The organism is Spirillospora sp. NPDC127506 (assembly GCF_040302145.1).
In the GTDB taxonomy this organism is placed as follows: Bacteria; Actinomycetota; Actinomycetes; order Streptosporangiales; family Streptosporangiaceae; genus Spirillospora.
The window spans coordinates 57,672-115,342 of sequence record NZ_JBEORG010000024.1 but is presented as its reverse complement, the minus strand read 5'-3'; the positions used below and the strand labels follow the sequence as shown (position 1 = coordinate 115,342).

Annotated in this window: 47 protein-coding genes; 16 read left to right on the top strand and 31 right to left on the bottom strand. The window is 73.0% G+C overall.

What is annotated here, in order from left to right; all coding sequences use genetic code 11:
* Positions 1–38 precede the first annotated feature (38 nt).
* From ABTW95_RS22700 to mtrA, 7 genes are all read right to left on the bottom strand, one after another.
* Positions 39–1,265, bottom strand: a complete 1,227-nt coding sequence (locus ABTW95_RS22700; RefSeq protein WP_500227314.1) for a winged helix-turn-helix domain-containing protein — start codon at positions 1,263–1,265, stop codon at positions 39–41.
* 60 nt (positions 1,266–1,325) lie between these two features.
* On the bottom strand, positions 1,326–2,093 hold the full coding sequence (locus ABTW95_RS22695; protein WP_500227313.1) for a response regulator: 768 nt from the start codon (positions 2,091–2,093) through the stop codon (positions 1,326–1,328).
* Between the two features lie 282 nt (positions 2,094–2,375).
* Positions 2,376–3,044, bottom strand: coding sequence for a ribosome hibernation-promoting factor, HPF/YfiA family (hpf, locus tag ABTW95_RS22690; protein ID WP_396448080.1), 669 nt, complete (start codon positions 3,042–3,044; stop codon positions 2,376–2,378).
* 740 nt (positions 3,045–3,784) lie between these two features.
* On the bottom strand, positions 3,785–4,468 hold the full coding sequence (locus ABTW95_RS22685; RefSeq protein WP_500227312.1) for a ComF family protein: 684 nt from the start codon (positions 4,466–4,468) through the stop codon (positions 3,785–3,787).
* A gap of 67 nt (positions 4,469–4,535) precedes the next feature.
* Entirely contained in the window at positions 4,536–6,326 is a 1,791-nt protein-coding gene (locus tag ABTW95_RS22680) for an LpqB family beta-propeller domain-containing protein (RefSeq protein ID WP_396448078.1), read from the bottom strand.
* Positions 6,323–7,948 carry an MtrAB system histidine kinase MtrB gene (gene mtrB / locus ABTW95_RS22675; protein ID WP_396448077.1) on the bottom strand — a complete coding sequence of 542 codons (1,626 nt, stop codon included), beginning with the start codon at positions 7,946–7,948 and terminating at the stop codon, positions 6,323–6,325. Before mtrB ends, ABTW95_RS22680 begins: the two co-directional genes overlap by 4 nt.
* Positions 7,949–8,066: 118 nt before the next feature.
* Positions 8,067–8,744, bottom strand: a complete 678-nt coding sequence (gene mtrA, locus ABTW95_RS22670; protein ID WP_021598338.1) for an MtrAB system response regulator MtrA — start codon at positions 8,742–8,744, stop codon at positions 8,067–8,069.
* A 289-nt stretch (positions 8,745–9,033) separates the two neighbouring features.
* Here mtrA and ABTW95_RS22665 point away from each other — a divergent pair, with 289 nt between their 5' ends.
* Genes ABTW95_RS22665 through ABTW95_RS22645 form a run of 5 tightly spaced genes read left to right on the top strand, consistent with a single transcriptional unit; the run spans position 9,034 to position 14,291 of the window.
* Positions 9,034–10,116, top strand: a complete 1,083-nt coding sequence (locus ABTW95_RS22665) for a hypothetical protein (RefSeq protein WP_500227311.1) — start codon at positions 9,034–9,036, stop codon at positions 10,114–10,116.
* Positions 10,113–10,790 (top strand): DUF4129 domain-containing protein, encoded by a 678-nt coding sequence (locus ABTW95_RS22660; protein ID WP_396448075.1) that lies wholly within the window; start codon positions 10,113–10,115, stop codon positions 10,788–10,790. The genes ABTW95_RS22665 and ABTW95_RS22660 overlap by 4 nt, the downstream gene beginning before the upstream one ends.
* Complete coding sequence (locus tag ABTW95_RS22655) at positions 10,784–11,977, top strand: DUF4350 domain-containing protein (protein WP_396448074.1); 1,194 nt, start codon at positions 10,784–10,786, stop codon at positions 11,975–11,977. Before ABTW95_RS22660 ends, ABTW95_RS22655 begins: the two co-directional genes overlap by 7 nt.
* A gap of 53 nt (positions 11,978–12,030) precedes the next feature.
* Positions 12,031–12,999, top strand: coding sequence for an AAA family ATPase (locus tag ABTW95_RS22650; protein WP_396448087.1), 969 nt, complete (start codon positions 12,031–12,033; stop codon positions 12,997–12,999).
* Positions 12,999–14,291, top strand: a complete 1,293-nt coding sequence (locus ABTW95_RS22645) for a DUF58 domain-containing protein (RefSeq protein WP_500227310.1) — start codon at positions 12,999–13,001, stop codon at positions 14,289–14,291. The genes ABTW95_RS22650 and ABTW95_RS22645 overlap by 1 nt, the downstream gene beginning before the upstream one ends.
* A 44-nt stretch (positions 14,292–14,335) precedes the next feature.
* Here ABTW95_RS22645 and ABTW95_RS22640 read toward each other — a convergent pair whose 3' ends face one another.
* Complete coding sequence (locus tag ABTW95_RS22640) at positions 14,336–15,331, bottom strand: stage II sporulation protein M (protein ID WP_396448072.1); 996 nt, start codon at positions 15,329–15,331, stop codon at positions 14,336–14,338.
* A 71-nt stretch (positions 15,332–15,402) separates the two neighbouring features.
* Here ABTW95_RS22640 and ABTW95_RS22635 point away from each other — a divergent pair, with 71 nt between their 5' ends.
* Positions 15,403–16,449, top strand: a complete 1,047-nt coding sequence (locus ABTW95_RS22635; RefSeq protein ID WP_396448071.1) for an RDD family protein — start codon at positions 15,403–15,405, stop codon at positions 16,447–16,449.
* 55 nt (positions 16,450–16,504) lie between these two features.
* Here ABTW95_RS22635 and ABTW95_RS22630 read toward each other — a convergent pair whose 3' ends face one another.
* From ABTW95_RS22630 to ahcY (ABTW95_RS22610), 5 genes are all read right to left on the bottom strand, one after another.
* Positions 16,505–17,572 (bottom strand): LppU/SCO3897 family protein, encoded by a 1,068-nt coding sequence (locus ABTW95_RS22630; protein ID WP_396454356.1) that lies wholly within the window; start codon positions 17,570–17,572, stop codon positions 16,505–16,507.
* Between the two features lie 55 nt (positions 17,573–17,627).
* On the bottom strand, positions 17,628–22,037 hold the full coding sequence (locus ABTW95_RS22625) for an Hsp70 family protein (RefSeq protein ID WP_396448069.1): 4,410 nt from the start codon (positions 22,035–22,037) through the stop codon (positions 17,628–17,630).
* A gap of 43 nt (positions 22,038–22,080) precedes the next feature.
* On the bottom strand, positions 22,081–22,653 hold the full coding sequence (locus ABTW95_RS22620; RefSeq protein WP_396448068.1) for a hypothetical protein: 573 nt from the start codon (positions 22,651–22,653) through the stop codon (positions 22,081–22,083).
* A complete protein-coding gene (gene ahcY / locus ABTW95_RS22615) occupies positions 22,653–23,909 on the bottom strand; it encodes an adenosylhomocysteinase (RefSeq protein WP_396448067.1) in 1,257 nt (418 codons plus the stop codon). The genes ABTW95_RS22620 and ahcY (ABTW95_RS22615) overlap by 1 nt, the downstream gene beginning before the upstream one ends.
* Before the next feature lie 70 nt (positions 23,910–23,979).
* Complete coding sequence (gene ahcY, locus ABTW95_RS22610) at positions 23,980–25,410, bottom strand: adenosylhomocysteinase (protein ID WP_396448066.1); 1,431 nt, start codon at positions 25,408–25,410, stop codon at positions 23,980–23,982.
* Positions 25,411–25,579: 169 nt separating this feature from the next.
* On the opposite strand from ahcY (ABTW95_RS22610), the gene ABTW95_RS22605 reads away from it, so the two are divergent.
* Both ABTW95_RS22605 and ABTW95_RS22600 read left to right on the top strand, forming a co-directional pair.
* Positions 25,580–25,927 carry a MerR family DNA-binding transcriptional regulator gene (locus ABTW95_RS22605; protein ID WP_396448065.1) on the top strand — a complete coding sequence of 116 codons (348 nt, stop codon included), beginning with the start codon at positions 25,580–25,582 and terminating at the stop codon, positions 25,925–25,927.
* 41 nt (positions 25,928–25,968) lie between these two features.
* The gene (locus tag ABTW95_RS22600) at positions 25,969–26,448 is read left to right on the top strand and encodes a hypothetical protein (RefSeq protein WP_396448064.1); all 480 of its coding nucleotides are present in this window, start codon (positions 25,969–25,971) and stop codon (positions 26,446–26,448) included.
* On the opposite strand, the gene ABTW95_RS22595 is transcribed toward ABTW95_RS22600, so the two are convergent.
* The 7 genes from ABTW95_RS22595 to ABTW95_RS22565 form a co-directional block, all read right to left on the bottom strand.
* On the bottom strand, positions 26,445–27,119 hold the full coding sequence (locus ABTW95_RS22595; protein WP_396448063.1) for a response regulator: 675 nt from the start codon (positions 27,117–27,119) through the stop codon (positions 26,445–26,447). The two genes, ABTW95_RS22600 and ABTW95_RS22595, sit on opposite strands and share 4 nt — an antisense overlap.
* A gap of 33 nt (positions 27,120–27,152) precedes the next feature.
* Complete coding sequence (locus tag ABTW95_RS22590) at positions 27,153–28,763, bottom strand: sensor histidine kinase (RefSeq protein ID WP_500227309.1); 1,611 nt, start codon at positions 28,761–28,763, stop codon at positions 27,153–27,155.
* Between the two features lie 378 nt (positions 28,764–29,141).
* Positions 29,142–30,110: a cation diffusion facilitator family transporter gene (locus tag ABTW95_RS22585; RefSeq protein WP_396448061.1), complete on the bottom strand. Its 969-nt coding sequence runs from the start codon at positions 30,108–30,110 to the stop codon at positions 29,142–29,144.
* On the bottom strand, positions 30,111–31,292 hold the full coding sequence (locus ABTW95_RS22580; RefSeq protein ID WP_396448060.1) for an SIS domain-containing protein: 1,182 nt from the start codon (positions 31,290–31,292) through the stop codon (positions 30,111–30,113).
* Between the two features lie 97 nt (positions 31,293–31,389).
* Positions 31,390–31,572 (bottom strand): Trm112 family protein, encoded by a 183-nt coding sequence (locus tag ABTW95_RS22575; protein WP_396448059.1) that lies wholly within the window; start codon positions 31,570–31,572, stop codon positions 31,390–31,392.
* Positions 31,573–31,614: 42 nt separating this feature from the next.
* The gene (locus ABTW95_RS22570) at positions 31,615–32,970 is read right to left on the bottom strand and encodes a phosphomannomutase/phosphoglucomutase (RefSeq protein WP_396448058.1); all 1,356 of its coding nucleotides are present in this window, start codon (positions 32,968–32,970) and stop codon (positions 31,615–31,617) included.
* A gap of 127 nt (positions 32,971–33,097) precedes the next feature.
* Positions 33,098–33,478 carry a DUF3499 domain-containing protein gene (locus tag ABTW95_RS22565; RefSeq protein ID WP_396448057.1) on the bottom strand — a complete coding sequence of 127 codons (381 nt, stop codon included), beginning with the start codon at positions 33,476–33,478 and terminating at the stop codon, positions 33,098–33,100.
* Between the two features lie 189 nt (positions 33,479–33,667).
* Here ABTW95_RS22565 and ABTW95_RS22560 point away from each other — a divergent pair, with 189 nt between their 5' ends.
* Complete coding sequence (locus tag ABTW95_RS22560; protein ID WP_396448056.1) at positions 33,668–34,096, top strand: metallopeptidase family protein; 429 nt, start codon at positions 33,668–33,670, stop codon at positions 34,094–34,096.
* A 28-nt stretch (positions 34,097–34,124) separates the two neighbouring features.
* On the opposite strand, the gene ABTW95_RS22555 is transcribed toward ABTW95_RS22560, so the two are convergent.
* The 4 genes from ABTW95_RS22555 to ABTW95_RS22540 all read right to left on the bottom strand — a co-directional run bounded on the left by ABTW95_RS22555 (position 34,125) and on the right by ABTW95_RS22540 (position 40,322).
* Positions 34,125–35,558 carry a DUF5719 family protein gene (locus ABTW95_RS22555; protein ID WP_396448055.1) on the bottom strand — a complete coding sequence of 478 codons (1,434 nt, stop codon included), beginning with the start codon at positions 35,556–35,558 and terminating at the stop codon, positions 34,125–34,127.
* Positions 35,559–35,561: 3 nt separating this feature from the next.
* Positions 35,562–38,789, bottom strand: a complete 3,228-nt coding sequence (locus ABTW95_RS22550) for a glycosyltransferase (protein WP_396448054.1) — start codon at positions 38,787–38,789, stop codon at positions 35,562–35,564.
* Between the two features lie 159 nt (positions 38,790–38,948).
* Positions 38,949–39,164: a WhiB family transcriptional regulator gene (locus ABTW95_RS22545; RefSeq protein WP_171064042.1), complete on the bottom strand. Its 216-nt coding sequence runs from the start codon at positions 39,162–39,164 to the stop codon at positions 38,949–38,951.
* 258 nt (positions 39,165–39,422) lie between these two features.
* Entirely contained in the window at positions 39,423–40,322 is a 900-nt protein-coding gene (locus tag ABTW95_RS22540) for a hypothetical protein (RefSeq protein ID WP_500227308.1), read from the bottom strand.
* Between the two features lie 540 nt (positions 40,323–40,862).
* Between ABTW95_RS22540 and cofD the strand changes: the two genes are divergently transcribed.
* From cofD to ABTW95_RS22520, 4 genes are all read left to right on the top strand, one after another.
* A complete protein-coding gene (cofD, locus tag ABTW95_RS22535) occupies positions 40,863–41,816 on the top strand; it encodes a 2-phospho-L-lactate transferase (RefSeq protein ID WP_396448052.1) in 954 nt (317 codons plus the stop codon).
* The gene (locus ABTW95_RS22530) at positions 41,813–43,099 is read left to right on the top strand and encodes a coenzyme F420-0:L-glutamate ligase (protein WP_500227307.1); all 1,287 of its coding nucleotides are present in this window, start codon (positions 41,813–41,815) and stop codon (positions 43,097–43,099) included. The genes cofD and ABTW95_RS22530 overlap by 4 nt, the downstream gene beginning before the upstream one ends.
* Positions 43,100–43,199: 100 nt before the next feature.
* Complete coding sequence (locus tag ABTW95_RS22525; RefSeq protein ID WP_500227306.1) at positions 43,200–45,749, top strand: bifunctional FO biosynthesis protein CofGH; 2,550 nt, start codon at positions 43,200–43,202, stop codon at positions 45,747–45,749.
* 7 nt (positions 45,750–45,756) lie between these two features.
* Positions 45,757–46,794 carry a substrate-binding domain-containing protein gene (locus ABTW95_RS22520; protein ID WP_396448049.1) on the top strand — a complete coding sequence of 346 codons (1,038 nt, stop codon included), beginning with the start codon at positions 45,757–45,759 and terminating at the stop codon, positions 46,792–46,794.
* Here the strand turns inward: ABTW95_RS22520 and ABTW95_RS22515 are convergent, their stop codons facing one another.
* The 3 genes from ABTW95_RS22515 to ABTW95_RS22505 form a co-directional block, all read right to left on the bottom strand.
* Positions 46,795–47,739: a LysR family transcriptional regulator gene (locus tag ABTW95_RS22515; RefSeq protein ID WP_500227305.1), complete on the bottom strand. Its 945-nt coding sequence runs from the start codon at positions 47,737–47,739 to the stop codon at positions 46,795–46,797. It lies immediately after the preceding gene.
* Positions 47,740–48,025: 286 nt separating this feature from the next.
* A complete protein-coding gene (locus ABTW95_RS22510) occupies positions 48,026–48,964 on the bottom strand; it encodes a DNA-3-methyladenine glycosylase family protein (RefSeq protein ID WP_500227318.1) in 939 nt (312 codons plus the stop codon).
* 255 nt (positions 48,965–49,219) lie between these two features.
* Positions 49,220–50,215 carry a sigma-70 family RNA polymerase sigma factor gene (locus tag ABTW95_RS22505; protein WP_396448047.1) on the bottom strand — a complete coding sequence of 332 codons (996 nt, stop codon included), beginning with the start codon at positions 50,213–50,215 and terminating at the stop codon, positions 49,220–49,222.
* Positions 50,216–50,380: 165 nt separating this feature from the next.
* Here ABTW95_RS22505 and ABTW95_RS22500 point away from each other — a divergent pair, with 165 nt between their 5' ends.
* Entirely contained in the window at positions 50,381–51,640 is a 1,260-nt protein-coding gene (locus ABTW95_RS22500; protein WP_500227304.1) for an MFS transporter, read from the top strand.
* 390 nt (positions 51,641–52,030) lie between these two features.
* Here the strand turns inward: ABTW95_RS22500 and ABTW95_RS22495 are convergent, their stop codons facing one another.
* Both ABTW95_RS22495 and ABTW95_RS22490 read right to left on the bottom strand, forming a co-directional pair.
* Positions 52,031–52,255 carry a DUF397 domain-containing protein gene (locus tag ABTW95_RS22495; RefSeq protein ID WP_500227303.1) on the bottom strand — a complete coding sequence of 75 codons (225 nt, stop codon included), beginning with the start codon at positions 52,253–52,255 and terminating at the stop codon, positions 52,031–52,033.
* Complete coding sequence (locus tag ABTW95_RS22490; RefSeq protein WP_500227302.1) at positions 52,252–53,145, bottom strand: helix-turn-helix domain-containing protein; 894 nt, start codon at positions 53,143–53,145, stop codon at positions 52,252–52,254. Before ABTW95_RS22490 ends, ABTW95_RS22495 begins: the two co-directional genes overlap by 4 nt.
* 163 nt (positions 53,146–53,308) lie before the next feature.
* Here ABTW95_RS22490 and ABTW95_RS22485 point away from each other — a divergent pair, with 163 nt between their 5' ends.
* Both ABTW95_RS22485 and ABTW95_RS22480 read left to right on the top strand, forming a co-directional pair.
* Positions 53,309–54,067 (top strand): ATP-binding protein, encoded by a 759-nt coding sequence (locus ABTW95_RS22485; protein WP_500227301.1) that lies wholly within the window; start codon positions 53,309–53,311, stop codon positions 54,065–54,067.
* A 322-nt stretch (positions 54,068–54,389) separates the two neighbouring features.
* Positions 54,390–55,169 (top strand): phosphotransferase, encoded by a 780-nt coding sequence (locus tag ABTW95_RS22480; RefSeq protein ID WP_500227300.1) that lies wholly within the window; start codon positions 54,390–54,392, stop codon positions 55,167–55,169.
* 3 nt (positions 55,170–55,172) lie between these two features.
* Here the strand turns inward: ABTW95_RS22480 and ABTW95_RS22475 are convergent, their stop codons facing one another.
* Together ABTW95_RS22475 and ABTW95_RS22470 are read right to left on the bottom strand one after the other, a co-directional pair.
* Positions 55,173–56,258, bottom strand: a complete 1,086-nt coding sequence (locus ABTW95_RS22475) for an endonuclease/exonuclease/phosphatase family protein (protein WP_500227299.1) — start codon at positions 56,256–56,258, stop codon at positions 55,173–55,175.
* Between the two features lie 794 nt (positions 56,259–57,052).
* Entirely contained in the window at positions 57,053–57,658 is a 606-nt protein-coding gene (locus tag ABTW95_RS22470) for a hypothetical protein (RefSeq protein WP_396447699.1), read from the bottom strand.
* Positions 57,659–57,671: the final 13 nt, after the last annotated feature.

Genomic DNA, 57,671 nt, shown 5'->3' with positions numbered 1-57,671 from the left:
ATTCCCGGGGCGGGCCGCGGAGCGAGGCGCTGGTGCGCTCAGGACGGCATGGCGGCGCTCAGGGCGGCCTTGATCAGGGTGGGCGGCAAGGGAGTGCGCTCCACGCGGACGTCGTCGCAGCCGACCCAGGCGGCGGCCCGCCAGAGCGCCGTGGCGAGGGCCTGCGCCGACGACTCCGTGCGGGCGGCGGTGCGGGTGGCCCAGGGCTCCAGGGACGCCTGGCGGGCGATGAGGGTGCGGCCCTCGCGGGCGGGGTCGACGCGTCCGATGAGGCGACCGCCGGCGAGGAGCGGCATCGCGAAGTACCCGTGGACGCGCTTGTCCTTCGGGACGTACGCCTCCAGGCGGTGGTCGAAGCCGAAGACGCGGGACGTGCGGGCGCGGTCCCACACCAGGGAGTCGAAGGGCGACAGCAGGGTGGTGGCGTGCCTGCCGCGGGGCGGGGAGGAGAGCGCGCCGGGATCGGCCCAGGCGCGCTGCGGCCATCCGGCGACCTCGGCGGGGACGAGCCCGGTCGCGCCGATCACCCGGTCGACCTGGTCCTGCCGGAGCCGGTAGTAGTCGGCGAGGTCGCCGCGGGTCGCCACGCCCAGCGCGCGCCCGGCGCGGGCGACCAGCGCGGTCAGGCAGGCGTCGTCGTCCAGGTCCCGCGCGAGCAGATCCGGCGGGACGACACGCTCCGCGAGGTCGTAGACGCGGCGCCAGCCGACCCGCTCGACGCAGACGACCTCGCCGACGTCCAGCAGCCACTCGATGCCGATCTTGTGGTCGCTCCAGTCCCACCATTCGGCGCTCGCCTTGGCGCCGCCGAGCTCCTTGGTGGTGAGCGGCCCGTCCGCCTTCAGGCGGGCCCTGATCTGGTCGCAGACGCCCTCCGGCACCTTGTGCCACCGCCACCCCCGCTCCAGGTACGCGCGCCGCCTGAACGCGAACAGCGGCCAGTCGGCCATGGGGATGACGGACGCCGCGTGCGCCCAGTACTCGAACGCCGGGTACGCGCCCCCGCCGGCCGCGTGCTCCGCGGACTTGCGGGAGCCGTTGCCCCAGTACGCGGCCTCGATCGCGCCGCGCTTCACGGGGCCGAGCCGGGCGTAGGGCACGAGCTCGTGAGAGCGCGCCAGTACCGAGATGGTGTCGAGCTGGACGGCCCCCAGCCGTTCCAGCATCGCGGGGACCCCGCCCTTCGGGCGCGCGCCCAGGAACCCCTGGGCGCGCAGCTGGAGCCGCCGTGCCTCGTCCGCGCTGAGTTCGACTGCCTCTGCCACGCCCGCGATGCTACGCCACAACACCGACAAAACCGGATTGCCGGTCGCGGCGGGCGGCCGTCAGGTGATCTCCAGGAGCTTCTCGCGGACGGCGTAGACGACGGCCTCCATCCGGGAGTGGAGCTGCAGCTTCTCCAGGATGTTGCGGACGTGGTTCTTCACCGTGTTCTCGGAGATGAACAGCTCGCGGGCGATCTCCCGGTTGCCGAGGCCGCGGGCGACGAGGCGCAGCACCTCCATCTCGCGCTCGGTGAGGCGGGGCGCGGGGACCTGCTGGGTGCGCTCCTCGCTGCGCTTGGCCAGCGCGGCGAACTCGGTGATGAGCTTGGACGCCATCGACGGGCTGATCAGCGACTGGCCGCCGTGCACCGCGCGGACGGCCTGCGGGACCTCGTCGATGGAGATCTCCTTGAGCAGGTAGCCGCTGGCCCCGGCCTTGATCGCCTCGAAGAGGTCCTCCTCCTCGTCGCTGATGGTCAGCATGACGATCTTCGCGCTGGGCGCGGCGTCCTTGATGGCGGTGCACGCCTCGATGCCGCTGCGGCGCGGCATCCGGATGTCCATCAGGACTACGTCGGGCAGCAGGTCGCCCGCCATCTCGACGGCCTCGTGCCCGTCGCCGCCCTCGCCGATGACCTCGATGTCGTCCTCGCCCTGGAGGACCATCTCCAGGCCCCTGCGGAACAGCGCATGGTCGTCGACGATGAGCACGCGGATGGGGTCGGCCGTGTCGGCCGGCCGCGCCGCGTCCCGGCCGGCGGGGGCGGCGTCGGCGCCGGTCGGACGGGGTACCGCCGCGGCGTCGCGAGTCTCGGGATTCTCGCTCACCAGAGTCGCGGCGTGGAGGAGACGCCGCTTCCCCCCTTCACTATTCAGCGATCTGGAACTACCGGAGGGTTGTCGTCCATCGGGTCGTCCTCGGGAACCTACGGGGTCCGGGGACGAACCCGGGGGATTTCGACCGGGTGTCTTCCCGGTCAACCGCCGCGCGCCCCGGGAAGGTTCCCGGGACGCGCCGCGTCCGCGGATCGGCTGATGCGCCTTTTCAGATCATGACATGGTTCCGGTGGTGACGCGACGCGTCCGCCGCATCACCGAGACGGAAAGGGTTCACTCTTCGACGAGCCTGATCACTCCGTAATCCCAGCCTCTTCTCCGGTATACGACCGAGGGGTGCCCGGTGGCCTTGTCGCGGTAGAGGAAGAAGTCGTGGCCGACGAGTTCCATCTCGAAAAGGGCCTGCTCGATGCCCATCGGCTCGGCCTTGTGGAATTTCTCGCGAACGACGAGGGGGCCGTCGCCGTCCATGGGGATCGGTACGAGGTTCTCGTCCCGGGTGGCGGTCTCGGGCTCGGGAGGCGCCGGGGCGGTCTCCACGGCCCGGGGGACGGGTTCGGGCAGCGGCTCGGGGAGCGTCTCCATCGTCGCGAGCTTGGCGCGGCCCTTGCCGTGGTTCTTGCCCTGGCTCTTCAGGCCGTGGCCCTTGCGCCGCTCGGCGCCGCGGCGGAGCCGGGACTCCAGCTTGTCGAGCGCGAGGTCGAGGGCGCCGTACCGGTCGTCGGCGGCGGCCTCGGCCCGGATCACCGGGCCGCGGGAGCGGATCGTGAGCTCCACGCGTTCGCGCTGGTCGGCCAGCCGTGGGTTGCGTTCCTCGGACACCTCCACGTCCACGCGGATGACCTTCTGGTCAAGCCGTTCGATCTTGGCCAGTTTGTTGTCGACGTGCCGACGGAACCTGTCGTTGACCTCGGTGTGCCGGCCCCTCACGGTGATGTTCACGCGGGACCCCCCTTCTCCCGGTTGGGCTTGTCGCCGGCCCGGGACCCCTGCCGGTCCCGGACGGGCACCACAGGACGGTGGGTCGCACCCGCCCGGCCGACCTGGTCTTCGTCCCCACATCCGCCTGCTGAGGGGCTCGCGGCGCTCTCGCCACTACTGCCCTTCTCCCGGTTCGGAGGATGTCGGATCCCCCGATGGGGCAGGACTTACCTCTAAGGCGCACCGTGATCGGTCGACGAGAAGTCGCCTTACGTGGGCCGTTTCGCCTGCGCCTGGCATCGGCTAGCCGGACCGCCTGCCGTGCTCCTGACGAGCACTGCGATCCGACGCAACCACGGACCCGGGCGGGTGCCATGTCAGGAACGCTAACCCCTTACGCGACGAATGTCAGGAGGGGCGTCCGAGGAAAAACTCACGGACCGTCATCGCCGCCTGCCGCTACGGGTTCCCCGGGCCCGGCCCGAGCGCCCCGTCACCTGCCGTGAACCCCGTGGGGGTCGGCGGTCCGGCCGCCCGCGCCCGCGCAGGTCAGCCCCTACTGGCCTTCCGGTGAGTTTGAGGAATCTCTACCCCCTTCATGACACGGTGTGACTCGAATAACCCCAAACACCCCCTCAAGACCAGACAAGCCGGGCATCATCTGACTACTCCACGTAGCTAACTACCGCCCCCTTGAACAAAAGTGAAGAAAGTCACCATTCGCCCGACTTCTCTCTCCCGGCCCCCGGCTCCGGCGCCCGTCACCACGGACGCCTCCGAGGCGTCGCCGCGATGGTGGCCGCGCCGACCACGTCGGCCCCTGCGGCTCGAAGCGCCCGAGCCGCCTCGGCCAGCGAGGCGCCCGTGGTCACGACGTCGTCCACGAGCACGACCGGCGACCCGGCGACGTCGGCCCGCACCTCGACCGCGCCCCGCAGGTTGGCGGCGCGCTGCACCGCGGTGAGCCCCGCCTGGTCGGCCACCCGCCCGCGCTGCCGCAGGGCGTCCACCATGACGACCGGCACACCGCCCGCCCGCAGCCGCCGCACCGCGACCTCGGCCACCCCCCGCAGCGGATCATGCCCCCGCCGCCGTACGGCCCTCCGCCCCGAAGGCACCCGCACCACCACCGCCCCCGCGCCATCCGCAGGAGGCGGGTGCGCGGGGGCGAGGGCGGAGTGGAGCGCCGTCGCGAGGGCCTCGCCCAAAGGAGCGGCGAGGGGCGTTCGCCCGCGTTCCTTGTAGGCGGCCAGGATCGCTCTCAGGGAGCCCTCGTAGGCGGCGACCGTCCACACGGGCGGGGTGCCGGGCGCCGTGGCCCTGGCGGGCCGTGCGGACGCGCGGAGAGGCCCGGCGCAGGCGTCGCACAGCAGAGTCGGCTCTTGGCCGCACCCCGCGCAGCGTTCGGGCAGCAACAGGTCGATCAGGTCGTCGAGGAGTCCCACGGGCTCGACGATGCCGCTGCGCTTCCGGTCCCGTCCCTCGTTCGGGAAGGTGTGGACAACCCGGGGATCAGCGGGGGTAGGTGGGGTCCTTCGCCGGGGTCGGGCAGATCCACGGGCTGTAGGAGTTGGTCGGCGTGCGCTGGCGGCAGACCTGGTCCTTGCCGGACGAGCGGGTGCCGATCAGGATCGGGGCGCCGGGTGCGGCGGCGATCGTGCGGGGCTCGCCCAGGGAGCCCACGCCCAGGGACGTGATGGCGCTGCCGCTGATCGGCATCAGGAACGGGAGGGTCTGCGAGTCGCGCTTGGCGCGGCCCAGGACGGCGAGGGTGGCGTAGTCGCGCCAGGCCAGGTCGACGGCGTCCTGGAGCTCGGAGCTGACCGGCAGGAAGGAGCCGACGTCCAGGGAGCCGTCGGGGCTCTGGGCGATGCGGCCGAGCTGCACTTGGGGGCGGCCGTCGATCCCGGCGATCACCGCTGCGCGGACCCCGTCGCGGGCGACGCGGAAGGCGAGGACCTCTCGGCCGCCGAGGCCCCAGTGGGCGGCGCGGACGAACTCCTTGCCGGGGCGGCGCACCCACAGCCACGACTCGTCCTTCTTGCTCTCCACGACCCACAGGGTGCCGTCGCGGCTCCAGGACGGCGCGGTGAAGCGGGCGCCGTCGTGCGCGGTGAGCACCACGCGGGGGGCCGGCGAGCCGGAGACGGGCGCGGCGACCAGGACCTGGGTGGCGTCGCCGCTCAGCCCGGCGAACTCCTGGTACCCCGGGGCGACGGCGGGGCGGGACAGGCGCCCGGCAGGGCCGGTCACGACCGGCTGGGCGCGGTCGCCCTCCAGGGTGCCGAGGAACCCGGACGGGCCGACCACGTAGGCGTTCTGGTGGGCGCCTTCCGTGGCGACCCGGCCGTCCGGCGAGTTCTCCTCCCACGCGTTCACCGGCTGCGTGGCGTCCATGCCGTCGGGGACGACGGTCTCCCCCTGGATCTGCAGCCGCCACTGCTTGATCTCCGACAGCTGCCGCATGGTCCAGCTGAGCTGGGCGGACATCCGCTCGATGTCGCCGCCGCGCGCCTCCTTGGTGAGATCGACGGTCGCGATCTCCTTGTCGACCTGGACGCCGCGGCGCAGCCGGGTGCCCTTGGGGAAGGCGCTGTCGACGGCGCCCGCCAGCCAGGACGTGGGCCCGGTCAGCAGGGCCTGGACGAGCTGGGTCGGCAGCGCCTGCCGGTTGGCGACGGGCAGGAAGACCCCGTTCGGGACGAGGGTGTGCCGGTCCGGCGCGAAGAAGAACAGGTTGACGGTGCGCATGGCGCGCTCGACGTCGTCCTTGGTGAGCAGCAGGCCGGACTTCTCGTCGCCGGGCAGGCCGGTGATCCGCCAGACGCCCTGCGGGGTCTTGGCGAGCTGGAAGGCGGCGTCGAAGTTCTTCGGGGACGCGGTGTACTGCCCGTCGGCGGTGATGGTGCCGAGCTGGTCGCCGGTGATCCGGACGGTGGCCTGTTTCCCCGACTGCTTGATCACATGCGGGTCGGTGACGCGGCTCGCGAGGACGGTCACGAAGGGCCGCAGCCCCGGGTTCCAGGACGTCTGGCCGCTCAGGTACATCTTGGCGACCTTGTGCCCGTCGTCGAAGCTCGCGGACGCGGCGAGGAACCCGGAGACGATCTCGGCGGGCCCCCAGTCGGGGCGCGGCTTGACCGGGATGAGCCGGACGTAGGGGTCGTCGACCCGTTCGGCGCGTTCGGCGGGCTTGCCGCTGATGACCTGCCCGCCGCTCGGCACGTTCGCGCAGCCGGCGCCGCCGAGGACGAGGACGGCCAGCGTCAGCAGGCCGGTGACGCGCCGGGCGCAGGGGCTCATTCGCCGGCCTCCAGTTCGGCGAACAGCGGGCGCGAGTCCCCGGCCCCGGGCGGGACGAGCGGCAGCGGCGAGCCGCGCAGCTCCGCCCCGGCGACGCGGGGCAGCGACAGCCGGAACTGGGAGCCGGCGCCGGGTTCGCCCCACGCCTGCAGCCAGCCGCCGTGCAGCTGCGCGTCCTCGCGGGAGATCGACAGGCCGAGCCCGGTGCCGCCGGTGGTGCGGGCGCGGGCGGGGTCGGCGCGCCAGAAGCGGTCGAAGACCATCTGCCCCTCTCCGGGCTTGAGGCCGACCCCGTGGTCGCGGACGGCGACGGCGACGGCGTCGCGGTCGGCGCCGACGGTGATGACGATGTCCTCGCCCTCCCCGTGCTCGACGGCGTTGACCAGCAGGTTGCGCAGGATGCGCTCGACGCGGCGGCGGTCGACCTCGGCCATGCAGGGTTCGCCGGGCAGCTGCAGGACGACCTTGCTGCCCTTGCGCTCGGCGAGCCCCTGGATGTCGCCGACGGCGCGCAGGACGAGGTCGCGCATGTCGAGGGACTCGGCGTCCAGCGTCGCGGCGCCGGCGTCGTGCCGGCTGATCTCCAGCAGGTCGGCGAGCAGCGACTCGAACCGCTCCAGCTGGCTCTGCAGCAGCTCCGCGGACCGTCCGACGGCGGGGTCGTCGAAGCTGTCGCGGTACTCGTAGAGCATGTCGGCCGCGATCCTGATGGTGGTCAGCGGGGTGCGCAGCTCGTGCGAGACGTCGGAGACGAACTGCCGCTGCACCTGCGACAGGTCCTCCAGCTCGCCGATCTTCTCCTGGAGGTTGGCGGCCATCTCGTTGAAGGAGCGGGCGAGGCGGGCCAGGTCGTCCTCGCCGCGGACCCGCATGCGCTCTTCGAGGCGCCCGGCGGCGAGCCTCTGCGCGCCCTGGGCGGCGAGCCGCACCGGTATGACGACCTGCCGGGTGACCAGCGACGCGATCGCGGCCAGCAGCAGCACCAGGACGATCCCGACGCCGGCCAGGGAGCGGCTCACGTTGGTGAGGGTCTGCTGCTCCTGCGTCAGCGGGAACAGGTAGTACAGCTCGAACTGCCCGGTGCGGCCGCCGACGATGAGGCCGCGCTCGTCCGGCCTGCCGCCGAGGTAGGAGAGCTTGCCGTAGGTGTAGGCGCGCGACCCGGCGGGCGCGCTCTTCAGCTCTTCGCGCAGCCGCTTGGGGACGCTCTCCGGGCGCAGCTCGTTGGTCGTGTACCCGTCGAAGTACTGCTCGTTCGTGTCGCGGATGTAGACCTCGTAGAGCCCGGACGGTCCGCTGCGCGACTTGAGCCGGTCGATGGTCGAGTTGAGCCGGCTGCCGTCCCCGGCGGAGTTGCCCAGGTCGCGCTGGACCTGCGCCAGGCCGTCGTCCAGCTGGAGGCGCGCCGCCTTGACCTTGCCGTCCATGAGCGCCGACGACATCTGCTGCATCAGGAACGCGCCGAGGATCGCGACCACGATCGCGGAGATGAACAGCGTGGACGTAACGACCCGGACCTGGATGGACCGCCGCCAGCGCAGGTAGGCGGCGCCGACCGCCCCGGCGAGGAGGCGCCGCGCCGCGCCGAGCCCGCGCCGGACGAACCGCTTCGCCCTCCTCATGTCGGCTCTCATGGGGAGTCCGCGGGGCGGCGCGCTGATCCGCTCGTGTACTGGACGTTCATCGGCATGTCACGGGGAACGGGGCGGGGTGCCGGGACGGGGAAGGGAGCTGCGGGGCTCAGGCGGGCCCCGCCTTGTAGCCGACACCGCGCACGGTGACGACGATCTCGGGGCGTTCCGGGTCCTTCTCGATCTTGGCGCGGAGCCGCTGGACGTGCACGTTGACCAGCCGGGTGTCGGCGGCGTGCCGGTAGCCCCACACCTGCTCCAGCAGGACCTCGCGGGTGAACACCTGGCGCGGCTTGCGGGCGAGCGCGACCAGCAGGTCGAACTCCAGCGGGGTCAGCGGGATGTGCCGGTCGCCGCGCTTCACCGAGTGGCCGGCGACGTCGATGGTGATGTCGCCGATCTGCAGCGTCTCGGGCGCGGGCTCGTCGGTGCGGCGCAGCCGGGCGCGCACCCGCGCGACCAGCTCCTTGGGCTTGAACGGCTTGACGATGTAGTCGTCGGCGCCCGACTCCAGGCCGAGGACGACGTCCACGGTGTCGCTCTTGGCCGTCAGCATGACGATCGGCACGCCGGACTCGGCGCGGATCTGCCGGCACACGTCGATGCCGTCGGCCCCCGGCAGCATAAGGTCGAGCAGTACGAGGTCGGGCCGGGTCTCCCGGAACGCCTCGAGCGCCTTGTCGCCGTCGTGCACGAACGAGGGCTCGAAACCCTCGCCCCGAAGCACGATGCCGAGCATTTCGGCGAGTGCGAGATCGTCGTCGACGACCAGTACACGTCCTCTCATGGCCCTCATCGTCACAAAATCGGGGTTCGGTGGAGTGGGGCGCGATGCTCCGGCGCCACCTTGCCAGGGAGAGATATACCTTGGCGTGCAAGGTTACCCGCGTTTGCGGCGTACATGGCTCCCCCGCATCGGGTGGGCGGCTCGGAATCGTAGAGGTGACTCCCAAAACCGGCGCAAGGTTGACATCACGCCCATGACAGGATGACTTGATCGGCCGTCGCGACGGGGGCCCGGCGGGGGCCCGGTCGGATGCGCCGCACACCCCCTCACCGACCGCAGGGAGCCGAGGATGCCGGGACCGGACGGCTGGGACGACGCCGACACCGCCGACGTGGTGCGCGGCGTCCCGTTCCGTCCCATGTCCATCTCGGAGATGCTGGACGGCGCGATCGCCGGGATCCGGCGCCGGCCGCGCACCACGCTGGGCCTGTCGGTGGCGATCAGCACGGTGATCCAGGTGACGAGCTCGATCGCCGCGTACTTCTTCATCGGGGACAGGGCCCGCGAGGAGGTCACCCCCGACGTCCTGCTGGAGTCGCTCGGCGCGCAGACCACGCTGAGCGTGCTGGGGCTCGTGCTGTCGGCGTTCGGGATCCTGCTGATGGCGGGGCTGGTCGCGCCGATCCTGGGCCGCGAGCTGGTGGGGCTGCCGATCGCGCCGCGGCAGGCGTGGCGGGACGCCCGGCCGAGGCTGGGCAGGCTGGCCGGCACCGCCGCCGCCGTCATGGGCATCGCGCTGGGCGCGCTGGTCCTGCCGGCCGTGCCGTTCTTCGCGCTGATCGCCGCCGAGGCGCATCCGGCACTCCCGGTGCTCGCCGGGATCATCGGCTTCCCGCTCGGCGTCGGCCTCATGGTGTGGCTGTACATCCTGCTCGTCCAGGCGGTCCCGGCGGTCGTGCTGGAGCGGCGGACGGTCACGGGCGCGCTGCGCCGGGCCGTCACGCTCTCCAAGGGCCGGTGGTTCCGGACCTGCGGGACGCTGCTGCTGGCGCTGCTCGTGACCGTGTTCATGGGCTTCTTCGCGCTGCGCATCCCGTTCCTGATCGTGCAGCTGGCCTTCTTCGGCGACGCGTCCGGCGACGGCGCCACGATGGGCGCGCTGGCGGTCGACACGCTCGGCCGCATCGTCGGCTGGTCGGTGGTGCTGCCGTTCGACGCGGGAGTGATCGCGCTGCTCTACATGGACCGGCGGATGCGCCGCGAGGGCTTCGACCTGGAGCTGCGCATCAGGGGCCGGTCCGCCGCGGCGATCACCGGCGGCGGGACGGGCGGGACCGGCGAGGCCGGCGGGGACGCCCGCGACGACGGGTTCATCGACCTGTGGCGGACCGATCCGGTGCCGGCCCATCCGCAGACGGGAGCGAACCCGTGATCCTCGACCCCATCGGCCGCGACGAGGCCCGCGAACTGGCCCGCCGCGAGCTGGAGAAGCAGATCTACCAGCGCGACAAGCCGTCCATGCTGGAGCGCTGGTGGGACGACTTCACCGAGTGGCTGCAGCACCTGTTCAACCGGGCGCCGAACCCGGAGGCGCAGGGCAGCGGCGGCGGCTGGACGTCCGTCGTGATCATCGTCGTGGTCGCGCTGGTCGCGATCGGGCTGGTGGCCTGGCTGATGCGGGGCCGCCGCAACCTCCGCTCCCGCAAGGACCCGCTGCTGGAGGAGGAGCCGTCCACGGCGCTCGACCACCGGGAGGCCGCGGAGCGGCACGCGGCGGCCGGGCGGTGGGCCGAGGCGATCCGCGAGCGGCTCCGCGCGATCGCCCGCGACCTGGAGGAGCGGGCGGTCCTGGCGGCGCGGCCGGGCCGGACGGCCGACGAGCTGGCGGCGGAGGCGGGCGCGGCCGTGCCCGAGCTGGCCGCCGAACTGGCCGCGGGCGTGCGGATCTTCGACGACGTCTGGTACGGCGACCGGCCGGGCACCCCCGAGGGCTACGCGCGGATGGCGGAGCTGGACGAGCGGCTGCGGGCGATGAAGCCGAAGCCGCTTGAGGACGACGACCTCATCCCGGCCGGCGCCGGTGAAGAAGGGGGCCCGCGATGGTGACCCAGGCCCCGCCCGAGGCGGCGCCCGCCGAGCCGTCCGCGCGGCAGGTCGCGGGCCGCCGCTGGCGGTCGGCGCGCGGCGTGGTGGCGGTGCTGCTCGCGATGGTCGTGATCGCGGTCGTCCTGGCGGCGCTGCGCCCGTCGACGGCGCCGGACGCGCTCGACCCGGAGTCGCCGAGGCAAGACGGCGCCCGCGCCCTCGCGGAGATCCTGCGGCAGCGCGGGTCCAACGTGACCGTGGCGCGGACCACGGAGGACGCTCTCGCGGCGGCCGCTCCGGGCGGCGTCATGGTGGTGACGCGCACCGAGCGGCTCACCGACGACGACCTGCGGATGCTGAGCGGCACGCAGGTGGACCTCCTGCTCGTCCGGCCGTCCGCGTACGCGCTGGACGACCTGGCCCCGCAGGTGCGGCGCAGCGGCCCGAGCTTCGAGGAGACCGCCGCGCCGGGCTGCGCGCTGCCGGTCGCGTCCCTCGCCGGGACGGTCGCCTTCCACCAGTCGGAGACCTACGAGGTCACCGGCCCGGGGACGGCCTGCTACGGGACGGAGTACGGCGGCGCCCGGCTCGTCCAGGTGCAGACCGGCTCCCGTACCGTCACGGTGCTCGGCTCCGGCGCGCCGCTGACGAACCGGCGGCTCGCCGAGGAGGGCAACGCCGCGCTTGCCATGAACCTGGCCGGGGCCGGCACCTCCACGGTGTGGCTCGTCCCGGACCTGCCGGAGGCGGGCGAGGACGCCGGGCAGCGGTCGCTCGGCGACCTGCTGCCGTTCGGCGTGAAGCTGTTCTTCCTGGAGCTGCTGGTCGCGGTGCTGCTCGTCGCGCTGTGGCGGGCCCGCCGGCTCGGGCCGGTGGTGGCGGAGGCGCTGCCCGTCGTCGTCCGGTCCGCCGAGACGGTCGAGGGCCGCGCCCGCCTGTACCGGGCGGGGCGCGCCCGCGACCGCGCGTCCGACGCGCTGCGCTCCGGCGCCCGCGAACGGCTCGTCCCGCTCCTCGGGCTGCCCCGCGGCAGCGCGCAGGATCCCTCCGCCGCGCAGGAGATCGTCACGGCGGTCGCCCGCCGCACGCCCTACGACGAAACGTACGTCGGAGCGGCCCTGTACGGTCCTGAACCCGTGGACGACGCCGGGCTCATCGCCCTCACCGACGTCCTCGACGACCTGGAAAGGCAGGTACGGCAGTCTTGAACACCCCTGTAGAGCTCGGGAAGGACGACGTGCCCGGCGGCGGGCCGGCCGCGCTGTCCGAGGAGGCCCGGCGGCAGGCCGAGACGGCGCGGGCGGCGCTGACGGCGCTGCGCGGCGAGGTCGCCAAGACGGTCGTCGGCCAGGACTCCGTGGTCACCGGCCTCGTCATCGCGCTGCTGTGCCGCGGCCACGTGCTGCTGGAGGGCGTCCCGGGCACCGCGAAGACGCTGCTCATCAAGACGCTGGCGCGGGCCCTCGACCTGGATTTCAAGCGCGTCCAGTTCACCCCCGACCTGATGCCCGGCGACGTCACCGGATCGCTGGTGTACGACAACCGGACGGCGGAGTTCGAGTTCCGTGAGGGCCCCGTCTTCACCAACCTCCTGCTTGCGGACGAGATCAACCGGACGCCGCCGAAGACCCAGGCGTCTCTCCTGGAGGCCATGGAGGAGCGCCAGGTTTCGGTGGAGGGCGCCGCGCGCGCTCTGCCCGACCCGTTCGTGGTGTGCGCGACCCAGAACCCGATCGAGTACGAGGGCACCTATCCCCTGCCTGAAGCCCAGCTCGACCGGTTCCTCGTCAAGCTGGCAGTGCCCGTCCCCACGCGGGACGAGGAGATCTCCATGCTGCAGCGGCACGCGACCGGGTTCGACCCGCGCGACCTGTCGGCGGTGAACGCGGTCGCGGGCGCGAGCGAGCTGGCCGCGGGCCAGGCCGCCGTCCGCACCGTCCACCTCGACCCCAAGGTCGCCGCCTACGTCGTGGACCTGTGCCGCGCGACCCGGCAGTCCCCGTCGCTGCAGCTCGGCGTTTCCCCGCGCGGCGCGACGGCGCTGCTGGCGACGTCCCGCGCGTGGGCGTGGCTGTCCGGCCGCGACTACGTCACGCCGGACGACGTGAAGGCGCTGGCCAGGCCGACGCTGCGGCACCGCGTCCAGCTGCGTCCCGAGGCGGAGCTGGAGGGCGCCACCACCGACGGCGTGCTGGAGGGCATCCTCGCCCACGTCCCGGCCCCGCGCTGATGGCGCTGACCGGACGCCTGGGGCTGCTGGCCCTGCTCGGCGCGCTCGTCCCGCTGTTCGCGCCGAGCTGGTGGATGCTGTTCGCGGTGTGGGGCGTCCTGCTGCTCGGCGTCCTCGCCGACCTGGCCCTCGCCGGGAACGTGCGGGCGCTGCGTTTCCACCGCGCGGGCGACACCAGCGTGCGGCTCGGCGAGTCGGCGCGGGTGGCGCTGATCGTGGAGAACCTCGGCCGGCGGCGCCTCAAGGCCAGGCTGCGGGACGTGTGGCCGCCGAGCGCGGGCGCGGCGCCCCGCGCGGTCAAGGTGGACGTCCCGGCCGGTGAGCGGCGCCGCGTCGAGATGACGCTGACGCCGACGCGGCGCGGCGACCGCAAGGCCGTCACGGTCGTCGTCCGCTCCGTCGGGCCGCTCGGGCTGGCGGCGCGGCAGCTCTCCCGTGCGGCCCCCTGGACGGTGCGGGCCCTGCCGGCGTTCCCGTCCCGCCGCCACCTGCCCGCGAAGCTGGCGCGGCTGCGGGAGCTGACCGGCGCGCACGTGGCGCTGATCCGCGGGCAGGGCACCGAGTTCGACTCGCTCCGCGAGTACGTGGACGGCGACGACGTCCGGTCCATCGACTGGCGGGCCACCGCGCGGCGCGGCGACGTCGTCGTCCGGACCTGGCGGCCCGAGCGCGACCGGCGGATCTACCTGGTGCTCGACACCGGCCGCACGTCCGCCGGCCGGGTCGGCGACATCCCGCGGCTGGACTGCTCGATGGACGCGGCGCTGCTGCTCGGCGCCCTCGCGTCCCGCGCCGGCGACCGCGTCGACATGCTCGCCTACGACCGGCGCGTCCGCGCCCGCGTGGAGGGCGCGTCCCGGACCGACCTGCTGCCCGCGATGGTGCACGCCATGGCGCCGCTGGAGCCGGAGCTGCTCGAATGCGACGCGGCCGGGATGGTCTCGACGCTGATGGCCCGCGTCCGGCAGCGCTGCCTGGTCGTGCTGCTGACCGAGCTGAACACCGCCGCGCTCGAAGAGGGGCTGCTGCCGCTGCTGCCGCAGCTCACCGCCCGGCACCTCGTCATGATCGCCGCGGTGTCGGACCCGCGGGTCGGCGAGATGGCGGCCGCGCGCGGCGACCTCGCGTCGGTGTACGACGCGGCCGCGGCCGAACGCGCCCGCGCCGAGCGCCGCCGCCTCACCGCCGAGCTGCGCGGCCACGGCGTCGAGGTGGTGGACGCCCCGCCGGACGAGATCGCCCCCGCCCTGGCCGACGCCTACCTGGCCCTCAAGGCCGCGGGACGGCTCTGATCGGCCCGCCGGCCGGCCACCGCCCCTCAGCCGGCCACGGCCCGTCAGCCGGCCACGGGGGCGAGGTCGGGGCGCAGCTCGGCGTCGCCGGTCTCGCCCCGGCGGGCGGCGCGGCGGCCGAGGACGATCACGTAGCTGAGGAACGCGGTCTCCGCGACGACGCCGATCGCGATGCGCAGCCAGGTGATGTGCACCCAGCCGGTCACGAAGCCCTCGATGAGGCCGGACACCAGCAGCACCGCGATGAGCCCGATGGCGATGCTGACGGCGGCGCGCCCCTCCTCGGCGAGGGCCTGGCCGCGGCGCCGCGGGCCGGGGTCGACGATCGTCCAGCCGAGCTTCAGGCCGCCGGCGACGGCCAGGTAGACGGCGGTGAGCTCCAGCAGGCCGTGCGGGAGGATCAGCCCGAAGAACACGCCGCCCTTGCCGTTGGCGAACATCAGCCCGCCGATCAGCCCCAGGTTCAGCTGGTTCATCAGCAGCACGTACACGGTGGGGATGCCGAGCAGGATCCCGAAGATCAGCGCGACCGCCGACACCCACGCGTTGTTCACCCACACCTGGAACGCGAACGACGCCGCCGAGTGCTCGGTGTAGTAGTTCGCGAAGTCGTGCTCGACCAGCTCGCGGATCTCCTCCGGCGTCCCGAGGCTCGCCTGCACCTCCGGGCTGTGCACCACCCAGATCGCCAGCGCGAGCGCGAGCAGGTTGCCGAGGACGGCGTTGCCGAGCCACCACCACTTCATCCGGTACGCGACCGCCGGGAACGTCACGGTCGCGAAGCGGCCGACGTCCCGCCAGAGCGGCGCCTGCGCGCCCGCCACCGCGGCCCTGCCCCGCGCCACGAGCGACGACAGCCGGCCCACGAGCTGCGGGTCGGGCGAGCTGGACCGGACGACGGACAGGTGCGTGGCCGTCCGCTGGTACAGCTCGACCAGCTCGTCCACTTCGGCGCCGGTCAACCTGCGGCCGCGGTTGATGAGGTGCTCCAGGCGCAGCCAGTCGGCGTTGTGCGCGGCCACATAGGCGTCGACGTCCACCCGGCGAGACTAACGTGTCGGCTTACTGGACCGACAAAATGGACTTACCCCGACCGCGGAGGAGCAGGGACATGGCCGAACTCGTGACCGGCGAGGCCGTCGCGCTCGACATCCGCGTCGCGCGGCTGGCCAGCCGGGGCTGCGCGTTCCTGCTGGACCTGTTCTTCCAGGCGGTGATGCTCTACCTCGTCGTGTACGTCACGGCGATGACGTCGCTCGTCGCGGACGAGGCGTGGACGGTCGGGCTGACGCTGGTCGGCATGGTCGCCGTCCTGGTCGGCTACCCGTGCCTGTTCGAGACGCTGCTGCGGGGCCGGACAATGGGCAAGATGGCCGTCGGGCTCCGCGTCGTCGGCGACGACGGCGGGCCGATCCGGTTCCGGCAGGCCCTGGTCCGGGCGCTCGCCGGGTTCATCGAGTTCTGGACGTTCTACGGCTCCCCCGCGCTGATCACCTCGTTCTGCAACCGGCGCGGCAAGCGGCTCGGCGACCTGTTCGCCGGGACGATCGTCATCCAGGAGCGCGCCCCGTCCATGATGCTGTACGGGCCCGTGGCGGTGATGCCGCCGCAGCTCGCCTGGTGGGCGCGGACGCTGGAGATCTCGATGCTGTCGGACGAGCTGGCGATGACGGCCCGGCAGTACCTGTCGCGGTTCTGGGAGCTGCTGCCGGAGGTGCGCGACTCGCTGGGGCAGCGGATCGCCTCGCAGGTCGTCGAGGTGATCAGCCCGCCCCCGCCGCCCGGGGTGCGGCCGGAGATCCTGCTGTCGGCGGTGCTCGCCGAACGCCGGCACCGGGAGGAGGTGCGGCTCGCCGAGCGCCGCGCCCGCCGCATGCGCCGCCTCGGCCTGCCCGTGTGGGGTCCCGGCCCGGCGCCCGCTCCCGTCCCCGCCCCGGCGATGGCGATGGCCGGCCCGCCGGCGTACGGTCCGGTCCGCCCCGGCCCGCCGGCTCCCCCGCCGTTCAGCGCGCCGGCCCCGGGCCGGCCCCAGTTCCTCCCGCCCGCGAACTACGGCGCCGGCCCTTACCGGGAGGTCCTGAACGCTCCTCCCCCGCCGAACCCGTATCCGGGGCCGGATCAGCCGCCGCGCGGCCCGTACCTGCCGCAGGGCCGCTGACCGCGGCCGGTTCCCCGGCGGCGCTCGCCCCGTCCCGCGGCTTCGCGGTGCGGGGTCAGCCGGGAAGGGCGCGGAGCCGCTCGTCGAGGGTCGGGCGGAGCTTCTTGAGGCACAGCACGGGGAGGTAGGCGCCCTTGCTGGTCAGGTAGTTCGTGGCCTCGGACGGGCACTCCCGCTGCGTCTTCACGCGGCCGACGACCTTGGCGATCGCCTGGCTGGACCCGCAGTCGGCCTTGTCGAGGTCGCCGATGTTGAACGAGGGGTCCTCGATGCAGTCGCCCGGTGCCAGCACGCCGCCGCCCGGGCCGAGGCACACGATCGGCTTGGCGAGCTCACCGCCGCCGAACGACCGCATCTTCATGACCTCCAGCGTCTTCGCCGGGCACTCCCGCTCCGTGGCGACGCGCGCGATCACCTTGCCGTACCAGCCGGCCTCGGCGCACGGCTGCTCCTTGCCGAAGCCGATCGAGCCGCTGCTGACGCAGTCGCCGGCGGTCAGGAACGCGCCGCCCGCGCCGGGGTCGCCCGGGTGCGGGCCCTTGAGGTTGCGGACGCACGCCTCGTAGTAGTGCTCGTCGGTTTCCTCGGCCCGGACGTTGGTGACGCCGTCCGTCCCGTCGGGGCAGTCCGGCTCGGACCGGGACGTCATGGAGAAGCCGGTCGCCTCGCCCTCGTCGACGATCTTGACGATCTCGGCCTTGGCCGCGGCGTCGTCGCAGCTCACCCGGAGGCTCGCGGGGATGCGGTTCCCCTCGTCCATCCCGAAGCCCTTGTCGACGCACTGCTCGGCCTTCACCGGCCCGCTCGGCCCGCCGCCGCCCCGGACGACCAGGAATCCCGCGGCGCCCACGAAGAAGACGGCCGCGGCGGCGACGACCACCCAGACGAGCGGCGAGGGCTTCTTGCCGCGCGGCGGGGGGACGGGGCCGGGCCGGGGCGGCCCGAACGGGGGCACCGGGCCGCCTCCCGGCGGGACGGGCGCGCCGGGCGGGGCGAACCGCGCGCCCTGCGGCGGCTGCGCGCCGGGCGGCTGCGGCGGGCCGGGGGGCGGCGCGGGCGGCCCCTGCCGCTCAGGCCCGTCCGGTCCCCCGCCCTGCCCGTGCATGTCCGCCTCCTTGATCACGAAGAGGACAAACGTATCGGACCGGCACCGCCGATGCGGGCGGTTCGGGCGCGGCCTACGGCGCGGCGCCGAAGCCGGCGCCGGTGAGCAGCGGCGCGAGCGTGTCGACCGTGACGGCGAACGCGGCCTCGCCGGAGGCGGACGCCGAGCCGGTCAGCACGCCGATCACCTCGCCGTGCTCGTTGAACAGCGGGCCGCCGTTCCCGTCCGGCGGGACGCGCAGCCGCATCCGGTAGAGGGTCAGGCCCTGCTCGGGGAACTGCTCGAAGGCGTCCACGACCCCGCTGAGCAGGCCGCCGGGGCCGGGCGTGCGGACCGCGTCGCCGATGCGGACGAGCCCGGCGTGCCCCAGGCGGAGGGGCCGCACCGGCAGGGGCTCGGTGAGCTGCAGCAGCGCCACGTGCAGGGGCGAGTCGGGCGTGAACACGTGCCCGACGCGGCGCGGTCCGAGCGCGGTCTCGACGTCGAAGCCGCCGGGGCCGTCCGGGCGGGCGGCGACGGCGAGCCGGTCGGAGATCAGGAAGCCGGCGCCGGACGGCGCCTTGACGAGGGCCTCGCGGGCGCGGCGGAGGAAGCCCTCCGGGGCGTCCGGGTCGAGGACGGTGAAGCCGAGCGGCCCGGCGTGGCCGGCGAGGACGCGGCCGTACTCCTCGGCCGCGCCCGTCTCCGCCAGGCTGTGCAGCCGGCGGCGCACGTCGGCGGGATCGGACGGGGGCTCCGGCAGCTCGGCGAGGGCCTCCAGGGCGCGGGCGTGGTCGCCGGCGGCGTGGTGCGCGCGGAAGCGGCGCAGCGGGTCGGCGTCGACGGTCGCGAGCCGGGCGAGGACGGCGTTCCACAGCGCGACCTGCGCCAGCCCGGGGCGGACGCGGTCGAGGTGGTCCTTCAGCCGGGCGTGCAGGTGGGCGCCCTGGGCGAGGTCGGCGTCATCGGCGGCGAGGTACTCGCGGGCCTTGGCCGTCAGGTCGCGCAGCGGCGCCCGCATCGACAGCAGCTCGGTCTCCAGCTCGGTCGCGGCCGGGCCGTAGATCTCGGCGAGGACCCGCTCGGTCGCCGGGTCCGGGCGGACGTTCGGGTCGTGCGCCGCCAGCCGGGCGCGGAACTCCCGCAGCACGGGCGCGGCGTCCGCGCGGCCCGCCTCGCCGGCGAGCGCGGCCAGCTCGGCGCGCAGCTCCGCGGCCCGCCGCCGCTCCTCCTCGCGCTCCAGCTGGGTGCGGCGCCGGTCGCTCATCTGCGCGATCTCGTCCGGGGACAGCAGGGTCGTGTCGGCGACCTTGATCGACCGCTGGTTGCCGGTCAGCGTGTCCTTGGCCGTCACCTCCAGGACGCAGCTGGCGTCGATGGAGAACGTCACCTCGATCTGCGGCTCGCCGGCCGGGGCCGGGGCGATGTCGCGCAGCTGGAACTCCCCGATCTTCGAGCCGGGCCGCAGGTCGCCGCTGTAGATCTGCAGGAGGACGGTCTCCTGGTTGTCGGTGGTCGTGGTGTAGGAGCCCCGCTCGCTGACCGGGATGTGGGTGTTCGCCGGGATGAGCGTCGAGAACTCCTCCACGCCCGGTTCCGGGGAGATCAGCAGGCCCAGCGCGAGCGGCGTGACGTCCAGCAGCACGTGCTGGTCGAGGACGCCGCTGAGCACGGCGCCCTGGAGCGCGGCCCCGCTCGCGACCGCGGTCCGCGGGTCGTCCAGCACGGTCCGGCGCAGCCCGAAGACCTCTTCGACCAGCCCGGCGACCTGCGGGGACAGCATCGGCCCGCCGACCAGCACCAGATGCTCCACCCGCTCCGGCAGCGACTGCTTCAGCCGCTCGCACGTCTCGCGCAGCGCCCGCATGGGCTCGGCGAGGATCTCGGCCAGCTCGTCCCGGGTCAGCTCCAGGCGGAAGGACGGGTCGCCGTTGAAGCCGGGCAGCGGGTAGCTCGCCTGGGACTGCGCCGACAGGCCGATCTTCAGGAACTCGACGGCGATCTCGAACCGCAGCCGCTCCCGGCCGCGCGCCGGCACCTCGACGCCGTCGCGGGCCAGCCGCGCCTCGACCGCCCTGGCGATGGCGGCGTCGAAGTCCCGGCCGCCGAAGTCGTTGTCGCCGACCACCTGCTGGACGTCGTAGACGCCGCCGTCCACCACGAGCGCGCTGATGTCGAGCGTGCCGGCGCCGAGGTCCACGACGACGACCTGGCCGGACAGCCGCCGCTGCCGGGCGGCGGAGATGCACGCGGCGGTCGGCTCGTGGACGAGCCGCTCCAGCTCCACCCCGGCGATCCGGCAGGCGTTGCGGGTCGCCTGCTTCTGGTTGTTGCGGAAGAACGCGGGGATCGTCAGGATCGCCCGGGGGCGCGAGAGCCGCAGGTCGTGCTCGTCCGCCAGCCAGTCCAGCCACTCGCCGCGGACCTCGCCCAGCTCGGCGGACGCGAGCTCGCCCGCCCGCTCCCGGACGCGCTCGGCGAGGAAGTCCTCGACCATGCGGCGGGCGTGCGCGATGAGGCGGGCGGCGACCTCCTCCGTCCGGTAGACGCGGCCCCGGACGCGGTACCTGGTCGCCCCGCCGATGCGCCGTTTCGCCGCGCTGATCAGCCCCTTCACCCAGTCGGCGAGGACCTCGTCGCCCGTCACCCCGACCCGCTCGTTGCCCTGCTCGTCGATGGTGAGGGTGGACGCGAAGAACGCGCGGCCCTTCCACGGGCACAGCACCGGCCGCCCGGCCCGGACGTCGTAGACGGCGACCGCGCAGGTCGTCGTGCCGAGGTCGAGCGCCCAGATGCGCGCGTAGGCGGCCTCGACGTCCTCGCGGGCCCGCGCGACCCACGCCGCGGCCCCCTCCTCGAACCGGCCGCGGCCCTGCGCGCCGAGCGCGTCCAGTGCCCGGTGGGCCTCGGCCTCCAGGTGCGGCGGCAGGAGCCCCTCCTCCTTGAGCCGCCGCAGTTCCTCGAACCCGGCGGTGCCGCGGCCGCGCCGCTCCACCGCCCGCAGGCACAGCCCGGCGAGCTTCTCGACGTCCCCGGACCGGCGCAGGCAGTCGGCGAGCCGGGCGTCCTCGACCGCGTCGTCGCCGCGCGCCGCGAGGAGGCAGCGCGCCGCCTCGGCGTACCGGTCGAGCCGCAGGTAGAGCGCGGCGGCCGCGTCGTGCTCGCCGGCCTCCTCGTGCAGCTGCGCCGCGCCGGCGAGGTCGCCGCCCGCCTCGCGCGCCTCGGCGCGGGGCCGCCAGCCGCCCGGCTCGCCGCGCAGCACGCGCTCGGCGTCGCCGGGGCGGCCCGCCGCGAGGTAGAGGCCGTGCGCCCGGTACACGTCGCCGCCCAGCTCGGCCTGCTCGGCGGCGGCGGACGGTTCGCCCGCGGCCTCCTCGAAGCGGCTCCACTCGCGGTGGACGTCCGCCTCCCCGGCGGCGGCCAGTTCGGCGTAGTGCCGGCGTCCGGCCGCGACGACGGCCCTGCGGCGGGCGGTCAGCTCGTCGCGGCGCCGCCGCAGCTCGTCGCCGGGCTCGGCGACCTCGCCCAGGCGGTCGACGACCGTGCGGGCGCGCTTCGCGGCATCCGGGAACTCCCGGTGCTCGACCAGCGCGTCGATCTCCGCCCAGCAGGCGAGCGCGAGCCTCGCGAGCCGGTCCTGCGCGCCGGCGGGGCAGGTGGCGAACGCCTCGCCGAGCCGCCCGAGCCGCTCGTGGCATTCGCTCTCCCGTGCCGGGCGCCCCGCCTCCCGGAACAGCGCGAGCGCCTCCTCGTAGCCACCGCGCTCGAACAGCAGCTCGGCCGCGTGGACGCGCAGCGGGGTGAGCGCCTCGTCGTCCTCCCGCCGGGCCAGCTCGATGCCCGCCCGGACGTCCTCGACGCGCGGCGAGGCCAGGCAGCAGCCGAGCGCCTGCCGCCTCCGGTCGGCCGTGTCCGCCAGCCGCACCGCGTCGGCGCCGTGCCCGAGGAAGGCGTGCACGGCGAACAGGTCGGGCGCCAGCGGCTCCGGAAGCCCGCCGAAGAAGGCGCGCCACAGCTGCTCGTCGCCGCTCAGCGGGACGGCCGCCGTGTGGGCGCGCAGGGCGCGCGCCACGGTGTCCCGGTCCAGGACGCCCAGCGCCCGCCACCGGTCGAGCCGGGCCACCAGCCGGTTCGCGTCGCCCTCCGCGCCGAGGACGTCGGCGGTGCGGTCCCGGGCGTCCCGCTGGACCGACGCCAGCCCGAGCCGGGCGGCGACCTCGAACGCCACGGTCAGGGCGTCCACGCTGCGGCTCGCCGCGGCGCCGGCGAGCGCGTCGCGGAGCTCCTGCGGGAAGGCGGCCGGGTAGACCTCGTCGGGGACGCGGGCGTCGTATTCGTCGAACAGCCGGCGGGCGAGAGCCGGGTCGTCGCCGAGCGCGCCGGCCAGGGCGCGGGCGTAGTCGCGGGCCGCGCGCTCCAGCCGCCGGCCGGTGCCCGGGCCGTCCGCGAAGGCCGCGGCGAGTTTCCGCAGGCGCCGTTCCCCGCCCCGCTCCAGCAACGACATAGCGCGCCTCCCGGGCACCCGCGTAGATCGCTATGGAGCCATGCTAGAAGTTGGGCGGCGACTCCAGATCGGTCAATTCGATGCCGGGTCCGGCCAGCAGGACGTCGCCGGCCACGTGGACGGTCTCCGCCTCGCCCGTCGCCAGGTCGGTGACCTCGTACTCCTCGACGGGCAAGGGCACCGTCTCGGTCTCGTAGGCGGACGTCCCGGCATGGCGCCAGCGCCACATGGTCGTCAGCGCCGAAAGGGACGCCCCGCTCACCTGGACGAGACGGACGTCCCTCTGCGCCCCCTCGTCCAGCCCCAGCGAATGGGCGATCGCGATGAGGAAGCCCGGCGAATCGGAGACGAAACCGGCCGCGCGCTCACCGTGCTCGGTGCCCGTCTCGCCGGCCGCGCGCACCCACGCCAGCTCGGGCCCCGTCAGGCCGCCGCGCAGCCACCAGCCGGGGGTGACGAGTTCGACGCGGATCTGCCGCCACCGCGCGTCCACGACCAGGTCGACGCGGACGCCGTCGTCGCGCCGGGACGTGTAGCGCCACCCGCCGGGGCCGGGCGCGCACTGGAAGCGCTCCGCCAGGTCCTCGCCGAGATGCAGGTACGTCCCGGCGGGCATCAGGAGCCGATGCGCCAGGAGTGGAGGTAGTCCTCCTGGTCCGGGGTCAGCAGGTCGATGGAGATGGACATCGACGCCAGCTTCAGCCGCGCCACCTCCGTGTCGATCTCCTTGGGCACCTCGTGGACGGCCGGCGCCAGCGACGCGTGCGACTTCGCCAGCCACGCGCACGTGAGCGCCTGGTCGGCGAACGACATGTCCATGACGGCGGCCGGGTGCCCCTCCGCGGCGGCCAGGTTCACCAGGCGCCCCTCGGCGAGCAGGATGAGGCGCCGCCCGTCGGCCAGCACGTACTCGTCCGTCTGCGGCCGGATGCCGCGGTGCACCTCGACCGCCATCTCGCTCAGCGCCCGCACGTCGATCTCGACGTCGAAGTGCCCGGAGTTCGCGAGGATGGCGCCGTCCTTCATCACCGCGAGATGGTCGGCGTTCACCACGTCGCGGTTCCCCGTGACGGTGATGAAGACGTCGCCGTGCACGGCGGCCTCGGACATGGGCAGCACGGCGAAACCCTGCAGCGCGGCGTCGAGCGCCTTGACGGGGTCGATCTCGGTGACGACCACGCGCGCCCCCAGGCCGCGGGCCCTCTCCGCCAGACCGCGTCCGCAGAACCCGAAGCCCGCGATGACGACGGTCTTGCCGGCCAGCAGCGTGTTCGTCGCGCGCACGATCCCGTCCAGGGTCGACTGGCCGGTCCCGTAGCGGTTGTCGAACATGTGCTTGGTGTCGGTGTCGTTGACCGCGACCATGGGGAACTTGAGCGCGCCCTCACGCGCCATCTGGTGCAGCCGGATCACCCCGGTCGTCGTCTGCTCGCACCCCGCCTTCACCGTGCCGAGCAGATCCGTCCGGTCGATGTGCAGCGTGTTGACCAGGTCGCAGCCGTCGTCCAGGACGAAGTCGGGCCCGGTCTCCAGCGCCTGGTGGATGTGGGCGTAGTACCCCTCGCGGTCGGTCCCCGCCCGCGCGAAGACCTCCGCCCCGTACTCGTGCACGAGCGCCGCCGCGGTGTCGTCCTGCGTGGACAGCGGATTGGACGCCGCCAGCGCCACGCTCGCGCCCCCCGCCTGAAGCGTGCGGATCAGCCCCGCGGTCTCCGTCGTGACGTGCATGCACGCCGCGACCTTGAACCCCTCCAGCGGCCGCTCCTCGGCGAACCGCTCCCGGATCTGCCGCAGCACGGGCATGCTCCGCTCGGCCCACCCGATCCGCTTGACCCCCTCATAGGCCAGCGAACCGTCCGCGATATCGCTCATGACTCCCTCGTGCGTTCTGTCTGGGGCGGCCGGCGCCCAGCGCCCGGCCGCCCAGACAGAACATATGCACTCAGTACCGGTAGTGGTCCGGCTTGTAGGGGCCTTCCACGTGGACGCCGATGTAAGCGGCCTGCTCCTTGGTGAGGGTGGTGAGCTTGACGCCGAGGGCGTCGAGGTGGAGGCGGGCGACCTTCTCGTCCAGGTGCTTCGGCAGGACGTGGACGCCGACCGGGTACTCGTCGGTCTTGGTGAACAGCTCGATCTGCGCGATGACCTGGTTCGTGAACGAGTTGGACATCACGAACGACGGGTGGCCGGTGGCGCAGCCGAGGTTCATCAGGCGGCCCTCGGCGAGGACGATGATCGAGTGGCCGTCCGGGAAGCGCCACTCGTGCACCTGCGGCTTGATCTCGATCTTCTCGATGCCGGGGACCTTGGCGAGGCCGGCCATGTCGATCTCGTTGTCGAAGTGGCCGATGTTGGAGACGATCGCCTGGTGCTTCATCCGGCTCATGTGGTCGGCCGTGATGATGTTGAAGTTGCCGGTGGTCGTCACGAAGATGTCGGCCTGGTCGACGACGTCCTCCAGGACGGTGACCTGGAAGCCGTCCATCGCCGCCTGCAGCGCGCAGATGGGGTCGATCTCGGTGACGATGACGCGGGCGCCCTGGCCGCGGAGGGCCTCGGCGCAGCCCTTGCCGACGTCGCCGTAGCCGCAGACGACGGCGATCTTGCCGCCGATGAGGACGTCGGTGGCGCGGTTCAGGCCGTCGATGACGGAGTGCCGGCAGCCGTACTTGTTGTCGAACTTCGACTTGGTGACCGAGTCGTTGACGTTGATCGCCGGGAACGCGAGGGTGCCCGCCTTCGCCATCTCGTAGAGGCGGTGGACGCCGGTGGTGGTCTCCTCGGTGACGCCCTTGATGCCGGCGGCGGTCTCGGTCCAGCGGCCCGGCTTCTCGGCGATCGTGCGGCGCAGGGTGTCGAGGATGACGCCCCACTCCGCGGGGTCGTCCTCGGTGGCGGTCGGCACGGCGCCCGCCTTCTCGTACTCGGCGCCCTTGTGGACGAGGAGGGTCGCGTCGCCGCCGTCGTCCAGGATCATGTTGGGGCCGGTGCCGTCCGGCCACTGCAGGGCCTGGTCGGTGCACCACCAGTACTCTTCGAGGGTCTCGCCCTTCCACGCGAACACCGGGACGCCCTTCGGGTCCTCCGGGGTGCCGTCCTTCCCGACGACGACCGCGGCGGCGGCGTGGTCCTGGGTGGAGAAGATGTTGCAGGAGACCCAGCGGACGTCGGCGCCGAGCTCCACCAGCGTCTCGATCAGCACGGCGGTCTGGATCGTCATGTGCAGCGAGCCCATGATCTTGGCGCCGCGCAGCGGCTTGGCGGCGGAGTACTCCTCGCGCACCGCCATCAGGCCCGGCATCTCGTGCTCGGCGAGCCGGATCTCCCGGCGCCCGAAGTCGGCCAGCGACAGGTCGGCGACCTTGTAGTCCATGCTTTCGTTGCTCCCTTGGTCAATGGCGGCGCCGTCCGCGTGCGCGGGCCGGTACGCGAGGGCTCGACGGGCCCGTGCGACCGCGTCGACGCCGCGAGTCTACGGGCGGGCGGCGGGGGAAGGCACGGCCGGACGCGACTTCCTGACACTGATTTGTCAGAATTGAGCCATGCGCATCACGGAGGCCGCCCGGCGGCTCGGCACCTCGCCCCGCATGCTCCGCTACCGGGAGGCACTCGGGCTGCTGCCCGCCACCCGGGACGCGTCCCTGCGCGGCGGCGGGCACCGGAAGTTCGGGGAGGCCGAACTGCGGGCCGTCGCGCTCGCGCTGGCGCTGGAGAAGCGCTACGACATCGGCCCGGCCGAACTGGCGTTCGGGCTGCGCGTTCTGGCCGAGCCGCAGGTGCAGGCGCACGTCCGGGAGCTGGGCGAGCGCATAGGCCGGCTGTCCGCGCCGCCGGCCCGCGCCCTCGACTTCGAGAAGGAGAAGGCGATGCGCCTATTGCGCCGCCGATGATCGCTAAAATCCCGCCATCACCGGAGGGAAGGCGGGTCAGGGTGCGTTCCATCATCTACGGGGTGCTCGGCCTCGTCATCGGCGTCGCCATGATCATCGGCGGCGCCCATGCCAGGAGCGACGACAAGGTGACGTGCGGCAGCCAGACCATGTCACCGGGCGACACCTGCCGGACCGTCATCAACGACGACGCGACCGAGCGCTCCTACGAGGAGCAGAAGTCGCTGGACGACTGGGATGCCACGCTGGTGATGATCATCGGGGCGATCCTGGCCGTCGGCAGCCTGCTCGTCGCCGGAGTGTCCCTGGGAGGCCGACTCCGCCGGACCGCCCGCCAGGCCGCCCAGCCCGGCGATCCGCCCGCGTACCCCGGCTACCCGCCGGCGCAGCCGGGCTACGCGCCGCCGCCGGCCCCGCCCGGGTACGGGCCCGCGGCGCAGCCGTACCCGCCGCAGCCGTACCCGCCGCAGCCTCCCGGCCAGTACCCGCCGCCCGGCGGCCACCCGCCCCACCGCGGCTAGTTCGCGGCGTTCTCGCCGGGGACCACCACGCCCGACTCGTAGGCGAGCATCACCGCCTGGGCGCGGTCGCGCAGGCCGAGCTTGGTGAAGACGCGCGCCACGTGCGTTTTCACCGTGTGCTCGCTGACGACGAGGCGCTCGGCGATCTCCCCGTTGGACAGGCCGCCCGCGATCAGCACCAGCACCTCGGTCTCCCGCGCGGTCAGCGTCGCCAGCTCGGCCGGGGCCTGCGGCCGGTTGCGGCGCTGCCGGGTGAACTCGCGGATGAGCCGCCCGGTCACCTGCGGCGCCAGCAGCGAGTCGCCGCGGGCCACCACCCGGACGGCGGAGACCAGCTCGTCGGCGGTCGCGTCCTTCAGCAGGAAGCCGCTGGCGCCGACGGCGAGCGCGTCGTAGACGTACTCGTCCACGTCGAACGTCGTGAGGACCAGCACCCGGACGTTCTCGGCGCCGGGGAGGGCGAGGATGCGGCGGGTCGCCTCGATGCCGTCCATGCCGGGCATCCGGATGTCCATGACGACGACGTCGGGGCGGCTGCGCTCGGCGATCCGGACCGCCTCGCGGCCGTCGCCGGCCTCGCCGATGACGGTGATGTCGTCCTGCGCGTCGAGCAGGGCGGCGAACCCGGCCCGCACGATCGTCTGGTCGTCGACGATCAGCACTTTGATCACGGCCGCCGCCCCGGGTGCCGGAGTGCGGCGGGATCAGGGACGGCCGGGCGGCGCCTGCGAAGCGTGTCCACTGGTGGCATTCCCCTCCCTGGTCAGCGGAAGCTCGGCCTCCACCAGGAACCCGCCCTCGGCGGCCGGCCCGGCGGAGAACCGTCCGCCCAGCATGGTCGCACGTTCCCGCATCCCGACGAGCCCGTGCCCGCCGCCGGTCTCCGGCGCCTGCACCCTGGTGCGCCCGTCCGCGCCCCCATCCTGGAGGGTCGGGCCCGCGGGATCCAGTACCGCGGTACGGGGGGCGGGGTCCGGCCGGTTCAGCACCCGGGTCGGCGCGGACGCGCCGTCGTCGCGGACGCGGACCGCCAGCCGGTCCGGCAGGAACATCAGGTCGACGTGCACGCCGGCGCCGGGCGCGTGCCGCCGCGCGTTCGTCAGCGCCTCCTGCACGATCCGGTACGCCGACAGCTCGACCGTCGTGGACAGCGCGCGCGGCTCGCCGTGGACGGCGAGGTCCACGCGCCCGCCCGCGCCGCGGTGCTGCTCGATCAGGTCGGGCAGCCGGTCGAGGCGCGGCTGCGGGGAGTTCGCCGCGTCCGGCTCGGGCTTGGCGTCGGCGCGCAGCACGCTGAGCAGCCGCCGCATCTCCACCAGCGCCTCCCGGGCCGTCTTGGCGATCTCGGTGTAGCCGGCGCGGGCCTCGGGCGACAGGTTCTCCATGGTGTACGGGGCCGTCTCCGCCTGCACGGCGATCATCGAGACGGAGTGCGCGACGACGTCGTGCAGCTCGCGGGCGATGCGGGCGCGCTCCCGCATGACGGCCTGCTCCCGCTGGACGGCGGTGAGCCGGGTCAGGGTCTCGTTGGTGCGCTCGGCGGCCGCCGCCTCCGTCCGCCCGGCGGACTCGACCACGCGCCGCGCGTCCCCGAGCCCGATGGCGGCGAGGACGGCGACGATCGGCGCGGGCCACGGGATCTCGTCCAGCGTGCCGGCGGCGAGGTACACGACCGCGATGGTGGCGACGCTGCCGATCGCGAGGACGCCGGTGGACTGGCGGGGCAGCTGCCGGCCCAGCGCGTACAGCGTGTAGAGCGCGGCGAAGCTGGTGGTGACGAGGAGCAGCTGCCCGGTGAGCAGGCTCGCCGCGACCGCGCTGAGCACGACGGCCGCGACCGGGCGCAGGTTCTCCCGCCGCCAGACGAGCGGGAGCGTCGCGGCGACCGCGAAGCCGCCGGCGAGGCCGACCGGCGAGTCGACGCGCGGCACCAGCTCGGCGAGCGCGGCGATGGTGAGCGCGAGCCCGGTCAGCGGCGCGAAGTACCAGGAGCCGACGACCTCCCGCCAGGTGTCCAGCCAGCGGGGCAGCGGCGCCGTCGCCCCCGCCGGGGCGCCCGGGGCCGGGTGCCGCCGCGCGCCGCCGGTCAGCCGCGCGCCGAGCCGCGCCGCGAGGGGGCGCAGCAGGGTGCCGATCCCGGTGAGGATCCACAGCAGCAGCTGCCCGACGCCCGCCACGATCCGGCCGGACAGCCGCCACGCGTGGTGCGCGACGGCTGGTCCGAACCCCGCGGGGTCGGGCTTCGGCCCCTCCGCGGGGCGTGGAGGGCCGGCCCCCCAAGCGGAATCGGTGCGGGCCTTGTCATCGGAGGTCACTCCTCAATAGTGACCGCTGGGGGCGTGCCGCTGCCTCACCGCCCGGATGTATAGGGAGGAGGCGGATCCACCTGGAGTACCACGCGCGTTCCCTCCTTGAGGGGGACGTCCCGGAGCGGCTCGCGAACGTAGTGTCTTACCCGTGACCGCGCCGGTGGCGGTCGCCGACGTAGGGGGTTCGGCGACGCCGCCGCGGTCACACCAGAACCGCCCGGTTTCAGGGGTCCGGGCGGGGACGCATGGGAAGCACCTCGCCGGACGGCCGCGCTCCGCTCCCGCGGATGCGACAGCCGGTTTCGCCTGGGCTGGGGTTCGGCCGGCATCGCGGCGGCCGCCCGGCGAGGGGTCCCGTGCGCTCCGGAGGCCGGGACGGCGCCGTCAGGACGACGCCGGAGCCTCCGGGGCCGACTCCGCGGCGGTGGCGCCCGCGTCGCGGGACGCCTCGTCCAGCGCCGGCTCCAGGTAGATCAGCTTCGCCGCCGGGACGTCCGCGCGGATCTTCGCCTCCGCCGCGTCGATGCCGCGGGCGACCTCCGCGGCCGTGTCGTCGTGGTGCACGGCGATCTTCGCGGCGATCAGCAGCTCGTCCGGGCCGAGGTACTCGGTCCGCATGTGGATGAGGCGCTCGACCTCCTCCACCGACTCCAGCGCGGCGACGATGCGCCGCTCGGTGTCGGCGTCCGCGCCCTCGCCGATCAGCAGGCTCTTGGTCTCGATCGCCAGGATCGTCGCGACCGCGCCGAGCAGGAGGCCGATCGCGACGGTGCCGACGCCGTCCCAGACGCCGTCGCCGGTGGCCACGGCCATGGAGACGCCGAACAGCGCGAAGAGCAGGCCGATGAGGGCGGCGAAATCCTCCAGGAGGACGACCGGCAGCTCGGGGGCCTTGGCGCGGCGGATGAACGCCCACCACGACTGGTCGCCGCGGACGGTGTTCGACTCCTTGATCGCGGTGCGGAACGAGAACGACTCCATCGCGATCGCGACGAGCAGCACCGCGAACGCCCAGATCGGGGACTCGACCTCCTCCGGGTGGGAGATCTTGTGGTAGCCCTCGTACAGCGAGAACGCCGCGCCGACGGTGAACAGGACCACCGCGACGACGAACGCGTAGAAGTAGCGTTCCCGGCCGTAGCCGAACGGGTGCTGCGGGGTGCGGCTCCGCTCGGACCGCTTCCGGCCGAGCAGCAGCAGCCCCTGGTTCCCCGAGTCCGCGACCGAGTGGATCGACTCCGCCAGCATCGACGACGAACCGGTGAACGCGAACGCGACGAACTTCGACACCGCGATCCCGAGGTTGGCGGCCAGCGCGGCGACGATGGCCTTTGTTCCACCCTCAGCACTCATCTAGGTAATCCTCGCTTTGAGCTCTTCCATGGCAGGCACGGGCGCGGGGTCCACTCCCAGCGCGATAGCCAAGTAAACCGTGACATAGTCCGCCAACGCGATGAGCGACGCGATCCTCTCCAGCGGATGCTCGCCCTCGGCGCGGACCTCGGTGACCGGGACGCCCCGGTCGCGGGCCAGCGCGGTGGACGCCTCGCACCGCGCGCGCACCCGCGGATGCTCCTCCACGTCCCGCAGGACGACGAGGTGCAGCCCGTGCTCGGGGTCGTCCGCCCGGTCGCGGAAGAAGTAGTCGTCGTCGGCGGGTGCGGGGGCCGCCCCCCACGATGACGCGCCGGGGCCGGACGCGGGGCCGCCGCGCGCGAACGAGCCGTCGAACACCGCCAGCTGGCCGTGGTCCGCCTCGGGCACCTCGCCGAAGACCGCGGGGTACTTGGCGTTCTCGCCGAGCTGCCCGCACATCCGGTACGCCGCCGTCGCCGCCACGGCGGACGAGCCCCAGACGAGCGGCACGTCGCCGGCCACGTCGAGCGCGATGCGCTTGGCCGGGTTGACGAACGGCTCGCTGGACGGGCGGCACCGGTGCGCGACGTCCTCCAGCAGCGCCGCCGTGGACTCCAGCACCGCGTCGGAGGCGTCCACGAGCCGCAGGGTGCGCGCCGCGATGACCAGCGGGACCGCCAGCGCCCACAGCGCCGAACGGGGCTGCCCCGCCGGGCGCACGGGCACGAGCACCCCGCGGCTGCGGGCGGTCAGGTCGGCGAGCGGCGACCCCTCCGCGCCGACGAACATCAGCCTGCAGCCGCGCCGGGCCGCCTCCACGGCGACTTCCAGCGTCTCCTCGGTGCTCCCCGAGGAGGACACGGCGATGACGAGATCGGCCGCGCCCACCCAGCCGGGCAGCCGGTAGCCGCGCACCGTGAGCACCGGGACCGCGCAGCCCGCGCCGCACACCGCCGCGAGCACGTCGCCCGCGACGCCCGCGGCCCCCATCCCGGCGACGACGACCGCGCGCGGCCGGCCGTCCTCGGCCAGCGCCGCGACGCCCGCCTCGGCCGCCGCGCGCTGCGCCTCCCGCACCTGCGCCGCCGACGAGGCGACCTGCCGCAGCATCCCGCCCGGGTCGGCCGCCTCCGCCGCCTCGGCGTCCTCCAGCCGCGCGGGATCGAACTCTCCGTTCACGGCCTCGCCTCCGCCCGGCGGCCCGCGGCGCCGTTCCGGCGCCGCCGTCCCTCGTCTCCCCGCTCCTCGGTGCGGCCGGCGCCGCGCCCCGGACGGGTCACGGGGCGGGGGTCCTGGCCTCGTCGATGAGCAGGACGGGGATGTCGTCGCGGACCGGATAGGCGTAGCCGCAGGTGCCGGTGCACACCAGCTCGTCCGCGCTCTCGTCGGCGCGGAGCCCGCCGCCGCAGTTCGGGCAGGCGAGGATCTCCAGCAGCCAGGAGTCCAGCTTCATGGTCATGGCAGCGTCACTTCTCCCTACAGTCGGTGTTCCCCGGCCCGGTCAGCTCTCCCTGATCAACGCCAGGACCTCGTCGCGGACCGCCGCCATGGTCGCCTCGTCGCCTGCCTCCGCGTTCAGGCGGAGCAACGGCTCGGTGTTGGACGGGCGGAGGTTGAACCACCAGCCCGCGGACTCGGCGGTGACGGTCAGGCCGTCCAGCTCGTCCGTCTCGACGCCGGGGCGGCCGGCGAAGGCGTCCTTGACCTTCGCGGCGGCGGCGGCCTGGTCGGCGACCTCGCTGTTGATCTCGCCGGACGCGACGTACCGGGTGTACTCGCCGAGCAGCTCCGACAGCGGCCCCTCCTGCCGCCCGAGGGCGGCGAGGACGTGCAGCGCCGCGAGCATGCCGGAGTCGGCGAACCAGAAGTCGCGGAAGTAGAAGTGCGCCGAGTGCTCGCCGCCGAACACCGCGCCCGTCTCCGCCATCGTCTGCTTGATGAACGAGTGCCCGACGCGGGTGCGGACCGGCGTCCCGCCGTGCTCGGCGATGATCTCCGGGACGGCCTTGGACGTGATCAGGTTGTGCACGATCGAGGAGCCCGGGTGCTTGGCCAGCTCCCGCGTCGCGACCAGCGCGGTGATCGCGGAGGGGGCGACGATCTCGCCGCGCTCGTCCACCACGAAGCAGCGGTCGGCGTCGCCGTCGAACGCGAGCCCGATGTCGGCGCCGGTCTCGCGGACCTTCGCCTGCAGGTCGCGCAGGTTCTCCGGCTCGATCGGGTTGGCCTCGTGGTTGGGGAACGTGCCGTCCAGCTCGAAGTACATCGGCACCAGGTCGATCGGCAGGCCCTCGAACACCGTCGGGACGGTGTGCCCGCCCATGCCGTTGCCCGCGTCCACGACGACCTTCAGCGGGCGGATCGACGACAGGTCGACCAGCGTCTTCAGGTGCTCGGCGTAGCCCTTGAGGACGTCGCGGCGGGACACGGCGCCGGGCTTCCCGTCGTGGGCGGGCACGCCCTTCTCGATCATCTCGCGGATCTCGCCGAGGCCGGTGTCGCGGCCGACCGGGCGGGCGCCGGCGCGGCACAGTTTCAGCCCGTTGTACCTGGCCGGGTTGTGGCTGGCGGTGAACATGGCGCCGGGCAGATCGAGGCTGCCGCTGGCGTAGTACAGCATGTCGGTGGAGCCCAGCCCGGCCTCGATCACGTCCGCGCCCTGGGACGTGGCGCCGCGCGCGAACGCCTCGGACAGCGGCCCGGACGACTCCCGCATGTCGTGCGCGGTGACGACGGCGCTCGCGCCCGTCACCCGCACGAACGCCGCCCCGGCCGCCTCGGCGATCGCGGGGTCGAGCTCGTCCGGGACGACGCCGCGGATGTCGTACGCCTTGAAGATCTTGCCGAGGTCGCCCACTCCTGCTCCCTGTCCGAAGAACCTGCCCGGATGTGCCAAGAGACCCTGTGCCCCGGGAAACCGGGTTCACGAGCCTACCGGGAAGGGCGGACGCGACCGGCCCCGGCGTCGCGGCGGCGGGGGCGGGCTATTCCTGGCCGGGCTGGGTGGCGGCGGGTTCGGAGCGCAGCACCCGCAGGTGGCCGCGGCGGCCGACCTCGGTGCCCTGCCCGACCGGCTCGCCGCCCGGCCCGGGGGCGGGCTTGGCGGCCTCCCGGACGGCGTCGGCGAGGGCCTCCAGGTCGTCGGCGCTGGGCTCGGTCTCCTCCTCGACGGGGAGCCGCACCAGTTCCCACCCCATCGGGGCGGTGAGCCGCTCGGAGTGCTCCGCGCACAGGTCGTAGCAGTGCGGCTCCGCGTACGCGGCGAGCGGCCCCAGGACCGCGGTGGAGTCGCGGTAGACGTACGTGAGCGTGAACACTGCGGGCGCCTTGCAGGCGGTGCGGGAGCAGGTGCGGACGGGGCTCACGATGGCTGACCGTACCTCCCCTCCAGCGGCTCCGCCACCACCCCGGCGCACGTGTCGCCGTTACCGGGCGATTTCCGGGGTAACAATCACAATCCGTATGGTCCTGAACTCTAACCGTGCGGTCATCGACGGATGCGCGTACTGGCGTCTCCTCGCGGGCGGCGGGGTCCGCGGAGGTAGGCTGGACGCGTGCGATCCCGTGTGGCAGGCGTACGGCGCCGCGACCGGCACGGTCGTGGCCTCCGTGGCCCTCTGACGCCCCCGCAGGCGCCGGTCTCGCGGACCCGCGCGGAGCGGTTCGAGGACCTCGTCGACGACGAGGTGCGGCGGCTGGTCCAGCGCTGGGGGCGGGAACTCGCCCGCGTGGAGTTCGCGGTCGAAGACGTGCCCGACGTCGAGCCGTGGTCCGACGGGCCCGTCCCGCTCGGCCGGACGCTCCCCGCCGAAGGGGGCGCGCCGGTGCGCATCGTGGTGTACCGCCGGCCCGTCGAGGTCCGCGCCTCCGGCGAGGCGGAGCAGGTGCGCCTGGTCCGCGACCTGCTGGTCGAGGAGGTCGCCGACCTCCTGGGCCTGTCCCCCGAGTCCGTCGACCCCAGCTACGACTCCCCGGACGACTAGAGCCCCCGGCGGCCAGGGCGTCCGGCGGCTAGGGGGTCAGGGCGGTCTGGGAGTCGGCGGTGTCCGGGAGGCGGATCGTCATCGGGGCCGGGACGATCGGCAGCACCGTGAACAGGTAGTCCTCGCCCTTGCCCGTGGCGAGCACGCGGGACGCGTAGACGGGCGCCGACCCCGGCCGCGGGGTGATCACGGCGCCGTAGGACGCGTCGTCCCCGCCCGGCGGCTTGAGCTCGGCCTCGACGGTCCGCCCCGCCGGGACCTCGACGTCCTGCGGGGCGCTCTTCCCGGCGGCGCTCACGGTGACGACCCGCACGGTCGCGGCGCCCGACGGCGCGGTGAGGATCAGCGACGAGTCGAACCGGTTGTCGGCGACCACGCCGGGGCCGGACGCGGCGAGCGGCGCGGTCGCCGCGCCGTAGGCCACGTCGGCGCCGCGGTCGGCGGCGAAGCCCGCGAGGATGGGCCGGTCGGCGGCCAGCCGGACGGCGGCGGCCTTCCCCGACAGCGCGCCGGTGAGCGGGACGGACGTGACGGTCTTCGCGGGCGCGTCCAGGACGTCCTGCCCCTGCGGGGCGAACGCGCCGCCCGAGGTGATCACCTGGATCCTGATGCGGGCGTCGGCCTCGCCGGGGACGGAGACCAGCAGCCGCCGCTGCCCGGCGCCGCCCGGCACGCCGGGGACGAGCACGGACCTCGCGGGCTCGCGCGCCTGCGGCAGCCACTCGATGCCCTTCTTCTTCCCGGCCCGGACGCGCAGCGACGCGGCGACGCGGCCGCTGGTGGTGCGCACGCGCAGGGCGAGGTCCGCGGCGCTCCGCACGACGTCGCCGAGGCCCTCCGCGGAGTCGCCGATCTTCACGACCCGGGTGGTGCGCGGCGCGACCTGGATGGCGAGCCCGTCGGGGGTGTCGAGCGGCCCCTCGCCGGACAGCGCGGTGAGGTCCACCGACGCGGTCTGCGAATCGACGTTCGTCAGGTACAGGTCCAGCCGGTCGGTGGAGACCGGCCCGGGGCTGAGGAACCACAGGTCGGTGCCGGGTTTCGCGCAGCGGGCGCCGGCGAGGCCGCGGTCGGGGCCGCTGCCCCAGTGGGTGGTCTGCTCGGCCTCCAGCCCGGCGGCGATGGGGCCGGTGGCGCGGACGGTGTACGACTCTTCGCCCGACTCGGTGTCCTTGTCCCAGCCCTGACCGGGCGACGTCATCGACGCGACCGCGGCGCCGCCCTTCGTCGTCGTCGTGTCCACGCGGCCGCCGCCCTTCTGGGTGAGGGACTGCACGGCCAGCCGCCCGCCCTCGTGCCCCGGGCAGACCATCACGGCGTGCTCGACGGCCGCCTCGCGTCCCTTCTCGGACGCCTCACCGGGCCGGGTGAACGTCGCGGCCCCGTACAGAGCGGCGACCGCGACGAGCATGAGCGCGGCCGTGGCGTAGCGCATGCCGAGGAAGCGCAGGAGCTTGTCCACGGGTCAGGACACCTCCTCGGGGCTCGGCTCCCTCACCGGTTCCGGGGGCGGCTCATGCCCGGCGCGGGCATGGCTCGCGCGGCGCCTTCCGCGCCGTCCGCCCCGGCGGCCGCGGCGGCGCCGCTCCCGGTCGCCGGTGAACACCAGGTTCTCGGCCTGGGCGCCGGGCAGGGCCAGGACGACCACGAGCAGGACGGCGACGCCCTGGATGACGATCCACGTGTGCCGCATGGTCATCGACCGCGTCAGCTTGAACTCGCCTCCGGCGGCGGGGATGTCGTAGCCCTGCGCCCACCCGTCGATCGTGCGCGTCTTGAGCTCGCGGCCGTTCAGCGTGGCCTTCCACCCGTCGCCCGCCGGCTCGGCCAGGAGCAGGGTTCGCCGGCCCGTGCCCGGTGGGATCTGCACGCGCGCATTGATCCGCCCGGCCGGCAGCGGTGTGACCGTGGAGCCCTGGAGAAGCATCATCCGGGCGGACGTCGCCTGGAGCCGCCACACGGCGAACGTCCCCGTGCGGCTGAGCCGGGTCAGCTCCGGCGCGGCGTCCAAGACCTTGGTGATGGGGTCCTTCTTGGGATGCGGCACAAGGAGGTATTGGACGCCCATGCGGGTCAGCGCGGGACCGTCGTCGCCTTCGCGTCCCGCGGCCAGGCCGGCGACGAGGTCGTCCATGCGTTTCTCGGCCTCGCCGCCCACCGGGACCTCTGATTCGCCCAGCCTCGGCCGGTCGTCCCTGAGGATCGTGTAGGAGATGCGTCCCGTGGGCTCTCCGTGCAGGACGAGGGTCCTCGGCCCGCCCGGCGCGCGGAGGAACAGGGGCACGGTGTCGGGGTCGACCCGGCCCAGCGGCCCGCCCGCGCCGCCCGCCACCCAGAACCCGGCGCACAGCAGCGGCGCGGTCAGCGCGGCGAGCAGCACCGCGGCGCCGCCCGCCCGGTAGACGACGTGCTTGCTCGCGATGACCTCGGTGGCGCGCTGGACGGCGGCGGTCGCGGCGAGCAGCACCCCCGCCCCGGCGACGATCAGCGCGACACCGGGCCACACCGGCGCCGCGTCCGCGCCCTTGGTGACGGTGGCGGCGCTGGTCAGCACGGCGACGAGCAGGCCGAACACCGCGAGCAGCCAGCCCGTCAGCACGCTCCCCCGGCGGCTGCGCAGCGGCAGCGCCAGCACGGCCGCCGCGAGCAGGCCCGCGAGCGCCCACCGCGCGGGCGCGCCCGGCCCGCCCGGGTCGAGCGCCAGCAGGTCGGCGGCGGACGCCGGCTCGAACCGCCGGTGCAGGCCCGCCTCGGTGAGCAGGCGGGACGGGTGCAGCAGGAGCCCGGCGCTCCACGGGAGCATCAGCAGCGGCGGCACGGCCAGCGCGATCGCCACGTTGCGGCGCCCGTGCCGGTCGCCCGGCCGGTCGAGCAGCGCCCACACCATCCCGGCCGTCAGCACGGCGATCAGCCAGACCAGCGGGACGAACGCGGTCGCCGCGGCCAGCAGCAGCGCGACCGTCCACGCGGCCCGTCCCGCGCGCTTGCGCCGCGTCGCCGCGTCGAACCGGGCGGCCTCGCCGCGCGGGAACCCGTAGACGCGGGCGGCGTACACGCCGATCAGCGGGAGCAGGACGAGGACGACGGCGGTGCCGAGCCGCCCGCCCGCGATCGCGCCGGTCGCGGCGGGCAGCAGCGCGTACGCCGCGGCGAACCAGGCGCGGACCGCGGCGACCGGGACGCGCCGGCCGGCCGCGCGGGCGCGGCGCCCGGTCAGCGGCGGCTCGGTGATCAGCAGCCGGGCCGCCCGGTAGGCGGTCAGGCCCGCGAGCGGCACGCTGCCCAGCAGCAGGACCGACACCGCCAGCCACGGCTTGCCGAACAGGACCGCCGACAGCACCGCGAGCACGCCGACATAGGGCGGGCTGCCCGCGTCGGTGCCGAGCCCGACCGGATGCCAGCCGGACACGTACTGCTCCCAGAGGTCGCCCGCCCCGCCCCACGCCGGGACGAGCGCGCCGCCGCCCAGCCGTCCCGCCGCGGTCAGCAGGGAACGCTCCGCGGCGACCGCGACGGCGGTCAGCGCGAGGACCAGCAGGACGCCGGGGCGGGCGAGGAACCGGCGGACCGGGCCCGGCTCGTCCGCCGTGATGTCCTCCTCCTCCCGCTCATGCTCGTGGGCGGCGAGGTACTCCGACATCGCCTCGACGGCGCGGCGCAGCACCAGCCAGCGCGGCTGGAAGCGCCGGATGCTGCGGTGCGCGCGGGCCCGGCCGTCCGCGCGGGCCGCCCGCGCCCGCCGCAGCCGGCCCGGGTCGCGCAGCACGTCGGCGAGCGCGCGCAGCTCCTCCCGCGCCGCGCCCGGCCGCTTCGTCACCACCAGGTAGAGGGCGTGCACCAGCGACGCCCACACGTTGCGGGCCGCCGCCCGCAGCATCGCGGGAAACGGCTGGTTGGCCAGCAGCGTGAACAGCGCGTTGCGGCGGTCGCGGCGGGCCGGATGCTCCGCCGTCATCCCGATCTCGCGGACCCCGCGCCGGGACGCCTCCGCGTGGTACACGACCGCGTCCGTCGCCGTCACGACCCGCTGCCCGGCCGCGTGCACCCGCCAGCAGAAGTCCAGGTCGTCGCGGAAGATGCCGTACTCGACGTCGAAGCCGCCGATCCGCTCCCACACGTCCCGGCGCACCAGCATCCCGGCGCTGCCGACGGCCAGGACGTCGCGGACCCCGTCGTGCTGGCCCTGGTCGAACTCGTCCTGGTCGAGGCCGCGTTCGCGGCGCCCGGCCGCGTCGACGGTGACGCCCACCTCGCGCAGGATCCGCCGGTCGTCCCAGTCGCGGACCTTCGGGCCGAGCACCGCGATGTTCGGGTCCGCCTCGGCCGTCCGCAGCAGCTGCGCGAGCGCGTCGTGCGCGGGCGCCGAGTCGTCGTGCAGCAGCCACACCCACTCGGTGCGGGACGTGCCGGGATCGTCGTCGGGGACGGGCGCGGACGCGGCGTCCTGCCGCAGCGCCTCCGCGATCGCCTCCCCGTAGCCCGTCGTGCGCGGCAGCGTCAGGACCGTGCCCTCGCCGGCGACCTCCGCGAGCACCGCCGGCCCGCGGTCGCGGCTGCCGGTGTCCACGATCACGAGGCGCTGCGCGGGCCGCGCCTGCGTGAGCAGCGCCTTCAGCGTCTCCGGAAGCCATCGCGCACCGTCGTGCACGACGAGGACCGCCGTGACGACGTGGCGATCGAGAGTGGGGGCCAAGGATCGCTCGATCTGTGGGACGACAGGGTCGTGGCGGAAAAATACAGCAGCCGCGCCGGCACCGGGCCGGCACGGCTGCTTACTGTACGCGCGGCCGCGCGGGGCACGCTCCGGATCCACCGAGATCCGGGCGCGCGGCCGGAACGTCTCACCGTCCTGCTAGACGGCCTGGCGCTTCAGCTTGCGCCGCTCCCGCTCGGAGAGACCCCCCCAGATGCCGAAGCGTTCGTCGTGCTGCAGCGCGTACTCCAGGCACTCCGTACGCACCTCGCATGCCCGGCACACCTTCTTGGCCTCCCGAGTCGAGCCGCCCTTCTCCGGAAAGAACGCCTCAGGGTCGGTCTGCGCGCACAGGGCGCGCTCCTGCCAGCCCATCTCTTCGCCGTCTGTGCCGTGCGCCAGCGGGATGACCACCTCGCTCACAGCGCACCTCCCTGCCCGTGGAACCCCCTGGTCAATGCCATCCCTCCGGTTCCTTCCCCCGAGAAGGCATTGAAACTACACGGACGAAATTACACGCGTGCAGCGACTGCCCCGTCAAGCCGGAAGGCATTCCCGGGCGACAAAACGGGTTATGCCAGGACGACCTTTAGGTGAAGATCGGTTAATCGGGCGGTCAGCGACCGGAGCCGATCACTGCGGCGGCGGAGGACGGTTGTCCCGGTACCAGTCGCCGCCGCCCTCCTGCGGCGGAGCCGACTGCGTGCCCTGCGGCCCCTGGTCCTGACCGGACCCGCCGTAGGCGCGCGTCCACTCGCCCATCTCCTCCTGGTCGGCGGACGGCTGCTGCTGCCCCTCCTGCTGGCCCTGCTGACCGGCCTGCTGACCGGCCTGGTAGCCGCCGCTCTGCGCGCCGTACTGCTGCTGGTAGTCCTGCTGCCCGTACTGCTGCGGCTGCTGGTACTGCTGGCCGTACTGCTGCTGCCCCTCCGCACCCGGCTGCTGACCGTACTGCTGGTACTGCCCGTACTGCTGCTGCTGCTCGAAGCCCTGCTGGCCGTACTGCTGCCCGTACTGCTGCTGGCCCGGCTGACCCTGCTGGTACCCGAAATCCGGGTACCCCTGCTGCATCTGCTGCTGCGGCTGCGGACGCGGCGGCTGCATCCCCTGGAACACGGTGAAGACGAACCACCCGCCCGCACCGACGACCGCCAGCTTCCCGGCCCCCTCAAGGAACGCCGACAACTTCGTCAGCGCCGAGACGTACTCCGAATCGGCGAGCATCCCGCACAGCCACACGATCACCCCGAACAGCGCGATGCCGCCGAGGACCCCGAGCGCCCCCATCGTGATCGTCCGGGCCTGCGGCGTCGGCGCGTCCCCCCACGTCACCAGCAGCACCGCGAGGACCAGCACCCCCACCAGCACGATCTGCAGGAACGTCCCGCCCTGCGTCTCGCCCAGCGCCCGCCCGGTGAACGAGCCGCCCCCGCCCAGCAGCGAGATCAGGCCCGCGAGCAAGTGCAGTCCCGCCGCGGCGAGCAGTACCCAGGCGACCGGTTCGCGCAGGCGCTGGACGGCTTCCTTGTTCACGGTGAATTCTCCAGACTGAGGCAATCCATTACACGCCAAAGCTTTGCACAGTCTCGTCCGGGGGGGCGACCCCCCGTGCCCTGCTCCCCCGGGGGGCGACCCCCCGAACCCCCCGTCAGCGAGCCGGTCGATCCTCACGCCACGGTGCGGGTGTGTTGTGACCGTGCGGGTTTGCGACGTGGCGCTGCGGTCGCCCGGCTCGCCGGGCATGCCCCCTCCGGGCGCAGAGCGCCCTCCGCGTGCCTGCCCGTGGTGGTCGCTTCGGTCGGTGCTTTGGCTCGGGTCTGGTCCAAGAGGGTTTGAATTGTGCTCGTCCAAGAGGCTGCTGTGTTGGGGCAAGGGGCGACCCCTGGAAGCCCCGTCGGCGGCGCAGGGCATGCCCGCGGTGGGCGCTCGGTCGGTGCTGCGGCTCGGGTCTGGTCCAAGAGCGTGTGAATCGTGCTCATCCGAGAGGCGCTCGTCGTTGTGCGGGTGCAAGAGGGAATCGATCGTTGGGTGGGTGGGGGGTGGGTGGGGTGGGAGCGCCGTAGGGTTTGGGGCATGAAGATCGTGTGCTTGGCGGGTGGGATCGGCGGGGCGCGGTTCCTGCGGGGGCTGCGGGAGGCGGCTCCGGACGCGGAGATCACCGTCATCGGCAACACCGGGGACGACATCACGCTGTTCGGGCTGCGCGTGTGCCCCGATCTCGACACCGTGATGTACACGCTCGGCGGCGGGATCAACGAGGAGCAGGGCTGGGGGCGGAAGGACGAGACGTTCACCGTCAAGGAGGAGCTCGCCGCCTACGGGGTCGGGCCCGCGTGGTTCGGGCTCGGGGACCGGGACTTCGCCACGCACATCGTCCGGACGCAGATGCTGGCGGCCGGGTACCGGCTGTCGGCCGTCACCGAGGCGCTGTGCGACCGGTGGAAGCCGGGGGTGCGGCTCATCCCGATGACCGACGACCAGGTCGAGACGCACGTGGTCATCGAGGACGACAAGGGGCGGCGGGCGATCCACTTCCAGGAGTGGTGGGTGCGGATGCGCGCGTCCGTGCCGGCGCTGTCGATCGCGGCGGTCGGCGCGGAGGACGCGAAACCGGCGCCCGGCGTGCTCGCGGCCGTCGAGGAGGCCGATGCGGTGCTGTTCCCGCCGTCCAACCCGGTGGTGAGCATCGGGACGATCCTGGCGGTCCCCGGGATCCGGGACGCCGTCGCCGCGAAGACCGTGGTGGGGGTCTCGCCGATCATCGGCGGGGCGCCGGTGCGGGGGATGGCGGACGCCTGCCTGACGGCGATCGGGGTCGAGACGTCCGCGCAGGCGGTCGGGGAGCTGTACGGGCTCGGGCTGCTGGACGGGTGGCTCGTCGACGAGGCCGATGCGGCCGTGCGCATCGAGGGCATAGAGGTGCGGTCGCGGCCGCTGCTGATGAGCGACGGGCAGGCGACGGCCGACATCGCGCGGGCCGCGCTCGATCTCGCGGTGGAGCTCAAGCGGGTGGAGGACGACGCGTGAGTGTTGTGATCACGGGCATTCCGGGGCTGCCGGAGGTCGCCGAGGGCGATGACATCGCCGCGCTGATTCCGGCGGGTGCGGTGGAGGACGGCGACGTGCTCGTCGTCACGTCCAAGATCGTCAGTAAGGCGGAGGGGCGGGTCCTGGTCGCGGACGACCGGGAGAAGGCCATCGACGCCGAGACCGTGCGGGTGGTGGCGCGGCGGACGCACGCGCGGGGCGAGACCCGGATCGTGGAGACGCGGCAGGGGCTCGTGCTCGCCGCGGCCGGTGTGGACGCGTCCAACACGAAGCCGGGCACCGTGCTGCTCTTGCCGGAGGACCCCGACGCCTCGGCGCGGCGCATCCGGGCCGGGGTGCGGGAGCGGGCCGGGGTGGACGTCGCCGTGATCGTGTCCGACACGCTGGGCCGGCCCTGGCGGAACGGGCTGACCGACGCCGCGATCGGGGTCGCCGGGCTGGAGCCCCTCAGCGATCTGCGCGGGCGGGACGACTCCCACGGGAACCGGCTCGACGCCACCATCACCGCCGTGGCCGACGAGATCGCGGCCGCCGGGGAGCTGGTGAAGGGGAAGCTCGACGGCGTGCCGATCGCCGTGGTGCGCGGCCTCTCGCATCTGGTCACGGCCGAGGACGGGCCCGGGGCGCGGGCGCTGGTGCGCCCGCCCGAGGAGGACATGTTCCGGTTCGGGTCGGCCGACGTGCTGCGGGCGCGGCGCACGATCCGGGAGTTCACCGGCGAGCCGGTCGACCCGGCGGCGGTGCGGCGGGCCGTCGGCGCGGCGATCACCGCCCCCGCGCCGCACCACACGACGCCGTGGCGGTTCGTCCTGCTGGAGTCGGCGGAGTCCCGGACGCGGCTGCTCGACGCGATGCGCGACGCGTGGGAGGCCGACCTGCGGCGGGACGGGTTCTCCGCGGAGTCGATCGCCAAGCGGCTGCGCCGCGGCGAGGTGCTGCGGCGGGCCCCGTACCTCGTGGTGCCCTGCCTGGTGATGGACGGTTCGCACGACTATCCGGACGAGCGCCGGTCGCGGGCGGAGCGCGAGATGTTCGTCGTGGCGGCGGGCGCGGGCGTGGAGAACCTGCTGGTCGCGCTGGCGGTCGAGGGCCTCGGGTCGTGCTGGGTGTCGAGCACGATGTTCTGCCGCGACGTGGTGCGCGACGTGCTGGACCTGCCGGACGAGTGGGACCCGATGGGCGCGGTGGGGGTCGGTCATGCCGCGGCGCCTCCGCGCGAACGTCCGCCGCGGAGCGCGGACGCGTTCATCGAGGTCAGGTGAGCCGGGAATAGATCGCGGGGCGCCGGGGCTGGGTTCGGTGCGGGGCCTTCCCCGCCCCCCGGGGCGGCGCAAATTATGACGATTGGCATAGAGTGCCCGCATGGACGCCACGAGCTCCGCTCTTCGCCGGGCCCTGGCCCGCGCGCGCGACGGCAAGACACTGGACCGATCCGAGGCCACCACACTGCTGCGGGCCCGCGGGGCGCAGCTCGACGATCTGCTCGCGTACGCGGCCCGCACCCGGGACGCCGGCCTGGAGGCCGCCGGCCGCCCGGGCGTGATCACCTACAGCCGCAAGGTCTTCATCCCGCTGACCCGCCTGTGCCGGGACCGCTGCGGCTACTGCACGTTCGCGACCGTCCCGCACAAGCTGGAATCGCCGTACCTCAGCCCGGACGAGGTGCTGGAGATCGCGCGGCGGGGCGCCGAGATGGGCTGCAAGGAGGCCCTGTTCACGCTCGGGGACCGTCCCGAGGACCGCTGGAGGCAGGCCCGCGAATGGCTGGACGCGCACGGCTACGACGACACGCTCTCGTATGTGCGCGCGATGGCGATCCGGGTGCTGGAGGAGACCGGGCTGCTGCCGCACCTGAACCCGGGCGTGCTGACGTGGCGCGACTTCCAGCGGCTCAAGCCGGTCGCGCCGTCGATGGGCATGATGCTGGAGACGACGGCTACGCGACTGTTCAGTGAAAGGGGCGGGCCGCACTTCGGTTCGCCCGACAAGGACCCGGCCGTCCGGCTGCGGGTGCTCGAGGACGCGGGACGGACGAACGTGCCGTTCACGACGGGCATCCTGATCGGCATCGGCGAGACGGTCGAGGAGCGCGCGGACGCGATCTTCGCGATCCGGCGGACGATGCGGGAGTACGGGGCGATCCAGGAGGTCATCGTCCAGAACTTCCGCGCGAAGCCGGACACGAAGATGCGCGACACGCCGGACGCGGAACTGGACGAGCTGGCCGCGACGATCGCGGTGACGCGCCTCGTCCTGGGGCCGAAGGCGCGCGTGCAGGCGCCGCCGAACCTGGTCGCCGACCAGTACGCGCTGATGCTGCGGGCCGGCATCGACGACTGGGGCGGGGTCTCGCCGCTGACGCCCGACCACGTGAACCCCGAGCGGCCGTGGCCGCAGATCGACGAGCTGGCCGAGCGGACCGCCGAGGCGGGCTTCACGCTGCGGGAACGGCTGACGATCTATCCGGAGTACGTGCGGCGGGGCGAGCCGTGGCTGGACCCGCGGCTGATCGGCCATGTGGCGGCCCTGGCGGATCCGGCGACCGGGCTGGCCCGGGAGGACGCCGTGCTCGAGGGGCGTCCGTGGCAGGAGCCCGACGGCGGGTTCGAGGCGTCCGGGCGGACGGATCTGCACACGTCGATCGACACGACGGGGCGGACGAGCGATCGGCGGGACGACTTCGACGAGGTCTACGGGGACTGGGACGCGCTGAAGGAGCGCATATCAGCGCCCCAGCGATTCGACGCCGACGTCAAGGCGGCTCTCGCGCGCGCGGAGCAGAACCCCGCGGGACTGTCGGATGACGACGCGCTCGCCCTGTTGCATGCCGATGGGCCTGAGCTCGATGCGCTCGCCGCGTTGGCCGATGGCCTGCGTCGTGATGCCGTCGGGGACGGCGTCACCTACGTCGTCACGCGGAACATCAACTTCACCAACGTCTGCTACACGGGTTGTCGGTTCTGCGCGTTCGCGCAGCGGCGGACCGATGCCGACGCCTACACGCTGTCGCTGAGCCAGGTCGGCGACCGGGTGGACGAGGCATGGGCGGCGGGCGCCACCGAGATCTGCATGCAGGGCGGCATCCACCCCGACCTGCCCGGCACTGCCTACTTCGACCTCGCGCGTGAGGTGAAGCGGCGGGCGCCTGACATCCATCTGCATTCGTACAGCCCGATGGAGGTCGTGAACGGCGCGTCCCGGACCGACCTGTCGATCCGGGAATGGCTCCAGGCGGCGAAGGAGGCCGGGGTCGACTCGTTGCCCGGAACGGCCGCCGAGATCCTGGACGACGACGTGCGGTGGGTGCTGACCAAGGGGAAGCTGCCCACCGACCAGTGGATCGAGGTCGTCACCACCGCGCATGAGCTGGGCATCCCGACGACGTCCACGATGATGTACGGGCATGTCGACACGCCTGCCCACTGGGTCGCGCACATCAAGCTGCTGAGGTCCATCCAGGAGCGGACGGGCGGGTTCAGCGAATTCGTGCTGCTGCCGTTCGTCCACCACAACTCCCCCATCTACCTGGCCGGGCTGGCGCGCCCCGGGCCGACCGTCCGGGAGAACGTGGCCGTCCACGCTCTGGCGCGGATCCTGCTGCACGGCGCGATCCCCAACATCCAGACGTCCTGGGTGAAGCTGGGGGACGAGCTGTGCACGCGCGTCCTGCAAGGGGGCGTGAACGACCTGGGCGGCACGCTGATGGAGGAGACCATCAGCCGGATGGCCGGGTCGGAGAACGGCTCGTTCAAGCCCATCAGCGACCTGGAGGCGATCGCGCGGCGCGCGGGCCGTCCCGCCAAGCAGCGCACCACCCTTTACGGGGAGGTGCCGGCGGAGCGTATCGAGGCGGCCCGCCGCACGGACGGAATCGGGAATTTCGGGCGGCGCCTGCCGCTCAGTCCGGTATGACGGACGCATGGACGAATCGGGCCGGGCCGGCGAGCGGCGGGGTGCGCGCGGGAGGACGACCCTCCGGTTCGCTTCGCTCAGGCTCGGCCCGGCGGTATGGGCGGCCGCGGCGCTGCTGCTGTCGGGCGCCGTCGGCGGCGCGTGGGCGTTCGGCCTGTTCTCCGCACCGGCCTGCTCCGGCGCGCAGGTGCGGATCACCGTCGCGGCGCAGCCGGACATCGCGCCCGCGCTGAGCGACGTGGCGTCCCGCTTCAACGTGGAGAAGCACCGGGTGGGCGGGCGCTGCGTCCGCGCCGAGGTGACACCGGTCGCGCCCGCCGCCTACGAGGGTGACGCGGACGCGTGGGTGCCGGAGTCGTCGCTGTGGCTGAGCATCGTCCGGAAGGGCGACTCATCGGTTCCGGTGGCGGCGCCCTCGGTGGCCTTGACTCCGGTCGTGCTGGCCACCACCCGTCCGGTGGAGAAGGAGTTCCGGGACGCCGGCATCGACCCCAGCTGGAAGCTCCTGCGCAAGGACAAGGCGGGCGGGCTCGCCCTGGACCGGATCGTGGCCGACCCCAGCACCGGCATGACCGGAACCATCGCCATGATTGCGATCGAGCAGGTCGACAAGGGCGCGGATGTGGCCGAGGCGCTCCGCAAGAACGGCGGCTCGATCGCGACCCTGGCCGGGCTGGTCGGCGCCGAGCGGTTCGCCCGTCCCCTCGCCGTCACCACTGAGCAGGCGGTGGTCGCCTACAACGAGACCCACCGTCCGAACCCGGTCGTGGGCCTCATGCCGGACGAAGGCACGCTCATGCTCAACCACCCCTATGCGGTGACCACCAAGGACCCTCGCCGGCGGGACGCGGCAGAGGCGTTCCAAGCGGCCCTGGGCACGCGCTCAGCCCTCGACATCCTGCAACGCGCCGGTTTCCGCGCACCCGACGGCACCATGACCGCCGCCCACGCGCGCGAGCACGACCTGCCCGAGAACGCGCCGAAATCCCTGCGGCTCCCGACCCGCGAGGAGATCGACGACGCGCTCTCGTCCTGGAAGACCTGATCAGGGGGTGCCGCGGAGGCAGCTGGGGCGCCGCTCGACCAGGTCGTCCGCCGACTTCCGCAGCTCCTCCAGGACGGCCCGCACGGACGGCCGCACCTCGGCGCCGACCCGCGTCCACATCACCATGCGGCGGTGGACCGGGGCGTCGGCCACGTCCCGGACGACGATGCCCTCCTCCCGCTCGGCGAGCGCCAGATCGGGGATCAGGCACGCGGCGCCGCCCGCCGCGACCATCGCGAACATGATCAGCAGATCGTTGGACCGGTACCGCACATCGGGCCGGAAACCGCCGAGCTCCACACACGTCCGCTCCAGCAGATCGGCATGGTTCGTCCCGACGTGCCCGGTCACCCAGGGGCATCCGGCGAGATCGGCCAGCCGGACCGGCGCCCCGTCCAGCGCCAGCGGATGGTCCGCCGGCAGCGCGACCCGCATCATCTCCGTGACCAGCACCTCGGCCGTCAGCTCCGGGCGGCGCGGACGCGGCAGATGCGAGTACTCATCGGTCAGGACGACATCGATCTCCTGCAGCACGAGCTCCCGCAGCACCCGGTGGAACTCCTCGTCCAGGACGTCCACCACGAGCTCCGGGTACGCCCGGCGCAGCCGCGGCAGCGCGGGGGCCAGGACGTGCAGCAGCGCCGTCTGGAACCCGACGATCTTCACTGCCCCGGCGACCCGCCCGCTGGCCGCGACCGTCGCCTCCTCGGCCTGCTTCGCCTGCGCCAGCAGCGTCTCGGCGTGCTCCGCGAGCACCTCTCCCGCCGTGGTCAGCCGCAGCCGCCGCCCGGCCCGCTCCACGACCGGAACACCCACGTCCTTCTGCAGCTGCGCGAGCTGCTGCGACACCGCGGAGGGCGTGTAGCCGAGCGATTCGGCCACCGCCCCCAGCGTCCCGCGCAGCTTGAGCTCGCGGAGCACCCGCAACCGTCCCAGATCCAGCATAGTGAAGCGATTCTTACATAATCACTCCAGCAATTGTCGCTGGACCTGAATGTTGGACTGAGTCAAACTATAGGTGCGACGGAAAGGGCCGGAGACCCCGGCTCACCCGATCGCCCCGCGCGGGAACGCCCCCAGCGATCCCAAAGGAGCAACACGATGCTGTACGTGCTCGGCCTCATCATCGCCCTGGCCGTCCTCGGCCCGCTGTTCGGCGCCGACGGCCGGGACGGCCTCGACTGGACCCCGAACAACTTCTGGCTGCGCCGCCGCGCCGCCGTCGACCCGGTCAAAACGACCGGTAGTCCCGGACGGGCAAACGGGGGCCGCGCCTCGGCGGGCGCCTCCCGGACGATTCCAGCAGCCGGGTGACCCGGTACCGATGGCCGGCGTAGGGCTCCAGCAGTTCGAGCATTCCGGCGTCGTCGACCTTGCGGCCCGCCAGCGCCCAGCCGACCAGGGCGGGCAGGTGGTAGTCGCCGACGGAGACGGCGTCGGGATCGCCCACCGCCCGCTGCCGGACCTCGGCCGCCGTCCAGACCCCGATGCCGGGCAGCGACCTGAGCCGCGCCTCCCCGGCGTCCTCCTCCAGCCGCTTCGCGACCCGCGCGGCCCCGATGATCGTCCTCGCGCGGACGGCCTCCAGCCCGGACCGGTGCCACTCCCACGAGGGAATCCGGACCCACACCTCGGGCGGCGGCGGAACCCGCATGTGCGGCGCACCCGGCGCGGGCTCCCCGAACCGCCGCAGTAGGTAGCCCCAGCCGCGCCACGCCTCCTGGCCGAGCACCTTCTGCTCCATCACGGCCGGCACCAGAGCCTCGAAGACCCGCCGCGACTTCCCGATCCGCAGCCCGGGCCGCTTCACGATCTGGTCCCGGACGACGTCGTGCCGCGCGACGAACCCGTCCGGCTCATCGTCGGCGCCGAGCAGTTCGGGCACCCCGTCCAGCAACCACTCGGCCCCGGGCCCCCACGCCGTCGCCTCGACGGCGCCGCCGGCCCACCGGAGCCGCAGCGTCCCCGGCCCCTCGGGCGTGTGGGACGCGCGCCAGACGGCCCCGTCCCGCTCGACCCGGAACGCGGGGTCATGCGGCCCCCGCCGATGCGGCGAGAGCGTCCCGTGCAGGTCGAGCGGCCACGGCGGCCGCCACTCCCGGACCCGGCCGGGGAGACGCCCAGCGGTCTTCTCCCCGGCCGCACGGGGGGCGGGTGTACCGGACGGCATCAGAGCCACCGCCCCCACCCTCCGCTCGACCGTCGCACTGCCGCGCCCCAGTGTGCCACCGCCGGCCCGCCGGCCCGACTGGACACCCCTGTCGATCCGGTTCATCCCGACCGACCTCGACACAACTCGAGTCGTCGGTCACGCGGCAGTGACTCGGCTCGCGCGCCTCGGCGGTGCCGAGCCCGCGTCTGCCACTGCCCGGCACCCCGACCTACGCGACCTCGCCGACCAGGCGCGCGCCGAGGCCGGCTTCGTCTACCGCCCGGGTTTCGGCAGGGTGCGGGGGCATCCGAAGCGGGTGATGAGGCTCGGGTCGCCGAAGCGGGTGATCGTGTGGATCTGGTCTCCTCGCAGGGTGAGCACGGTGACGCCGTTGGCCCGCCAGATCGGCGCGCTGGGATCGGGGAGGTAGAGCACCAGGGCGGGCTGGCCGTTGGCCCGGACGGGGACGAATTTCATCTCCTGGCGCTGATGAGCCAGCAGGAACTGGGCGATCGATTCGGGTCCCCGGTACTCGGTGGGCTGGGGCGGCATGGTCAACCTGGAGTCGTCGGTCAGCAGGACCACCAGTTCTTCCAGGTCGAAGCGCTGGAACGCGCTGACGAACCGGTCGACGACGGCGGCCTCGGCCGGTGACCTTGGGACGGGCACGTCCTGCGGGTGCGGGTCGGGCGGCAGCCCGGCCCTGGCCCGGACGAGCGCACTGTTGACGGCGGTCTGGGTGGTGCCGAGGATGTCGGCGGTCTCGGCCGCGGGGAAGCCGAGCACGTCCCGCAGCACCAGGACCGCACGCTGCTGGGGCGGCAGGTGTTGCAGGCCGGCCACGAACGACAGGGCTATCGACTCCCGGGCGTCGTATCGGGCTTCGGGGCCGAGGGCGAGGTCATCCGGATCACCGGGGTAGGGCTCGAGCCACCACGGCTCGGCGGGTCCCCCCTGCTCCGGCCGGCCCCCACCATGGTCGGGCAGGCCTGCCGGTTGCGGGCGGCGGGCCTGGCCGCGCAGGTAGTTCAGGCAGCGGTTGGTGGCGATCCGGTAGAGCCACGCCCGCAGGGACCGGCCGTCGAACCGTCCGATCGAACGCCATGCGGCCAACAGAGCCTCCTGAAGCACGTCCTCGGCGTCGTGCATCGATCCGAGGATCCGGTAGCAGTGCGCCTGCAGCTCACGGCGGTGGGGGTCGATGAGTTCGCGGAAGGCCTCACCGTCCCCGGCCTGGGCAAGGGCGAGGGTCGCCTCGGTCATGGGCATGCGGGACCTGTCCTTTCGGGTGGTGGCACGTGGCCGCCTGGATGACCACTCCTGAAGTTGCAACACCGGCCGCGGCCCGGATTCATCGCCGTCGCGGCGGCGAATCCGCGGGACGGCCGGTGCTTCAACCGGTGTGGACCTGACCAGTGACGACCGGAGGCGCACGTGACCTCAGTGGACCCCAAAATCGACATCCGCGGCCGGACGGCCGCGGTGGCCGGTGGAGTGCGCCGGTGGCGGGCGTTCGCGCTGCTCGCCGTGGCGTACTTCATGACGGCCGTCGACCTGTTGATCGTCAATGTCGCGTTGCCGACGATCGGCGCCGAACTGCGTTTCGCCGAGGCGGACCTGCAGTGGGTGGTGACCGCGTACGCGATCACCTTCGGCGGCTTCCTGCTGCTCGGCGGCCGGGCCGCCGACCTGCTCGGCCGCAGGCGCACGTTCACGGCCGGGCTCGCGCTGTTCACCGCGGCCTCGCTCGCCTGCGCGCTGGCCACCGGCGGCACGTTCCTGATCATCATGCGGGCCGTCCAGGGCCTCGGCGCCGCCGCGGTGCTGCCGGCCGCGCTGTCCATCGTGATGAACATGTTCCCCGAGGGCACCGAGCGCAACAAGGCGCTCGGCATCTGGGGCGCCGTCGGCGCCGGCGGAGCGACCTTCGGCGTGCTGGCCGGCGGCGCCCTCACCCGGTACGGCGGCTGGCCCGACATCTTCTACCTGAACGTCGTCGTCGGCGGGGCCGCGCTGCCGCTGACCCGGCGGGTGGTGCCCCAGAGCAGACTGCCCGCCGCGCGGCGCCGCTACGACCTGCCCGGCGCCCTCACCGTGACCGGCGCCCTGGTGGTCGCGGTCTACGCGATCTCGCGGGCACCGGACACCGGCTGGACGGACACCCGGACCTTGGCCCTGCTCGCGGGCGCGGCGGCCCTGCTGGTCGCGTTCGTGGTCGTCGAGGCCGGGGTGGAGGCGCCCTTGCTGCCGCTGCGGCTGTTCCGGCTGAAGACCCTCGCCGGATCCAACGCGGTCGGCTTCCTGCTCGGGGCCGGCTTCTACGGCTACATCTTCATCGGCACCCTCTACATGCAGCAGGTGCTCGGATACTCGCCGATGACGACGGGCCTGGCCTGGCTGACCGTCGGCCTGACCGGGGTGGTGTTCGCCGGCCCGGCCCAGCTCCTGGTCACCCGCACGTCGGTCAAGCTCGTGATGGCGGCTGGGCTGACCCTGACCGGGACCGGGATCCTGTGGGCGACCCAGACACTGCTCGAGCACGGCCTGGTCGACAAGCTGAACTTCGTCATCAACCCGGTCATGGCGGGCAGCGGGACTCCGCTGCTCCGCCCCGCCAAGCGCACGAACCTGCGCCTGATCTCAGCCACCGAGCGCCGCAACGGCGCAATCACCCTCTCCTACGCAACCACCTGAGCCCGCCCGAACCGCCGGGCCCGGCCCCACCCGGCCAGGCCCGGCGCGAGCCGCCCCGAGATCGACAAGGCGGCCGGCGGCGCAGCGCACGACGAGCACCCCGCGCCAGGTCAAGGCCGACCGCCGACAGTTCAGGCTGCGCGCTAAGGCGGTCGTTACGGGGTGGCCAGCCAGTACTCCACCATGACGCGGCGCCCGCCGATCGGCCGGTCGAGCAGTCCCCAGAGCCGCGGCGACCCGGGACAGCAGCACTTTGACGGACCGCTCTCACCCCGCCTGGCCCACCGCTTGGACGTCGCCACATCGATGTCAACAGCCGGAGCGCCTACCGACGTCCGGCAACAAAACACGCCGCACCTCGGCCAAGGTACGGCGTGTGAAGGGTCTGACTCAGAGGTCGTAGACGCCTCGCTTGATCTGCGACACCATCGCCGCCCACGCATCCCGCTTCAGTGCCAGGAGGTCGCCTTCGGGATCCTTGGAGTCCCGAACCAGGTGGCGCGCATCGCGGACACAGGTCTCGACACACCCGTTCGCACCCTCGCTGTGGCTGCTCTTACGAAAGACAGTCCGATGAAGACGGAGACTGGACACTTTGTCCCTCCATGCACTCATTGTCGCGCTAGCTGTTCGAGCATAGCCACCGACTCCTCGGGGCCCAGCGCCATGGCTGCCATCTGCTCGAACGCCAGCGAGTACGTGTGCACTTCCTTCTCGTCCTCGATGTAGAGAGCGCTCGTCATGTTCTCGACGTACACCACATTGGGGGTGAACCGCTGGGGGAATCCCAGCACAGCGAAGCTCCCCACGACTCCGGGGTGCCCGCCCGCGGCTACGGGCATGATCTGAAACATCACGTTCGGCTGCTCGGTCAGCTCGATGATGCGCCTGTACTGGGCTCGCATCACCTCGGGACCTCCGATGACACGTCTGAGCGCCGTCTCGTCCAAGATCGTCCAAACGCGCGCCGGGTCCTCCCGTTCCGCCCAGGCCCGCTGGCGTGCCATACGAGCCGTGACGCGACGCTCGACTTCTGAGGCCGGCGAGAAGCGCATCAAGATCGACTTAGCGACATGATGGGTGTAGTCCTCGGTCTGCATCAGGCCGTGCACGAGCCCCATCGTGTAGGAGTTGAGCCACTCGGCTTCAGCCTCCAGGCCCATGTAAGTGGCGTAGTCCGCAGGCAGGCTGTTCTCGTAGACGTCCCACCAGCCGCGCTGCCTGGCCGTACGAGCAAATCGGACGAGCGCGTCCAAACGCGGACCACTCACGCCGTAGAGGGTCAGCATCTGCTGTACCTCGCCCACGGTGACCCTGCGGATCGCGTTCTCGATCCTGGACAGCTTGGTCTTGCTCCAACCGAGCCGTTCAGCGGCCTCTTCCAAGTTCAGCGCCGTCGTGGATTCCCTAAGCCTCCGCAACTCGCTGGCGAGGCGGCGCTCACGGACCGTGGGTGGCCTGGTTGTCACGTGACCGAGCATGCCCGGTGAGTAGTCGAGTCTCAAGCCGTTTGAGGATGCAAGCCGCAATGATCTTTACTTTCTTCCTTGAAACAGTTGCGACCTTGGTCTGGAGACCGCACCATGTGACGCAAGACACACAACAGAAAGTGATTAAAATGTCGCTTTCTGTACCACTTGCGGCGGTACATGGAGGAGGTCGGGCTTCGTGGAGGTCAAGGGGGCGTGGGGGCTGGTGAGCGGGGGGCTGTGCGCGTGGCGGCTGCCCGGGGACGAGAGCGGACCGGCGACGGCACGCCGTCTCGTCCGCCAGACGATGACCGAACTGCGGCTCGACCGGGACGTGATCGAGGACGGCAAGCTCGCCGTTTCCGAGACCGCAACGAACGCACTACGGCATGCCAGGTGCGCGCGGGGCGACCGGCCGCCCACCCCGCCTGAACTGTGGATCTGGGCAAGGACCGTTCCGTCCCCACAGCTCATCGTCTCCGTCTTCGACGGCGCGCGGGCCACCACACCGCACACCTCTGGGGCCGGGCTGCTGGACGAGCACGGCAAAGGCCTCGAACTCGTCCGCCAAGTCACCGCCGCCTGGGGCAGCGTCCCCACCAGATCCCGGGTCGACATCGCGTCCGTCCCAGGCAAGACGGTCTGGTTCGCCCTACCGCTCCCCCACGACTGGCCCGGCCTGCACTACCGCGTCCACCCCGGAACCGCCGCACACCACCTGCTCCTCAACCTCACCCGCCGCGGCTTCAAAGGAACACGCACCACCACCGAAGACGGCCTCTCCGTCCTCGTCCTGCCCACCCTCAACGTCTGGGTCCACCGCCGCACCTTCTGCTGGTGGTCCACCCCCCACCGCTACCTCCGCCGCCCCCTCATCGACCTCCAAGAGACCACCGAACTCCTCACCCACCACCTCGACATCACCCTCGCACCGGCCAACGCCCCCGCCCCGCAGTGAGCCGCACGATCATAGGTGGGGCACCGCATCAGACAGCAGCGCGCCATCACGACAAGACACAGACACTGGGATTCTCCGTCCAGCCCGAAGACCGGTGCATCAGTTGCTGTGCACCGACACCCGACCTGCCTCCCCGCCGCGCCTGGCCTCCGTCTTCGACGGCGCGCGAACCACACCGCACACCTCCGGGGCCGGGCTGCTGGACGAACGCCTGGGGCCGCACCCCATCCGTGGGACCTTGAGGCGGTGTGAATGAAAGATCGGGGAGGTGTACGTGAACGGGCGGTCGAGCACACACGACATCGAGATACGACCCCACACGGTGATCAAGCGATACCGCTCGGGCGGCAACGACGAGCCTCAACGCGAGTGGCGTGCCTTGACTCTGCTCCACGAACACGCCCAGGGCGTCGCGCCCGCACCGCTCGGTGCCGACCTGGACGCAGACCCGCCGACCGTGATCATGTCCCGCTTGAGCGGCATTCCGCTGGAATGCGGGCCCGCCGCGGACTTGGCCGTGGCGGTGGCCAACGCCGTCGCGCGCGTCCAGGAGGCGATCCCCTCGCGCACGCTTACGGATTTGCCGGCCCGCGCAGGGCACCCGCTGGAACTCCTGCAACAGGTTCGGACGTGGTGCGCGGCAGTTCCACGTCCTGCCAACAACCCGACGGTGATCGAGGCGTTCCGCAGGACGGACGCCTGGCTCCGGCAGCCCGCACTGGAGGCCGTGCTCGAACGCCCGACACGGCCCGTCTTCGGCACGGGAGATGGAAACTTGGCCAACTTCCTCTGGGACGGCACCGAAGTCTACCTCGTGGACTTCGAGTACTCCGGCCGCAGTGACCGTCCCTACGAGCTGGCGGAACTGGCCGAGCACATTTCGGTACGGACGGCGAACGGGCCCGGCATGGACGACGTCCTGGACCGTTTCGACCTGGACTCAGCGGAAGTCGGCAAGCTCAAGAACTGCCGGCGCCTTCTCGCAGCGTTCTGGCTGCTGCGGATCATGGGCGACGGCAGGGGCGATCCGCGGATCCGCGCGGAGGTTCTGACGGGCCAGGCGACCCGGCTGCTGACCTTGCTCGAAACGCGGGATCCCTGACCGTCAGAAGTTGATCGCAGCCGCGACGGGTAGGTGGTCGCTGCCGGTGGCGGGCAGCGACCACGACTTCACCGGCCCGACGCCTTTGACCAGGATCTGGTCGATGCGCGCCACCGGGAACTCCGCCGGCCAGGTGAACCCGAAGCCGCGCCCGGCCGTCTCCTGCGTCGAGCGCATCTGCGAGGTGAGGCCGGCGAACGCGCGGTCGTCCATGGTGCCGTTCAAGTCGCCGAGCAGCACCACCCGCTTGTTCTGGTCGGCGGCGATGGCCTTCCCGAGCACCCGCGCGTTCCTGTCACGATGGACCGTCCAAAAGCCCGCCCGAGGATTCACCCGTGCGGACCCCAGGTGAGCCACATACACCGCCAGCGGCCCATGGTCCGTGGCCACAGTGGCGCGCAACGCCCTGGCGTAGCTCGCCTGAACATCGGCAGGCTTGGTGGCCGCCAGCGGCCCGTAGTCCGTCTGGATGTCGACCGGCCGGGTGTCCGACAGCGGGAGCCGGCTCCACAGTCCGACCGTGCCCAGCACCGTGTGGTGAGGGTACGTCTTCGCCAGTTCCCTCTCATAGGTGCCTTGAGCCTGCTGGGTCAGCTCTTCCAGCGCCAGCACGTCCGCGCCGGACGCGACCAGGGCACGGGCGGTGCCGGACGGGTCGGAGTTGTCGGCGCCGACATTGTGACTGGCCACGGTGAGATCGCCGCCCGAGCCGGACTTGTCGCCGAGCAACCCGCCGAAAAGGTGCAGCCACACCACGACCGGCACCAGCAGCGCGGCCACGGCAGAGGCGGAACGGCGCCACAGCGCCCCGGCCAGCAGCACCGGGACGAGCAGGCCGAACCACGGCAGGAACGTCTCCACAAGGCTTCCGAGGTTGCCGACCCGGTTCGGGATCCACGCGTGCAGCAGCATGAACAAGCCGAGCAGCAGCGCCAGCACCGCAAGGACCCGACCACGCTTCCAAGGCCCCGGCCGCGACGCGAGGCGAATCACCCGGCGCACGCCCGCACGCCAGGTCTCGGCACCGGCTTGTTCGGTCTCCACCGTCTCCGCCGGCGCCATCGTCTGAACTCGTTCACTACCGGTCACTGCTGCATCCTCGGGTCGTAGCCGGGTCGGCGTACACATACGGGCAACCACGATCGATCGCCTGGCGACCCAGTTCTAATGCCAGGACTCGTTCCTGTAGATCTTGCACAGCCCGCACTCAGCACCATGTCGGCCCGGCCACAACGCCGCATCGGAATGCCCGATATCGACCGCGTCGCCGAGAAGCCGGTCCTGGCGCTGCGGGAACGCCAACCCCTGTTGACATGGTTTCGCGGCTGGTGGCCGATAGCCGCGGCCATCGCCGCCGTGGCGACTGTCATCCTTGCGATGAGGAAACCGCGAGTCCGGCGGGCCAGGGTCCGCGCCGATGGCGGAGGACGAGTCATACCGCCAGTCAAGGCGACGGGGTGTTACCGGCACGTATGCGGTTTTCGATACGCCGACGATATGCGCCGCTCACAGCCCCGAGAGCAGGAGTGTGCGGATCGTCCAGGACGGGCCCTACATGCCGGCGGCCATCGCAGCCGACATCGCAGGTGACGGCGACGCCGCACTGAAACCCACCTGCCTACATAGATGGATCTCGACGCAGCACCCACCTACTGGACCGCTTCGACCTGAACTCGGCCGAGATCAGCAGGCTCAAGACACCCCGACGCCTCTTTGCACTGTTCTGGCTGCCGAGGGTCATAGCCGACGGCAGGCTGCAGCACGGTGGAAAGGTCTTGGTAGATCGGGCAACTCGACTGCCGTCCCCCGCTCGGATGGCCGACTCGCAGCACTGCGTTGACGTGGAGGCCTTGGCGTCAGGTCGGCGCAACCGCTAGGAGCACCTACTCGTTACCGATCTTCCTGACCTCAGAAAAGGCGTTCATCTCGTCAACCAGTTGGGCTCGCACCGCAGGGTCCCTGCAAGAACGCACAGCGCGTCGGCACGCCTCTTCGTATCTGGGCCACAAGGCCATCCAATCAGAATAGGCCAAGGAACTGCCCAACGAAGGATCCCCACTGTCATGGGCCTGCGTGGTCGGGTAATGCAGGCCCGGCTGCGCCGAATACCAGGCTCTCACCGCACCGAACTGCTCCACGATCGTGCCGTTCTCCACATAGTGGATTAGCGCGTCATGCACGTCAGCGACTCCAAGCGCACTCGCTATGGGCTCGATCAGAAAGCGGTTGAAGCTTGGATTGAGATCATGCACGATGAGCCGGAGGAATAGGGATCTGTTCACACGTATCGCCGCAGAATTTACGGCAAGTTCGGCCACCAGAGCCATTCGCTTGCGATTGCATCTCCAGCCGAGGTGATGATCGGGACTGTCGGCGATTCGGGCCGGCGCGTCCGGCAGCCGCCACTGCGAGGAGAACGTGGCGAGCGCAGCGTCCAGCAAGTCCTCGAACTGTGGGCCCCACTGGGCAATAGCGGTGGGATTATTCATGCCACCTCACCTC

Excerpts from the sequence above, each read along its gene's own strand:
- ABTW95_RS22525 (WP_500227306.1), top strand. The coding sequence starts at position 43,200 with ATGGACGCCACGAGCTCCGCTCTTCGCCGGGCCCTGGCCCGCGCGCGC.
- ABTW95_RS22605 (WP_396448065.1), top strand. The coding sequence starts at position 25,580 with ATGCGCATCACGGAGGCCGCCCGGCGGCTCGGCACCTCGCCCCGCATG.
- ABTW95_RS22575 (WP_396448059.1), bottom strand. The coding sequence starts at position 31,572 with ATGACCATGAAGCTGGACTCCTGGCTGCTGGAGATCCTCGCCTGCCCG.
- ABTW95_RS22645 (WP_500227310.1), top strand. The coding sequence starts at position 12,999 with ATGGCGCTGACCGGACGCCTGGGGCTGCTGGCCCTGCTCGGCGCGCTC.
- ABTW95_RS22495 (WP_500227303.1), bottom strand. The coding sequence starts at position 52,255 with ATGAGTGCATGGAGGGACAAAGTGTCCAGTCTCCGTCTTCATCGGACT.
- ABTW95_RS22520 (WP_396448049.1), top strand. The coding sequence starts at position 45,757 with ATGGACGAATCGGGCCGGGCCGGCGAGCGGCGGGGTGCGCGCGGGAGG.
- ABTW95_RS22635 (WP_396448071.1), top strand. The coding sequence starts at position 15,403 with ATGGCCGAACTCGTGACCGGCGAGGCCGTCGCGCTCGACATCCGCGTC.
- ABTW95_RS22655 (WP_396448074.1), top strand. The coding sequence starts at position 10,784 with ATGGTGACCCAGGCCCCGCCCGAGGCGGCGCCCGCCGAGCCGTCCGCG.
- cofD (WP_396448052.1), top strand. The coding sequence starts at position 40,863 with ATGAAGATCGTGTGCTTGGCGGGTGGGATCGGCGGGGCGCGGTTCCTG.
- mtrB (WP_396448077.1), bottom strand. The coding sequence starts at position 7,948 with ATGAGGAGGGCGAAGCGGTTCGTCCGGCGCGGGCTCGGCGCGGCGCGG.
- ABTW95_RS22545 (WP_171064042.1), bottom strand. The coding sequence starts at position 39,164 with ATGGGCTGGCAGGAGCGCGCCCTGTGCGCGCAGACCGACCCTGAGGCG.
- ABTW95_RS22505 (WP_396448047.1), bottom strand. The coding sequence starts at position 50,215 with ATGCCCATGACCGAGGCGACCCTCGCCCTTGCCCAGGCCGGGGACGGT.
- ABTW95_RS22515 (WP_500227305.1), bottom strand. The coding sequence starts at position 47,739 with ATGCTGGATCTGGGACGGTTGCGGGTGCTCCGCGAGCTCAAGCTGCGC.
- ABTW95_RS22585 (WP_396448061.1), bottom strand. The coding sequence starts at position 30,110 with ATGAGTGCTGAGGGTGGAACAAAGGCCATCGTCGCCGCGCTGGCCGCC.
- ABTW95_RS22470 (WP_396447699.1), bottom strand. The coding sequence starts at position 57,658 with ATGAATAATCCCACCGCTATTGCCCAGTGGGGCCCACAGTTCGAGGAC.
- ahcY (WP_396448067.1), bottom strand. The coding sequence starts at position 23,909 with ATGAGCGATATCGCGGACGGTTCGCTGGCCTATGAGGGGGTCAAGCGG.
- mtrA (WP_021598338.1), bottom strand. The coding sequence starts at position 8,744 with ATGAGAGGACGTGTACTGGTCGTCGACGACGATCTCGCACTCGCCGAA.
- ABTW95_RS22510 (WP_500227318.1), bottom strand. The coding sequence starts at position 48,964 with ATGCCGTCCGGTACACCCGCCCCCCGTGCGGCCGGGGAGAAGACCGCT.
- ahcY (WP_396448066.1), bottom strand. The coding sequence starts at position 25,410 with ATGGACTACAAGGTCGCCGACCTGTCGCTGGCCGACTTCGGGCGCCGG.
- ABTW95_RS22665 (WP_500227311.1), top strand. The coding sequence starts at position 9,034 with ATGCCGGGACCGGACGGCTGGGACGACGCCGACACCGCCGACGTGGTG.
- ABTW95_RS22680 (WP_396448078.1), bottom strand. The coding sequence starts at position 6,326 with ATGAGCCCCTGCGCCCGGCGCGTCACCGGCCTGCTGACGCTGGCCGTC.
- ABTW95_RS22620 (WP_396448068.1), bottom strand. The coding sequence starts at position 22,653 with ATGCCCGCCGGGACGTACCTGCATCTCGGCGAGGACCTGGCGGAGCGC.
- ABTW95_RS22625 (WP_396448069.1), bottom strand. The coding sequence starts at position 22,037 with ATGTCGTTGCTGGAGCGGGGCGGGGAACGGCGCCTGCGGAAACTCGCC.